This window comes from Caulobacter sp. GW821-FHT11E10 (assembly GCF_058808375.1).
On the sequence record NZ_JBXARP010000005.1, the window covers coordinates 455,831 to 501,797 of the forward strand.

Sequence of the window (45,967 nt, forward strand, 5' to 3'; positions counted from 1 at the left end):
AAGCCGATCTTCTACGGCCTGGGCGCCTTCTTCATCCGGGGCGAGATCAAGGCCTTGCAGGAAACGGCACTGAAGGTCTTCCCCGACGCCACCGGCCACGCGCCGCCGCCCCCGCCGGCCGAGCGCTCGGTGCGTCCGGGCGGCAACCCGGCCAGCTGGTACGACGGCATGGTCGCCACCGTGGACTACGACGCCACAGGCAAGGCGACGCTGGTGAAGATCTATCCGCTGGACCTGGGCAACACCTACGAGCCGATGCGGCGGGGCATGCCCTATCTGGCGGACCCGGCCAACGCCCAGCGCATCCTGGCCAACCTCCAGAAGTTCTCCGCGCCCTTCGGCGCCAAGATCGAGATCCAGGGCTCGGTCGGCTTCATCCGCATTCCCTGATCCGAGAGCCTGTCATGAAGCGTCTTCTTGTCGCCTCGCTCGCCGCGAGTCTTGCCTTCGCCGCGCCAGTTCTGGCCGAGCCGCTGTTCAAGCTGCAGGTCAAGCCGTCGCAGCTCGACACCGACAAGGGCACGGCCACGCTGGACGTTGTCATGACCGTGGAGGGCACGAAGGTCCCCGCCGGCCAGACCCTGCTCAGCCACCTGAACGGCGCGCCGGGCATTCGCGCCCAGTTCGCGGTGGAGGATCTCTCGGCGACCGACGACAAGGGCGCCGTGCCACTGGTCGCCGGCAATCCGATGGGGCCGCGCACCTGGACGTCAAGCCGGGACGTCGAGGGCAAGCTGGTGGTCCGCTATCGCCGTCCGATCGACAACGCCGTCGGCGGCGGGCTGTCGACCATCCCGCACGTCGACGGACCGGGAATGTTCGGCATCGCCAATATGCTGCTCGTCCTGCCGCCGCAGACCTCGGCCCGGTACCACTTCACCCTGGACTGGGACCTTTCCCAGATGCCGGCCGGCTCGAGCGCGGTCACGGCGCTGGGGGAAGGCAATGTCGACATCGCCTCGATGCCGCTGACCCGCCTGACCTATGTCATGATGATGGTCGGCCAGATCAAGCGCGAGCCGGAGCCCCAGAAGGGCGCGTTCAGCGCGGTCTGGACGGGGAATCCGAGCTTTGACGTGCGCGGAACCATGCAGTGGGCCAGCAAGCTGCACGGCTATATGAGCAAGTTCTTCGCCGACCCGAAGGAGCTGCCCTACCACGTCTTCATGCGCGACAATCCCAGCGGCAACGGCGTCGCCGCGCCGATGGCCTTCGTGGTCGGCTACAACGCGCGCACCACGCCGCAGAGTGTGCAGTACCTGCTGGGCCACGAGATGACCCACACCTGGACCGCCGCCGACATCGGCAAGTGGTACAGCGAGGGCAACGCCGTCTACTACCAGACCCAGCTGCCCTGGCGCGCCGGTCTGTTCCCGATCGAAAAGCGCCTGGCCGACATCAATCTGACGGCGGCGCGCTACTACACCAACGACGTGATGCACGCGCCCGACAGCGAGGTCCTGCCGAAGTTCTGGTCGGACATGCGCTACAACGTGCTGTCCTACGATCGCGGCGCGATCTATTTCGCGGTGCTGAACGGCAAGATCCGTCGCGCCTCGGGTGGCAAGCGTTCGGTCGACGACCTGATCCGCGCCATGGTCCAGCTGGACCGCGAGGAGAAGACGATCACCGAGCAGACCTGGGTCGACATGCTCCGCAAGGAGCTGGGCGAGGAGGGGCCGGCGATCCACAAGGCGATGATGTCGGGCCAGGCGCGCCTGGTCCCGGAATCCGACGACTACGGCCCGTGCTTCCGCCGCGTCGCGGTGAAGATCCCGCGCTACGACCTCGGCTTTGGCGGGCCGGAAATCACCCGCCGCTCGGTCGTGGAGAACCTGCGTCCCGACTCCAACGCCGCCAAGGCGGGGCTGAAGGAGGGCGACAAGGTCAGCTACCAGAGCAGCACCGACGGGGCCCAGCGCGACCCCAGCATGATGGTGACCATGCACGTGACGCGCGGCGATCAGACCTTCGACATCAGCTACCTGCCGCGCGGCGAGCTGCGTGACGCCTACCAGTGGGAGCGCACCGACGTTCCCGAGAGCGCCTGCAAGTGACGGGGAACGAGACGATGACCAAGCTTTCCCGTCGCCTGGCTTTGGGCTTGCTCGCCTCCGCCGCCATGTCCCCGGCGCTGGCCCAGGCGCCGCGCCTGTCCAACGAGCCCGAGGACTATCTGAAGACGCCGGCCAAGCGCGCCTCGATCAAGGGGCCGTTCAGCTTGGTGGCGATCGGCGACCTGCTCAATTCGCGGCCGACCGCCGACAATCCGGACATCCCGTTCCAGAAGGCGCTGGAGATCGTGCGGGGCGGCGACGTGGCGATCGGCAACCGCGAGGGCGTCATCCTCGACCTGCCGACCTTCAGGGGCCAGCCCTACGGCCATGGCCAGATGTATGGCGAGGCCTCGCTGGCCGGCGACATGAAGGCCATGGGCGTCGACATGGCGTCGATGGCCAACAACCACTCCACCGATTGGGGCTGGGAGGGCGTGATCGAGGCCGGCCGTCTGCTGGACGGCGTCGGCATCGTTCACTCCGGCAGTGGCATGAGCCTGGCCGAGGCGCGCAAGGCGGGAGTTCTGGCCACGCCCAAGGGCAAGGTGGCGCTGGTCTCGACCGCTTCGACGTTCAAGGTCAACGCCGGCGCCAACGACGCTTCGGAGGGCGGTGTGCCGGCCCGGCCGGGCATCAGCACGCTGCGCCTGCGCAAGGTGAACCTGGTCAACGCCGAGCAGATGGCCGCCGTCCGGGCCTTGGCTACAGAGCGCGCCTCGCCCTTGGCGCGGGCGCCCAGGCCCGACGCCCGCGACGTCACGTTCGGCGACGAGATCTATCGCCTCGAGCCCGGCTCTGGCCCGCGCATCGCCTATGAGATGGAGCTCCACGACCAGGCCGCGTTGCTGAGAGCGGTGCGCGAGGCCAAGGACGCCGCCGATCTCGTGGTGTTCACGATCCACGCGCACGAGAGCGCCACGGGCCTGGACGACGACACCCCCGCGCCGCCGGACTTCCTGATCAAGCTGTTCCACCAGTGCGTGGACGCCGGCGCCGACGTGATCCTGGGCGGCGGCCCTCATGCCCTGCGCGGCATCGAGATCTACAAGGGCAAGCCGGTGCTCTACGGCATGGGTCTGTTCATGCTGAAGGCCCAGATCAAGGCCATGCAGGAGACGGTCTTCCGCATGTGGCCGGATCTGGACGGCCACGCGCCCAAGCCGAGCTCGGGCGGCGGAAAGAGCGGCGGGGGAACGCCGTCGCGCTGGCTGGAGGGCGCGATCGCGGTGGTCGACTACGACGCCAAGGGGCGCGAGAAGCAGGTGCGGCTCTATCCTATTGACCTCGGCGGTGGTGGCGATCGCGCCTTGCGGGGCCTGCCGCGCCTGGCGGAGGGCGAGGCGGCGACGCGTATCCTGACTCAGCTGCAGGCGGACTCGGCGCGGTTCGGCACTAAGATCGAGATCAAAGGCGCAACCGGGCTGATCCGAATCCGCTGATCGGGTAGGCGCGAGGGCGGTCTGCGACGACAGGGCATGTGGAAGTTGGGGGACCGCGCGTAATAACAGCGAGTGCCTTGTATTCCGCCGGAGCCAAAGTCGTTGCAGCCCCACACCGAGGCCGTCGCCAACGCCATGAGCAAGCGCTTCCGGCCGGCGTTGATGGCCTTCTTTCTGCGGCGTATCCGCAACCATCCGGAGGCCGAGGACCTGACCCAGGAAGTGTTGATGCGTGTGGCCGAGCGTGGATCGGCCATCGACGCCTCGCGTCCCGATGGTTACGTCTTCCAGATCGCCGCCAATCTGCTGCGCGATCGGGGCCGTCGGATGAAGGTGCGGGCTATCTATCAACAGGGGCTCGGCGCCAACGAAGCCGCGCGGGTGGAGGAACTTGACCCCGATCGTGTGCTGCAGGCGCGCCAGTCGCTGGCGACCGTCGTCAACGCCCTGCGCGAATTGCCCGAGCGTACGAGGACAATCTTCATCCTGTTTCGCCTGGAAAACATGAAGCAGCGTGAGATCGCCGACATGCTCGGGATCTCGGTGCGCACGGTGGAGCAGCACGTCATTCGCGCTAGCGCTTGGTTGCGCGAACGACTAGGAGGCGACCGGTGAGCGCCTTCTCGACCCATTCCACCGACGCCGCGGTCGAAGCCGCCGCCGCCTGGGCCGTGCGCCTGGCGGAGAGCGAGCTGACATCCGAGCAACAAGCCGAGTTCGACGCCTGGATCGACGCTGATCCGCGCCATGGCGAACTGCTCGAAGAAGTCATGGGCGCCTGGCGCTCGGTCGACCGCTACGCCAGCGCCGAGCCGATGGCGGCGCTCCGTCAGCAGGCCCTGGCCTCGGCCCGTCGCAGCATGCGCCGGAGCAAGCGTCCGTTCTTCTCGCGCGAACTGATCGGCGGGCTGATCGCCGCGACCCTTCTGCTGGCCGTCGGCGGCGGGCTGCTGTGGATGCGTTGGACGCCACAGGCCTACGAGACAGGCGTGGGCGAGCGCCGCGTCGTGGCGCTGAAGGACGGCTCCAAGCTCTCGCTGGACGCCGACACGGTCGTGAAGGTCCGCTACACCGGCGACAAGCGGCGGCTGTGGCTGGATCGGGGCCGGGCCAAGTTCGACGTCGCCAAGGACGCGCTGCGACCCTTCTCTGTGACCGCCGCCGACAAGATGGTCGTCGCCACCGGCACCGCCTTCAGCGTCGAGCTGATCAACGCCGAGGTGCGGGTCGTGCTCTACGAGGGGCATGTGGCCGTGCTGAAGCGTGAAGCCCAGGCCGGCAAGCCGGACGCCATGGCGCCGATCGAGATCGGTCGGGCCCCAGCGGAACGCTTGCTTACGCCGGGTCGCGAACTGATCATGCCCGAACGCTCGCCGGCCCAGTTGGCGACGCAGGTCGCGGCGCTCGAACCGGTCGATCCGGAACGGTCGCTGTCCTGGGAGGGGGGGCTGCTGGTGTTCAATGACGAACCCTTGGACCTCGTTGTCCAGCGCATGAACCGCTATGCGGCGAAACCATTGTCGGTTGGGGATCCGGCGACGGGGCGGCTGCGGATTTCCGGGGTCTTCCGGGCGGGCGATACCGAAGCCCTGGTGCAGGGACTGGCCGCGGGGTTTGGCGTGCAAGCGCGCACTTCGGGTGACGGGGTTGCGCTGTTCGCGGGCGCCGGCCGAGCCAGGCCGGGCTAGGCCCCCGCTTTGACAACGCTCGCGCGCGTCGTCGCCGAGAATGGGACGATGAGTTCGTCCCCTGAAAAGACCGCCTTCATCCCCGGTTCCAGGCGGCTCCGCTTCACGACGGCCGCCGCCGTGGCCGCCTTGCTGGCCGCGTCGGCTCCGCAGGACGCCAAGGCCCAGGAGGCCGTGGTCCGGTTCGATCTGCCGGCCCAGACCCTGGGCAGCGCGTTGCGCGCCTTCGGTCAGAGGGCCAATCAGCCCATCATCTTTTCCGAGCCGGCCGTGCGCGGAAAGTTGAGCCGTCCGTTGCGAGGGGCGTTGGGCGTCGAGGATGCGCTGCGCCGATTGATCGCCGGAAACGGTCTCACCGTCAGCCGTACAGGCGCTGGCGTGCTGGTGGTGTCGCTCGCGCCACCGCCGGTCGAGACCGCCGCCGCGGCCGTCGCGCCGCCCAAGGTCGAGGATGATGGGGCGGCGGTGTCGCAACTGGTCGTCACCGGGTCGCGGATCCGGCGCACCGATCCCGAGACGGTCGCGCCGGTGATCATGGCCGGCCCGGAGGATCTGAGCGACAGAGGCTTCACGCAGTTCGGCGACCTGCTGAACCAGGCGACGTCCAACGCGCCGTCCCTGCCGATCGCCACCACCCAGGGGTTGCCGGTCCTGACGGGAGGGCGGCAACCGCCCAATCTGTTCAACCTGGGACCGGGGCGGACGCTGACCCTGGTCAACGGCCGGCGGATGGTGACCTCCAGCTCCGGCCTTGGCGACCGGGCGGTCGACGCCAATTTGATCCCAGCGGGCCTGGTGCAGCGCGTCGAGATCGTCCAGGCCGGCGGCGCGGCGGTCTATGGATCCGAGGCCATCGCCGGTGTGGTCAACTACGTGCTGAAGACCGATTTCGAGGGCGCGGAGTTCAGCGCCCAGTACGGCCAGAGCACGCGCGGCGACTATCCGCAAACCGCCTTGCGCTTCACCGGCGGCCGCAACCTGGCCAGCGACCGGGGCAATATCGCCATCGACCTGGAATGGTCGCGGACCGGCATGCTGCGAGAGTTCGATCGCCCCTTCACCGCTCAGGCGCGCCGCTTCGTCACCAACCCCCTGAACGCCGGACCCACCGACGGGCAGCCGCCGACTGTCGCCGTCCCGAATACCCGGCTCTGGTACTACAACCGCAACGGCGTGCTGTTCACGGCGGGGACAGCGAGCACGACGAACCTGCTTAGCCTCAACGGCGGGCCAGCGCAGCTCAGCGCGGATGGCCAGAGCCTGATCCCGTACGACACCGGCGCGATCCAGGGCGCGGGCAGCACCGCGGTCGGCGGGCAGGGGCTGGATAGCCGCCTGCTCTCGTCCCTGGCCGCTCAGGTCGAGCGACGCACGGCCGCGATGGTTGGCCACTACGACCTGTCGCCTGATGTGCGGCTGTCGGCGGAGCTGATCCTGGGCGATGGCCGTACGGTCGAGCCGTACGGCACTCAGAGCATCGTGCGGGTCGTCTCTGGCTCCATCGCCTCCGGCCAAGGGCCGATCGCCTTCACGCATGATAACCCGTTCCTGACTCCGAGCCAGGTCGCCACCCTATCGGCGGCCAGTCCTGGTTTCGCGGGCGGCGGACCGCTGTACCTGTCGAAGTTCCTCGACGTCCTGCCCAGCCGCGAGCGGCGCAACCAGGCGCTTAGCGGTCGGGCCTTGGTCTCGTTGGACGGCGACTTCACGGTCGCGGACCGGCGCTTCTACTGGAGCGCCGCGCTGAGCCGCAGCCGCACCGAAGGCACGCAGTCGGTGTGGGCGCCCTATACCCGGCATCTCAACGATGCGCTGAACGCCGTACGCGACGGCTCGGGCCGCATCGTCTGCGCCATCAACGCCGACGCGGTCGCCTCGAACGACGATCCGGCCTGCGCGCCGCTCAATCCGTTCGGTGAGGCCCAGGCTTCCGAGGCGGCGCGAGCCTATGTGTCGGCGCGTTCGGGCGCGGACTACGTCAATGTCCACGATGACTTGCTGGTCTCGCTGGGCGGAGACCTGACCAAGCTGCCTGGAGGCATCGCGCAGTTCAGCGTCGCGTATGAACATCGGCGAGAGTCGGCGCGCTTCACGCCGTTCGCCGCCGACCAGGCGGGCCTGCTGTTCTCGGGCGTGAAGGCCTTGCCGGAGACGGGCCAGTATCACACCAACGAGTATTCCGGAGAGCTGCTGGTCCCCATCCTGGGCGGCCAGTTCGCGCCGCGCGGCGTCGAGCGGCTCGAACTCACCGGCTCGTATCGAATCGTCAAGGACAGCCGCGCGGGGCGTGAGGCGGTGTGGGGCGCGGGCGCGCGGCTGCGGACGACCTTCGGCCTGGGCCTGCGCGCCTCGCGCAGTCGCAATTTCCGCGCCCCGACCCTGGACCAGCAGTTCGCGCCGACCACCGTGGGCATCACCTTTGTCGGCGCGGACCCTTGCGACGCCGACCGGATCAATTCCGGTCCCAACCCGGCCATACGGCTAGCCAACTGCCAGCGCGAGTTCGCCGCCCATCCCAGTTATGGGCCGCTGACCACCTTCCAGGATCCCGCCGAAAACACCTCGATCACGGCGGTCACCACCAGCGGCAATCCCGATCTGCGAAACGAGACCTCGCACACCGTGACCTGGGGCGCGGTGTTCCAGCCCAGCTATGTCGCCGGCCTGACCGCGTCGGTGGACCGGATCGAGATCAACCTGCGCAATGGTCTTTCCAGCTTCACGCCGGCCAGCTTCCTGGCGACCTGCTATGACAACAGCCCGCAGCCGCAGGCCGCGTGCCAGACCTTCACGCGCGACGCGTCCGGCACGGTGGTCACCGCGCGGCAGACCACCTTCAACGCCGGGATCGTGCAGTATCGGGGCGAGGTCTACAGCATCAGCTATCGCTTCCCGCTCGGCGCGCTGCTGGACCGCGATCTGGGCTCGCTGGAGCTGGCGGCCGAGGCGACCCACACCAGCCGCTATCTGACCTCGGTGACCGGACAGGATCGTTCGCATGCCGAGGGCACGATCTCGGCGCCGTCCTGGCGGACGCGCCTGGACGCCCGCTACTCGCGGGGGCCGCTAAGGCTGACCTGGTCGACCTATTGGCTGCCGCGCAGCAAGAGCGCCTACAACGACACCATCGAGACCACGCAGTATCCGGTCATCGCCGCCAATATCCAGCACTCGGTCTCGGCGGCCTACGACTTTGGGCGGCTGAGCGTGCGGGGCGGGGTGAGCAACCTGACCGACGAGGAGCCCAGCTTCCCGAACCGCAGCTATGGCGACATCATCGGCCGGCGCTGGTTCCTCGGCCTGCGGGCGCGCTTCTAAGGATCTCCAAAAGAAAACGCCGGGCTGGTTAGGCCCGGCGTCGTAGGTGGCGCGCGCCTAGTACTTGGCGCGCAGGCCGACGTAGAACTGCCGGCCCATGATGTCGCCATAGGTCCGCGTCGGGAACGACGGGCCTTGGTCGGTGAAGTTGTTCACGCCGGCGCGCAGCGTGTAGTTCCGCCAGTTGTATTGGCCCGAGATGTTGTGGACCGTGTTCGACGCGATGAGCGGGACCGGCGTGGTCTCGATGGTGTCGGTGTAGCTGCTCTTCACTTCCGGCATGTAGTAGGCCGAGTAGAACAGGCGCATCGGGCCCTTGCTCCAGCGGACGTCGAAGCGGGCGCGGATGTCCGGAACCGAGGTGGTGCCGTCCGAGCGCGAGTGCGTCGTGCCGTTGGTCGAGACGTCGTACTTGGTGGTGTGGGTGACCTCGACGCCCAGCTCCATCTGACCCAGGTTCTTGTCCCACGGGCCGCCAAGCGGGAACCGGTAGTTCACGTTCCAGATGTCGCCGTTCCAGGTGATCAGGCCGGCGTTGAAGGCCATCGACTTGGCCGTGGTCAGATAGCCCTGCGCGTTTCGGCTGAAGGTGGCGCAGGCGGCGGCGTCGCTGAGGTCATAGCAGTTGGCCGCGAAGGTCGCCGGGCTGAACGAGACCAGGCCGTCGGTCAGCGCCACTTCCACGCGATCGACGGTGATCGTCAGACCCTTGATGTAGTCCGGCTGGAAGACGAAGCCCCAGGTCTTGGTGTTGGAGATCTCGTTCTTCAGGTTGGGGTTGCCGCCGCTGGTGACCGAGACGATGCCGGTGTTTTCCGCCGGATCCTGGAAGCCGGCCAGCGGACCCCATTGCGGATTGGCGGCGAACTCCTTCTGGCAGTTGGCCAGGCGGGTGGCGGGGTAGGGGCCGGCATTGATCCGGTCGGCGTCGCAGGGGTCCGAACCCAGCGGCTGACCCGATGCGGTGGAGGTTGGGGCGAACAGCTGGTCCAGCGACGGGGCGCGGAAGTTACGGCTCTTGGAAGCGCGCAGCGAGAAGCCGAGACCGGTGTCCCAACGGCCGCCATAGCCCCAGACCTTCTGCGTGCCGGCGATCGAGTGCTTTACATAGCGATACGAGCCATTGGCCTCGAGCGTCTTGACCAGCGGCAGGGTGAAGTCGCCGCCGACGATCGGCAGCAGCAGTTCGCCCGAATATTCGTTGGTCTTGTAGCCAGCGTCGCGGGCGATCGCCGGCGAGCCGGTGGTGGTGATGCCACGCAGGTCCGCGTCGAACGGCCGGAACTCGGTCTTCTCCTCGCGGTGCTCGTAGGCGGCGCTGAACTTGGCGGGGCCGGCGGGCAGCTTGATCAGATCGCCGCCCACGACCGCCAGGAAGTCGTCCTGGATGTTGTGGTAGTGCTGACCGGTCAACGCCGTGACGTAGGCCCGCGCGGCGGCGGACTCGTTGCCCTGGCCGAACGGATTGAGCGGCGCGCAGGCGGCGTCGTCGTTGGTGGTGATCGCGTCGGCGTTGATCGCGCAGACGATCTGGCCGGCGCCGTTCTTCACCGCGGACTGCGCGTTCAGCATGTGGCTCAGATAGGGTGCCCAGGTCCGGACCTCATAGTCGCTGACGGCGCGGCTGCCCGAAAGGCTCCAGGTGAAGTCCCGGTTCAAGGCGCTGAAATCGCCGTCCAGCGCGCCGGACACGCGATAGACGTCCGTTTCCGTGCCGCGGTTGCGGCTCGGCAGGATGTCCATGAACCGGGTCATGCTCAGGTTGCCGCCGGCCGCGAAGGTCGGGCTGGCCGCGCTGAGCGTGGCGATCATCGCGGGGGTCAGGAACGGGTTGGTGTTGTTGAAGCTGATCGGACCGGAGGCGCCGCTGTTGCCGATCGTGCGGAAGACCTGCTGGGTGCCGTAGGGGTCGTTGGATTCGTGGTGGGAATAGAGGAATTCGCCTGACGCCTTGACGTGCGGGGTGATGTCAAAGCGACCGATGGCGCTGAGGTTATAGCGCTCGAGGCCCGCGGCCAGGGTCGAGAGGTCGCGGGTGTCCAGGCCTTGGCCACCGACAGCGGTGCTGCCGCCGGCCTGGATGGCGCCGGTGTCGTAGGCGACCACGCTCTGGCCATCCGGAGAGAACTGCAGCGCCGAACCGTTCGCGCGCAGGAGGCCGGCCGACTGGCCGTTCGGCGTCGCCCAGATGACGCCGTAGCGGTTGTATTGCCAGAGACGTCCGTTGAAGACGTAGACCGTCGGCGGAAGCCCGTCGCTGGTCGAGGTGTTGGCCGTGTTGGTCACGCTGCGAATGCCCGAGGCCGTGCGCGGGCGGGCGCTTTCCAGCAGGGAGTCGGTCTTGGTCCACGACAGGTCGACCGCGAGGTTGGCGCGACCGTCGAGGAAGTTCTTGCCCCAGGTCGCCCGCAGCGAGCGCTTGGGATAGTCGCCGCGCGTGCTCTCGCCGTACTGGGCGTCGAGGACCAGGCCCTCGAAATCGGTCTTGAGGATGTAGTTCACGACCCCGGCGATGGCGTCCGAGCCGTACACGGCCGCGCCGCCGCCTTGGACGATGTCGACACGCTGGATCAGGCCGCTGGGGATGATGCCGGCGTCGACCACGCGGTCGCCCAGGCCCGACGAGGTGGCCACCATGCGGCGACCATTGACCAGCGTCAGGGTCCGGCCCGCGCCGAGGTTGAACAGGTTAGGGGACTGCTTGCCGTCGCCGCCCGGGAAGCCCTGGGTGGCCGAGATCGGCAGGACCGGGACGTTGGACGTCACCTGGTTCAGCAGTTCGCCCAGGTTGACGACGCCGCGCTCGTCGATGTTCTCGGCCGTCAGCACCGTCACCGGCGTGGCCGTCGAGGTGTCGCTGCGCGGAATGCGCGAGCCCGTGACGACGACTTCGGAGACCGTGCTCTTGTCCGCCGTGGTGCTGGTTTGCGCCTGAGCGCTGCCGCCGATGGCGAGGACCGCCGCGACCGCGGTCGACCCCCAAAGGCCGGCCATTGTCCTACCGTGCATGTTCTGAACCCCCTGCTATGACGACGAGGCTCATCCCGCCGTACCTAGGGTGCTACGCACGACAACGAGAAATACCGGCGCTATCGATGACGATAAGATTGCGATCGTCACGAATGGCGCCCGCGGGGTGCGGCTGGACGCAGTGCTCAGGCGGCCAAGCTCGGGTTCGCCGTCGTCGCGCGTAGAACCCTCGAAGGGCGGGCGTCTCGCCGCCGCCATGCTGGGAGACCGCGATGCTGACCCGTCGGAATCTGACGACCCTCGCCGCCGCGGCCGTGGCCGCGCCCGGCCTGCTCGGCGCCCCCGGTCGCGCCGCCGCCCAGGCGCCGAGGTTCAAGGGCAGGGACCCTCTCCGCGACTTGATCGTCATCAACAGCCTGGGCGGTCTGGAAGACCCCAACACCAGCGACCTCGACGCCGACGCGCCGCTTAGCCGCCGGGTGCTGGACGATGCCGCAGCCTCGGGACTAACGGCGACGAACTGGACGCTGGGCTATGTCAGCGGCAAGTCGGATCCATTCGAGACCACCGTCCGCGACGTGGTTCGTTTCGACGGCGTGATCCGCGACCATTCGGATCGGCTGCTGAAGGTCCTGACCACGGCCGACATCCGCCGCGCCAAGGCCGAGAAGAAGGTCGGGGTCATCTACGGTTTCCAGAACGCGGCGATGATGGGCGACCGGGCCGACCGCGTGGACCTGTTCGCCGACATGGGCGTGCGCGTGATCCAGCTGACCTATAATCCGCAGAACCAACTGGGCGGTGGCGCGGTGGTCTCGGGCGAAATCCCGCTGACCGCCTTCGGGCGCGAGGTGATCGATCGCTTGAACGCCAAGCGCGTGATCGTCGACCTGTCGCACAGCGGCGAGCGCACTTGTCTGGACGCCGCGCGCCACGCCAAGAGGCCGATCTGCGTCACCCATACGGGCTGTCGCGCGCTCAACGACGTGCCGCGCAACAAGACCGACGAGGAGCTGCGGCTGGTCGCGGAGAGGGGCGGCTATGTCGGCATCTACTTCATGCCATTCCTCGCCGATCGCCAGGTCACCAGCGAGGACGTCTGCCGCCACATCGAGCACGCCATCAAGATCTGCGGCGAGGACGCGGTCGGCATCGGCACCGACGGCGGCGTCACCGGCATCGACGATCTCGAGCGCTGGAAGGCGGCCTTCGCCGCGCAGATCAACCGCCGCCGCGCCCAGGGCGTTTCGGCGCCGGGCGAGCGACCCGACTCCTACATTTTCGCCATAGACATGTTCGGCCCCGACCAGTTCCGCATCCTGGCGCGCAAGCTCGCCGAACGCGGCCATCCGCCCCGCCGGATCGAGAAGATCCTGGGGTTGAACTTCCTGAGATACGCCGGAGAAATCTGGGGCGCATAAACTGGGTCGGGTGTCGGCTTTCTGGCTACGCCCCAATATCCGCAGGCTTGGCGCGCTAAGTCGAAGCCGTCCCCGCCGAGGGAGGAACGTCCAGGGCCTCGCGAAGGGCGGGCTGGCGGGATCGGCTGACGGGTAGGGGCGGGCCCTCGCTCAGGTGCAGCCGCCAGCGGTCGCCCTCGCGCTCCAGCCGCTGCACGTGGTCCAGGTTGGCGATCACCGACCTGTGGATTCGGAGAAAGTTCGTCGGCAACTGGGCCGTCAGACCGTCCAGACGAGCGGCGTGGAGGAGACTACGGCCACCTACCATCCGAAGTTCGACATAGTCATCGGCCCCGACCACGGCCAGGATTTCGGCGATGGGCGCCAGCTCGACGCCCCGCGCCGAGGCCACGGTCAGGCGGTCGGGGCGGCTGGCGGCGCGGGTCAGGGCGGCCTCGCGGCCACGGTCGTCGCGGCCCAGTCGCACAACCTCGACGACAAGCAGCGGCAGCACCAGGGCGGCGGCCAGCAGGAAGTAGGACAGGTCGGCCAGCCATTCGGGGAACCCGAGGGCCAGGGCGAGGAACAGCGCCAGATAGGCCAGGGTCAGGCGCGCGCCAGGCGCGCCTCGGCGCACGCCCGCCGCGGCCGGCAGGGCGGCGAGCGCCACCCCCAGGATCAGCGCCCAGACTGTCTTGACGTCGAAGCCCGGCAGCAGGGCCGTGGCGCCGACCACACCCAGGGCCAGTCCGATCATCAGGCCGCGCGCCTTGGGCAGGAACCGCGTTGCGACATAGGCCGCCAGGAGCACCGCGAAGGTGGCCGCCAGCACCCAAATGGCGCTCATCCGCCAGGCATGCAGCGGATAGCTGTAGTCGAACAGCGTCCGCAGGCTCTCGACAATGGCCTGCACGGCCGCGACCGCGGCCATGGCGGCCAGCACCAGACTGGACCCCGTGCGGCGCATGGCGTGGATGACGCCGAAACCGAACGCGGCCGCCAGCAGGGCGCCGGCCGCCAGCAGGGTGAGGGCGAGCAGGGCGGGGCGCTGTGGATAGGGATAGGACAGGACGGCAATCGCGCCCATCGGCCGATCGAAACGCAGGCCGCCGTGGAAGGACGACAGGTGCAGCACCAAGGTGTTCTCGCCGCGCCGCCAGGTGGTCTCACGGATCGGAAAGATCGCCTGGTAGCGCCCGGGAACCTCTTCTCGCGCCGTGGCGCCGGGACGGCCGTTGTCGCCCAGGCGCTGGCCGTTGAGCCAAGCCTCGGACGAGGCGACGCCCGCCACATAGAGAGCGCGCGGCCGCGTGTCGCCTAAAGCGCTATTTGGAGCGTCGATCGTGGAGCGGATCCAGAGCTCCCGGCCTTGGGGATCGACGAAATCCTGGATCGGGCGGCAGTCGCTCAGCACCGGTCCGGCCGCGCCGACGGCGCCACGACAGGCTTGCCATGACATGTCCTGGCCCCGGGCCAGGGTCGAAAAGCCCGTCAGGAGGACGGTGAGGAGCAGGATTCGCCACATGGCCCGTCTATAGGGCGCCACTGGCCGAGATGCGCCGCCATTCGCCGATGGCTGGACGCCGTTGGCCGAAGCGGCGTGGCGGCCCGCGCCGTGGATGGCTCAGCTGTCGGCATGACCCATGCATCGCTCCACCGCCGCGCCCTGCTCGCCGCCGCCGGCCTCGCTCTTCCAGCCCTGGCGTTCGCCCGGACCCCCGCTTCGACCCAGGCCCCGGCGCCCACGACATCTTCGTCGCAGGCCGGCCCCTTCCGCTTCAAGGGCATGCAAGGCCAGGAGACCGACGCCGAGCGCGGCTTTTTTGAAGTCCCCGAGAACCGTCGCGATCCCAGTTCGCGGAAGATCCGGTTGAGCTATGTCCGGTTCGCCTCGACGGCGGCCAGGCCAGGGCCACCGATTGTCTATCTGGCCGGCGGACCCGGCGGCATGGCGACGCGGGCCGCGGGCGGACCCCGCTTTCCGATCTTCATGGCCTTGCGCGAAGTGGCCGACGTCATCGCCTTCGACCAGCGAGGCACCGGGCTGTCCAACGGCATCCCGGAGCGGCCGGCCTTCACCCGCCCGCCGCCGGAGTTCACGGAGGCTGGGCTGACGTCCCATTTCCGGGCGGAATTCCAAAGCGCCTGGATCGACTGGACCCAGGCCGGCGTCGCCATGGCGGGTTACAACACCGAGCAGAACGCCGACGACATCGACGACCTGCGACGCCACTTGGGCGCCGAAAAGGTCGACCTCTGGGGCATCAGCTATGGGACGCACTTGGCGCTCAGCATGCTCAAACGGCACGGCGCCAACGTGAATCGCGTGGCTCTGGCCAGCTTGGAGGGCCAGGATCAGACCGTAAAGCGGCCGGCGGCGATCGACGCCCTCTTGCGCCACGTGGACACCTTGCTGGCCGTGGACCCGGCCGCCCGCGCGGCCGTGCCGGACCTGCCGGCTCTGATGCGCCGCGTGCATGCCAGGCTGGAGGCGCGGCCGGCCGTGACCAAGGTCACGCTGAGGGGCGAGCCGGGTGAGATCAGGATGGGCGGCTTCGGTGTCCAGATGCTGGCAGGCGGATTGATCGCCAATCCCAACACCCTTGCCATGCTGCCGGGCCTGTACCTCGGCCTTGAGGCCGGACGGACCGACATGTTGGCGCCGTTCCTGGGCGACGTCGCCGACTGGCTCGGCATAACCGGCATGCCCGAAGCCACGGATCTGGCGTCCGGGATTTCGCCGCGCCGGCTGGCCATGGTCCGGCGCGAGGCGCGGACCGCCGTCCTGGGCGAGGCGCTGAACTTCCCGATGCCGCAGCTGCTGAACGCGGTTCCGGGCGCCGATCTGGGCGAAGACTTCCGGGCGCCGATCCGCATCGACCATCCCGCCCTGCTGGTCGCCGGTTCGCTGGACGGCCGCACGCCGCTGACCGAGCAGGACGAGGTGGCGACCCAGTTCCGGCGTAAATCCCGGGTGATCGTCGAGAACGCCGGTCACAACGTCTTCGAAGCCCACCCCGACGTGCAGGCCCTATTGGTCCGGTTCTTCCGCGGTGAGCCCGTGGCCGACACGCGGCTGAGCCTGCCGCCGCCGAAGTTCCAAGTGAGCTGATCGGGGCGGCGGCGAGGGGCGCTACCGCGGCTTGGCCTTCTCCAGCACCAATAGGGATACGCCCTGTCGTGGCAGTTGGAAGGTCAGGGTCTGGCCGGTCTTGGAGCGCTCCGGCGGCGCCGCGTCGATGACGGCCAGAGCGCTCGCCTGCTCCAGGGCGTCGTACTGGGCCTTGCTGGGCGCCATCGGCGAGCCCATGCGCCGCCACGCGCCGTAGACGTTGCCGTGCTCGTCGTCGACCCGGTAGTGGGTCAACTTGGCGTCGTTGAACGCGCGAGGCAGGTTCTTGAGGTCCAGGCGGATCTCGGCGGTCGGGCCGGGCGCGTCGTCGTCATGATAGTTCCAGACCATGATCGCCACGCGGTCGGCGCCCACGCTGGCCAGGGCGCCGACGTCGGGCCGCCCGCGCACCCCTTTGGCCAGGATTTCGTCGAGCGGGATCTGGCCTGAGCTGACCGCCTCTACGCGTTCGGGACCCATCAGGCTGAACATGCGGAACACATTGACCACCGCCAGGTCGAGGCCATTGCTGGACAACTGGCGGAAGCCCGCGAAATAGGGCTGATCCTCGAACTCGAAGGCCCAGGTCAGGGCGCCGTCCAGGGTGATCCCGTGCCGGGCCGCGAGGTCGTGCTTTCGCGCGAAGCTCGCGGCCGTATAGCTGGAATAGACGGTCCCGTTGCGATAACCGAAGCTGGGGCCCTGGCAGGCGGCGCAGCCCTCGGGGTCGGACTCGCCGATCACGATCGGCTTGTTCTTCAAGGCCGGCCGCGCGGCGATCATCGCGAAGCCTTTGTTGATGCCGGCCAGTTGCGTGGCGATCCCCATCTGGACATGGCCGTCGACGAAGCGCGGCGAGCCCTTGGCGTGGAACGCCAGGAAATCGGTCGGCGTGCCCCGCTGCCCGGTGGCGTAGTTGGTCCCTTCGCTCACGTGGGTGAGGAAGTCCTCCATGAACTGGCCGCCGCTGCCGGCGACGTCCGGACCGCCGACCCGGGCCGTGGGCAGGGCCCGCCGAACCCCGGCGACGGCGTAGTCATGCAGCTTGTGAAACTCCTGGGGCGTGCCCTTCCAGTAAGCGGGGCCGTTGGGTTCGTTCCAGACCTCGAAGTACCAGGTCTCGACTTCGGCCCGGCCGTAGCGTTCGACGCAGTGGCGCGTCCACTGGTAGGCCAGCTCCGCCCACTTGTCGTAGTCCTTGGGCGGATAGCCCCAGCCGCCGCTGATCAGATTGTAGTCGAAGCCCGGCCGCCAGGCGTGCTGGTAAGGCTCGGGATGGGTCGAGAGCGCCTGGGGCATGAAGCCGATCTGGACGTACGGCCTGACCCCGTTGGCCAGGTAGGTGTCGAACAGTCGATCCAGGATCGTCCAGTCGTAGATCGGGCGACCGTTGACGTCCTCGGTATAGACGTTGGTGCTGCCCCACTTCAGGGCGGGAGTCCCGTCGCCGGTGTTCAGCAGGTTGTGGGTGCGGAAATAGACGGCCTTGGGCTTGAGCGCTCCCAGATGGCCCAGCAGCTTGCGGCCGTCCTTCATGGTCGCGTAGTTCGGCTCGTCGGCCCCGAAGAACCGCCAGATCGGCCGCAGCTCGCCGAGAGGCTTGGCGGCGTCGACCGTGATCGAGACAGGCAGGGGGGCGGGCGCCTGGGCGAAGACCGGCGATCCCACCGACAAGGCGGCAAGTAAGCCGAGACCGACACCGTTCCGCATAGGCTCATCTCCCCACCGCCTGACGCCTTTTCAGCGTCTTTGGGTATGCCTAGCACGGATTTGCAGAGCGCGATGCAATTGTATGATAATAAGGAGGTCGCTGCGCGCTTCGGCGACCGCCCGTTCCGAATGGTCGTGCTGGACACTGTCAATCGAAACGCCAGAGTGCGAAGTTCGAGTCTCTGGAATGACTTGTTCCGATTTCCGGACTTGCGTTTCAGAAATCTATTTGTCAGATAAATGCGACAAGATTGGCGACGCGGAGGGGGCCATGATCGATGTTATCACCGCCGCCGGCCCGCCACGCTGGCGGGCGCTAGAACGAGGCCAAGGTCCCAGGCTTTGACATACGACAAGGTTTTCTACGCCACCCATCCGACGATGATGGACGGAGCCAGCAATCAGGATCTTCGCGATCGGTACCTGATCGAGGGCCTGTTCGTCGCCGGGGCCGTCAAGCTCAACTATCTGCATCAGGAGCGCCTGGTGATCGGCGGGGCCGCGCCGCTTGATGTGGCGATCGCCCTGCCAGTCCACGCTGAACCCCCGTCGCAAGCCGGCCAGCCGTTCCTGGCGAACCGGGAGATGGGCGTGGTCAATGTCGGCCAGGGCCCGGGCCGTGTCGTGGTGGACGGTCAGGTCTTCGTCCTGGAGGCGCTCGACGCCCTGTACATCACGCGCGGCGCCGTCGATGTCCGGTTCGAGAGCCTCGACGTGGCGCGCCCGGCCCGGTTCTACCTGGCCTCGACACCCGCCCACGCCGCCTTCGAAACCAAGGCGCTGTCGACGGCGGCGGCCATTCCCCTGGAACGCGGAGCACGCGAGACCGCCAACCATCGGATCATCTATCAGCTGGTGGTGCCTGGCGTTTGCGCTTCGGCCCAGCTGTTGCTCGGCCTGACCATCCTGCAGCCGGGCAGTGTCTGGAACACCATGCCGCCGCATCTGCACGATCGTCGGTCGGAGGCCTATTTCTATTTCCGGTTCGAGGACGACGCGCGGGCGCTGCACTTCATGGGTGAGCCCGACGCGACGCGCCATCTCGTGGTCGGCAATGAGCAGGCGGTGATCTGCCCGCCCTGGTCGGTCCATAGTGGCGTCGGCACCGGCAGCTACGCTTTCATCTGGGCGATGGGCGGCGAGAACCTCGACTATGACGACATGAATGTGCTCGACATCTGCCAGCTGCAGTGAGGGGCGAAGCCCCCGAGAAGGGGCGAACCAAGAATAGAAGGCGCGGGCGAACCCGGCCTTGAGGGAGGAAGTGATGAGGTTGGTTTTCCGCGCGGCGGTCGGGATCGCGGCGTCGCTGGCGACGTTCGCGCCGCTGGCCGTGACTGTCGCCCACGCGCAGCCCGCGCCCGCCCAGGCGGCGGTTGTTCCGTATGGCCGCGCCGAGGTGTTGCGGTTGGCCGAGAAGGTCGCCGACTACCAGTTGGCCACCATGGCGGCGGGCTATATTCCGCCGAACACCTCGCGAGACACGGCCGACGCGAAGGGCTGGGTGCAGGGCGCCCTGTTCGTCGGGCTGCGTGACCTCGCCGACCGATCCGACAATTCGGCCTATCGCCAGGCGATCCTGGCGCGAGGCCTGGCCAACCAGTGGGAACTGGGCAAGCGTTTCTACCACGCCGACGACCACGTGATCGGCCAAGCCTATCTCTGGGCCTCGCGGCACGGCGCTGGCGACGCGGCGATCGGGCCGCTGCGCCAGCGGTTTGACGCCATCCTGGCCCATCCGCCGAAGGTCGGGCTGGAGCACGCCGAATATACCGATCCGCGCGGCGTCGATTGCGACCAGCGCTGGTGCTGGAGCGACGCCCTGTTCATGGCGCCGGCCACCTGGTTCGAGCTGAGCGCCGTCACGGGCGATCCACGCTACGCGGCCTATGCGAGGAAGGAGTTCGCGGCCGTAACCGACTTCCTCTACGACAAGGACGAACACCTCTACTACCGCGACTCCCGGTTCTTCCCCCGTCGCGGCCCGAACGGCGAGAAGGTGTTCTGGAGCCGCGGCGACGGTTGGGTGTTCGCCGGCCTGGCGCGCATGATCCCGCTGTTGCCGCCCGGCGATCCTGACCGTGCGCGGATGGAGGCCGTCTTCAAGGAGATGGCCGGCAAGCTGAAGGCCATCCAGAAGCCCGACGGTTACTGGTCGCCGTCGTTGTTGTCCGATCCGACCAAGTCCGTCCCGGAATCCAGCGGAACGGCCTTCTTCACCTACGGCATGGCCTGGGGGCTGAAGACCGGATTGCTTGAGCGGAGCGCCTACGAGCCTGTCGCGCGCAAGGGCTGGGTGGCCCTGACCCGCGCGGTGCATCCGGACGGCAAGTTCGGCTACGTGCAGCCGGTCTCCGATCGTCCGGAGAGCGTCAGCTACGACGATACGCAGTTCTACGGCGTCGGCGCCTTCCTGCTGGCGGCGACCGCGATGGCGGATCTCGATCTCAAGCCGGCTCGATAGGGGCGACCATGCACAAGCGCGATTTCATGAAGGTGGCCCTCGTCGGCGCCGCGTCCCTGGGCGCCGGAGCGGCCAACGCCGCCAAGCCGGCCGCGGCTCCGCTCGACGACCGCGCCTACATGGCCGGCCTGCTGGAGAAGATCGCCAGCCCGGTTCTGTCGGCGATGTCGAAAGGTCAGCTGAAGAAAACCTTCGCCCTGGAGCTCAGCCCCAGCTGGGACGGGCGCGAAGCGGGCGTGGCCTATCTGGAGTGCTTCGGCCGCATGATCTCGGGGTTGTCGCCCTGGCTGGGTCTGCCCGACGACGACACCGCCGAGGGCAAGGTTCGCAAGCGCCTGACCGAACAGGCGCTGCAGGCTTACGTTCACTCAGTGGATCCGAAGAGCCCCGACTACTTGCTGTGGCGCGGCCACGGCCAGGCCTTGGTCGACTCCGCCTATTTCACCCAGGCCCTGCTGCGCGCGCCCAAGGCCCTGTGGGACCCACTGGACGCGACGACCAAGAAGCGCATCGTCGAGGAGATCAAGGGCCTGCGCCGGGTCAATCCGCCGATCACCAACTGGCTGCTGTTCGCGGCCATGAACGAGGCGTTCCTACTGCAGATCGGCGAGGAGGCCGATCCGATGCGCCTCAACAACGCCGTGCGCGCGATGAACGATTGGTACATCGGCGACGGCTGGGTCAAGGACGGCGCGACGTTCCACTTCGACTACTACAATTCGTTCGTGATCCACCCGATGCTGATCCAGGTCCTGGAGATCATGGAGGCCAAGAAGGCGCCGTTCTGGAAGGACGATCTGACCAAGTGGCGCGAATTGGCGGTCAAGCGGGCCCAGCGCTACAGCGAGCACCTTGAGCGGTTCGTCTCGCCGGAGGGGACCTTCCCACCGTTCGGTCGGTCGCTGACCTATCGCACCGCGGCGTTCCAGCCCCTGGCCCATCTGGCCCTGCGCAAGCAGCTGCCCACCAAGCTTTCGGAAGGCCAGGTTCGCTCGGCGCTGGTCGCCGCCCACAAGGCGATCTTCCGCCACGAGAGCAACTTCACGGCGGACGGTTTCCTGACCATCGGCTTCGCGGGACACAACCCGGCGCTGGGCGACTGGTATTCGAACAGCGGCAGCATGTACATCACGACTGAGGGCTTCCTGGCCCTGGGCCTGCCGGCGACCGACAGCTTCTGGACGGCGGCGTCGCAACCGTGGACTCAGAAGCTCGCCTTCGCCGGGCAACCGTTCCAAAAAGACTATGCCGTGGACTACTGAAGCGGAACGGTGGGCTTTGGGCGGCCATTGCATTTTGCCGGCGGGATCGTATCACTATGCGGTACGGCTCGCGGCAATGTCGCCGGGCGCCCGCGTGAATGGTTGATATGAAGGACATCGCCTCGACGGACGGGGATGAGGCCTCCTCGTCGCGGACGAGCGCAGGCGCACAGACCCTCTTCAAGGGTTTGGAAGTGCTGAGCCGGGTGGCCAAGGGCGACACGACCCTCAGCAAGATGGCCAAGTCGCTGGATCTGAACAAGACGACGGTCCACCGCCTGGCCTCGACCCTGGTCGAAGCCGGCTTCCTGTCCTTCTCGCCGAGAGACGGCTACGCGCTTGGGACCAAACTCCTGGAGTTGGGCTACGCCGCCTCCCAGCAGATCACCCTGACCCGCGTCAGCCACGACCACCTGCGCCAGCTGTCGATCGACACCGGCGACACGGTCAATCTGGGCGTTTTCGATCGCGACCAGGTCCACTATATCGACAAGATCCCCGGGACCCGGCGCATTGAGGTGCGTTGCGTGATCGGCGAGCGGCAGCCCCTAAGGCATACGGGCCTGGGCAAGGCGCTGCTGATGGACGAAGGCGAGGATGTCCTGCGCGAGGTTTTCCTGCGCGAGGCCGCCGTCTTCCCGCGCTATCGCTACGACCTTCGGCAGTGGCTGGAAATCATGGCCCGGTACCGCGCCCTGGGCTACGCCTTGGATATGGACGAGAACGAGGATCACATCCGCTGCGTCGCCGCGCCGATCCGCGACATGGGCGGCAAGATCATCGCCGCTGTCTCGGTGTCCTCGATCGCCCAGTACATGGATGACGCCCGGATCGAGACGGTCGCGGCCTACGTCATGGAAACCACCCAGAAGATCAGCGCCGAGTTCGGCTACCGCTGAGGCGAGTCGACTCCGCTTTTGGACCGCCGTGGCCACGCCGCGGCGGCGTCTTCGCACGCCAGAATTCCGATTTTCATGTTGCTGTCGCGCAACATTGGTCGCTGAAACACAGGTTGACCTGAAAAATCATACAAATGATGTTCCCATATATGTTGCGGCGCTTCGCTATGTGTTACGCCCTTGATCAGAAGCGAAAAGCTCGACCGTGAGGAAACATGCCTAGACCCATGATGCAGGCCTCAACCGCCTAGCCGTCCAAAACCACGTGTTCTCGATTTTTGAAACGCGCTGCCCAGCGGTGGCGCAGCCCCCTCGAACCACCGAGCGGGGATGGGATTTGCGCGGCCAAAAAGGCGCCGCGAAGGGGAGGGAACTATGAAGAAGCAACTTCTGCTGACGACGATTCTGGCCATGGGAATGGGCGGCGTCGCGAACACGGCCTGGGCCCAGGCCGCGGCCACCGGACAGGACACCGTGGAAGAGGTGATCGTCACCGGCTTCCGCTCGTCGCTGCAAAAATCCCTTGGTCTGAAGAGGGAAGCGATCGCGGTCCGGGATTCGATCGTGGCCGAGGATATCGGCAAGTTTCCCGAGGCCAACGTGGCCGAGGCCCTGCAGCGCATCCCAGGCGTCTATCTGAGCCGCGACGGCGCCTCGAACGAAGGCCAGCGGATCTCGATCCGAGGTCTGGGATCCGACTACAGCGTGACCACCATCAACGGCGCGCCGGTGCGCACGACCTCGTCGAGCAACGTCGGCGGCTCGTCGCGCGACTTCAACTATGACGTCTTCGCCTCGGAGCTTTTCGGGCGGGTCGATTTCTACAAGACCCCGCTGGCCGAACTCGAGGAAGGCGGCATCGGCGGCGTCGTCGACCTGCAGACGCCTCGTCCCTTCGACCATCCCGGACGCGCCATCCGCTACCAGGTGGTGGGGAGCTACAACGACAAGTCCAAGCATCTGGACCCTGCCGGCTTCGCGCTAATCTCCAATACGTGGGGCAATTTCGGCGCGCTGCTGGCCGTGGCCCACTCCAAGAGCGTCAACAACCGCTCCGGCTTCGAGGCCACGGGCGGCTACAACAACCACGCCCTGGGCAGCCAGTCGCCGAACAAGGGGCCGTTCGCGGTCACGCTGGACTTCGCCGACCCGCGCTATAATCGCGGGGCGCTGACCCAGTCCCAGATCGAAAACGGCTACCTGCCGCGCTTCTATCGCTACTACGGCGGTGAGAACACGCGTGAGCGCAACGGCGCCGTCGGTTCGCTGCAGTACCAGAACGACAAGTTCAACATCAGCCTCGACGGGCTCTATTCGAAGCTGACGGACTCGCTCGACGAATACACGTTCGGCCTGCCGATCCGGAACTCCAAGACCACCAGCCTGACCGCCCAGCCCGGCGCGCCGGGACATAACGGTCTGGTGCCGATCAACGTCACCCTGGACCCGAAATCGAACCTGCTGGAAGGCACGTTCGGCAACACGTCCTATCTGGGCGAGAGCTACTTCTACAACGCCGAGACCGAGTTCAAGATGGCGTCGTTCAACGCCAACTATCAGCTGACCGATCGCCTGAAGGTGACGGCTCAGGGCAGCCTCAGCCAGAGCGACGCCTTCTTCACCGGCAACCGGTTGATCGCCAATGTCTACGGCGTGACGACGACGATCGACTACACCGACGACCACGTCTATCCGGCCCTGTCGGCGGCGGGCGTCGACTTCACCAATCCGGCCAACTACCAGGACTTCGGCGTCGGCTTCGACTGGCGCCGCGAGGTCGACAAGGAAAAGACGGCCAAGTTCTTCGCCGAGTACGACTACGGCCTGCTCGGTTGGGAAGGCCACCTCAAGGGCGGCCTGTCCTACGTCTCGACGCGGAAGAACACCACCAAGCGCAACGCGACCGCGGCGGGCACCACCAAGCTCAACACGATCGGCGTCGCCGGTCTGCGCGGGGCCATGCTGCATGACGTGCCGCTGGATCATCTGGTCATCGGTGAAGGCTATCCGCAGGCCTGGGCGACCTTCGACCGCGCCTACATGATGAGCGCCTTCGACCCGATCAACCTGGCCAAGGCCACGCCGATCGACTTCAACGCCAGCTTCGGGGCCGAGGAGGAGATCAAGACCGCCTTCGCCCAGACCGACCTTCGCGGCCAGATCTTCGACCGCGCCCTCCGGATCAATGCCGGCGTGCGCTACTCCGAGACGACCACGCACATCGACAACTACCTGCGCAAGACCGACGGGACGGTGACGACCTACGTGCCCAATGTGGCGGGCGGGTCGTACAAGAACACCCTGCCGTCGGCGAGCTTCGCCTACGACCTGACCGACAAGCTCACCTGGCGTGGGTCGTGGGGCAAGACGATCACGCGCGCCTCGCTGTCGATCATCGCGGCCAACACCGTCATCCCCAATATCTATGACACCCGCGCGACGTCGGGGAATCCGGACCTGTTGCCGCAGGTGTCCACCAACTACGACACCGGCGTGGAGTGGTACTTCGGGCGCGGTGGCATCCTGAGCGCCGGGTTCTTCTGGAAGGAGCTCAAGGACACCACGGTGTCGACGACGACGACCGTGCCGTTCTCGTCCCTGGGCCTGCCGGATACGGCGCTGGGCCCGATCTTCCAGAACCCGGCGACGGGCAAGGTCGACCCGAACCTGCCGATCACCCTGGCGACCTTCTACAATCAGGGCTCGATCAAGCTGGACGGCTATGAACTGGCCTATCAGCAGTCGTTCGATTTCCTGCCGGGCTTCTGGAGCGGCCTGGGCGCGTTGGCCAGCTTCACCCACGTCAACACGTCCGGCTTCAACTACGCCACCACCGGCGGCAAGATCATCAACGTCAACACCGTGCCGAAGTACTCGTACAGCCTGACGGGCTACTACGAGAAGGGACCGTTCGGGCTCCGGCTGTCCTACAACTACAAGGCCAAGAACATCATCGAGACCACCAACAACGGCTCGGATCTCCAGCGCTGGCACGCCGGCGCCGGGTTCCTCGACGGCAACGTCACCTACAGGGTCAATGACAGCATCGAAGTTAGACTGGATGCCCTGAACCTGACCAACGCCTTGACCTACGATTACTTCGACGACGTCAGCGGTCGCTACGGCGATGGCCGCAAGACGCGGATGGACTACGCCAAGTTCAACGGTCGGACGATCAAGTTCGGGGTGCGCGGCAAGTTCTAGGTTTCGAAGACGAAACCAGCACCAGACTTCCTCCCTTGGTTTGTGAGCTCCCCCGCACACAAGCCGCTCTCGCCGGTGAAGCTACCGCTTCACCGGCGCTCTTTTCGGGCCTCGGCGTTCGTCCGAGAAGGGGAGGCGGGAAATCGTGTCAGACATATCGAAATGCGGAGAAGTCGAGTGAGGGCAACGAAGTTCTGGGGCGCCAGCATGGCCGCCCTCATCGGCGCCATGGCCGCGACCGGCGTCATCGCCGCGGACGCTCCACGAGTGCAGCCAGTCCAGATCGACCCCAGCCGGCCCGACTGGGAGAACCCGGCGGTCTATGCGCGCGGCAAGCTGGCCGCCAGCGCCACCCACTTTCCGTTCGAAACGCGCAAGGCCGCCCTGGCCGGCGACCAGACCCGCTCGACCCGCTATCGGACGCTGGACGGCCAGTGGTCGTTCCAGTTCTCGTCGTCATCGGACGCGGTCCCCGACGGCTTCGAGAAGCCCGACTATGACGTCTCCAGCTGGAAGACGATCAAGGTTCCGGCCCTGTGGCAGACCGAGGGCTACGACCAGCCTCGCTACAACAACATCACCTATCCGTTTCCGGCCAATCGCCCGCTGATCCCGCACGCCACCAATCCGGTCGGTTACTATCGCCGGACCTTCGAGGTCCCGGCGACCTGGTCGGGCCAGGACGTCATTCTTCACATCGGCGCGGCCGGCTCGGCCTATCGGGTGTGGGTGAACGGCCAGGAGGCCGGCTATTCGGAAGACTCCAAGCTGCCCAGCGAGTTCGACGTCACGCGGCTTCTGAAAACGGGCCAGAAGAATGTCGTCGCGATCCAGATCCACCGCTGGTCGGACGGCAGCTATCTGGAAGACCAGGACTTCTGGCGCGTCTCGGGCATCGAGCGCTCGGTCTATCTGAAGGCCGCGCCGAAGGCCCGGCTGAGCGATCTCTTCGTCCATGCGGGCCTCGACAAGGCCTATCGCGACGGCGTGCTGTCGACCGACGTGGCGCTGACGCAGCGCGACCAGCCGGTCACCGTGCGCATGACCCTGCTGGACGGCGCCAAGGCCGTCGTGACCCAGGAAGCCCAGGTCGCGGCCGGGGCGGCCAAGACCGAGACCCTGTCGGCCACCGTGCCCGGCGTACGCCAATGGACCGCCGAGACGCCCAACCTCTACACCCTGCTGGTCGAGGTGCTGGACGCCAAGGGCCAGGTCATCCAGGCCACGCCCCAGCGCATCGGCTTCCGCACCGTCGAGATCAAGGACGGCCGGGTCATGGTCAACGGCCGTCCGATCGTCATCCGCGGCGTCAATCGCCACGAACACGACCCCGAGACCTTCCACGTCATCTCGGAAGCCTCGATGCGCCGCGACATCGAGCTGATGAAGCGCAACAACATCAACGCCGTGCGCACCTCGCACTATCCGAACGCCGAGCTCTGGTACGCGCTCGCCGACGAGTACGGCCTCTATGTCATGGACGAGGCCGACATCGAGAGCCACGCGTACATGGACTACGCCAACAAGTACCCGGAGCTGCGTCCCAAGCTGCAGCTGGGTTTCGATCCGGCCTGGGAAGGCGCCCATGTCAGCCGCGTGCTGAACATGGTCGAGCGCGACAAGAACCATCCCTCGGTGATCTTCTGGTCGCTGGGCAACGAGGCCGGCATCGGACCCACCTTCGCGAAGGCGGCCGCCGATGCTCGCAAGCGCGACCCGTCGCGGCTGATTTCGTACCTTGGCTGGGGCACGCTCGACTGGGAGCACGAGCCCAATGCCTATGTCGACATCTACGCGCCGATGTACGACGACATCGAGAAGATGGTCGACTGGGCGCTGGATCCGACCCGCACCCAGCCGATGATCCAGTGCGAATACGCCCACATGCAGGGCAATTCGGGCGGGAACTTCAAGGACTACTGGGACACCATCTACAAGTACGACAAGCTGCAGGGCGGCTTCATCTGGGACTGGGTGGACCAGTCCATGTACCGCTACACCAAGGACGGCCGGCGCTACTGGGGCGACGGCGGGGAATACGGTCCCAATCCGGGCGGCGACATCGAGTTCGGCGACGGCCTGATCCAGCCCGACCGCACGCCCAATCCGCACATCTACGAGGTGCAGAAGGTCCTTTCGCCGATCCAGTTCGAGGGTTTCGATCCCGCGACCGGCGCGGTGACCGTGCGCAACCGCCACGACTTCCGCGACCTCTCGGGCTTCGCGTTCGAGTGGGCCTTGCAGGAGAACGGCGTGACGATCGCCAAGGGCGACCTGCCGGCGCTATCGACCGCCGCGCGGGCGACCCAGACCGTCTCGCTGCCTTTGCCGAAGGTCGAGCGCAAGGCTGGCGCGGAGTACTTCGTCACCGTCCGCGCCAAGGCCAAGGCGGGTTCCGTGCCGCTGACGCCCGAGGGCTATGTGGTCGGCTGGGAGCAGTTCGCGCTGAGCCAGCCGACGATCTCGAGTACCGCTGTGGCCAGCGGCGTCGTCGAGCTGAAGGACGTCGGCGACAGCATCGCGCTGTCGGCCGGGGGAACCAGCCTGATCCTGGACCGCAAGACCGGTTTGGTCGCCGGCTACGGCAAGCCGGGCTCGACGCTGCTGACTGGCGGCGCACCCAACTTCTTCCGCGCTGAAACCGACAACGACACCCTGACCAGCATCGTCTCGCAACAGACGCCGTGGAGGGTGATGACCCGGGAGCGACAGGTCCGTTCGATCACGAGCCGTCACCTGCCGGGCGGCGGGGCCGAGGTCGTCGTCGATCACGAGTTGGGGGCCGGCGCGGCGCGCTTCGTCACCACCTACACGATGAGCGGCGACGGGACGGTCGACGTGGCCGGACAGCTGACGCCGCTGAAGAGCGACCTGCCGCCGCCGGTTCGCGTGGGATTGGCGTTCGCGATGCCGACGAGCGTCAAGACGGTCGAGTGGTACGGCCGGGGTCCGCACGAGACCTATGTCGACCGCAAGACCAGCGCGCCGATCGGCCTGTGGCGCGGCGCGATCGCCGAACAGAACCACGACTACATGCGGCCCCAGGACACCGGCAACAAGGTCGATGTCCGCTGGATGGAAGTGTTGGGCGAGGGCAAGGGTCTGCGGGTCCGAGGCGAGACGCCGCTGATGATGAACGTCCTGGCCTTCCCCTATGCCGACCTCTATCGGCGCCCGGCGGGAACCTGGAAGAGCTCCGACATCACGCCACACGGCGAGGTCTCGCTGCTGATCGACAGCGTCCAATGGGGCGTCGGCGGCGACACGGCCTGGAACCATGTCGGACTGCCGCACATGCAGTACCGCACCAAGCTGGAGCCCACGCGCGTGGCGTTCAGGCTCGAGCCTTTCGACGGCGAGGGCACGACGCCCGACAAGGCCTCTCCGGCCAAGGCGACGACGGTGCAATAGGCGAAAATGGCCGGTCGCTCCGAAAGCGACCGGCCTTGATCGGGCAGCGTAAGGTGTTCAGGTCACTGCTTGGAGAACGGCAGGTCGCGGACCCCGTTCGCCCAGGCGCGAAGGCCGATAACCCGTCCCTCGGCGCTCCTTTCGAAGACGAAGGTCGTGGTTCCGCGCAGCCGTGTGGTGAAGCCATCGGCGAAGCTGGGGCTCAACGGCCATTCGACCGCGAACGGTTGGCGCATGACCAGAGCCTCGCCCTGTTGAACCACGGTGATCCGGGTGTCGAGTTCGGCGCTGTAGTAGGTCCCGACATAGGCCGCGAGGGTTGGGCCGTCGGTCTTGGCCGGCTGTACGGCGACGTACCGCCTGATGACATCGTCACGGTTGACGCTCAGCGCGCTCGCCCTGCCGCCTGTCAGCGTGAACCGGACCATGTCGCCGTTGGTGCGCTGAAAGCGGTCGCCGCCAAGCGGGATCAGCGCCTGTGCTCCGCCTTGTCTCAGAGTCAGTTGGCCGTTGACGGCTTCCAACTGGACCAACTCACCCGTCACCGGATTGCGGAACAGGCCTTGGTAGGGCGCGAGGTCCATCGTCGGGGCTTGGGCCGCCGCGATCGCCTTGGGCGCCGAGGTCACGGCAGTCGCCCTGGAGCGCCCCATCGCCAACAGGGCCTGTTCGGCGACCTGTTCGCCCATCTCGACCGGATCTACCCCGCCGTTGTTGCACATCAGGGCGATCGACACGCCCTGGTCGGGATAGCGGGCCAGCCAGGTCTTGTAGCCGCCAGTGGAACCGCTGTGTGACACCAGACGCCGACCGTGGTCGCGGGTCACCTCCAGGCCCAGGCCGTACTCCAGCGCCGCGCCGTTGCTCAGGCGCCCCGGGGTCTGCAGGGCGGTCACGAGCGCCTGGCCGCCTGGCAGAACGGACGGATTGTCCAGGAAAGCGTTCCAGCGCAGCAGGTCGCCGACCGTGGTCAACATGCCGCCGTTTCCATAGACGTTGGTGAACGGCATGTTGGCGACGAAGCCAGTGGGCGCCGGCGCATAGGCCGTCGCGCGACCTGGAACCACGGTGCGGAAATCCTCGCGCCAACGCGTGTGGCTCATGCCCAAGGGCTGGAACAGGCGCTGATCGGTGAACCGCTGCAAGCTGGCGCCGCTGATCCGCTCGACGATCATCGCGGCCAGGGCGTAGTTGGTGTTGGTGTAGAGGAACTCGGCGCCTGGGGTGAAGTTCAGGCCCTTCTGGCGAGACGCCAGCTCCAGGATCATGGCCATGTTGTGCGTCTGGGTTCCGGGGCCGTTACCGGTCAGGGCCATGAGGCTCCATTGCTCGCGCAGACCGCTGGTGTGGTTCAGCAGGTGGCGGATCGTGATCGGCGTTCCGTAGCCCGGCATCTCGGGCAGGTAGCGCCGGATGTCGTCGTCCAAAGTCGCCTTGCCGTCCTGGACCAGCAGCATGATCGCGGCGGCGGTGAATTGCTTGGCCAGGGAACCGCTCTCGAAGATGCTGGCTGGTGTGAGCGGATCAGCGTGCTCCAGATCCGACTGTCCGTGGGCGACGATCGTCGTAGGCCGGCCGGGCGTCTCTACGCCGGCCACGCAGCCGGGACCCGTCGGCGCGATCGGGGCGAAAACGGGGGCGAGATCCAGGTTCGACCGGCCCTGGCCGACGCCCTGAACCTGAGCGGGGGCGGTGGAGCCAAGACTGGAGAGGACGCAGGACAGAGCGACGACGGTGGCGCGAGTGACTGGACGCATGGAAATCCCCGATGAGGATGCTGGCCTTAGAGCTCGGCTCTGCACGCGCCAACGGCTGATCGGTGAACGTCATTTCCCAAGCGGTGAACGACCACGACAGCCGCGTTCGGAGCCGGTGGCTTTTCGGTCCGCTTGACGGATGGCGGCGTTCAACCGGCCCTTTCAGGGGCCGACAATCGCAAATCATTGGAGTTTAATAGGCGGCGTCGGTATCCGTCGTTTCCCCGTTCAAGCAGGGCCTCCAGGAATCAAGATGCAGGACTGTCCAGCGCTGCAACGCGTCACCACCGAATACGCGCCGGTGCAGGACCGCATTCGCCTGGCGGGTGCGACGGCCGAGGACGAGACGGTGGTGCTGTGGTTGACCCAGCGGTTGCTCAACCGGCTGGCCCCCCGCCTGACGCGATGGCTGGAGGAGAACGGCGGCGCGAACACGACAGTGGGCGTCGTGGACAAAGAGATGCTGCAAGGCTTCGCCCAACAGTCCGCCCAGGCGTCGCTCGAGCCACAGGTTCCGGTCCAGGCCCATGCGCCCGCGGCGTCCTGGCGGGTGGACTCGGTGGACATCGTCACCGGGACGGGGGCGGTGAGCCTCAAGTTCCGCTCCAGTGATGTTGAATCCGCCAGTCTGACTCTGACGACACAGGCCCTGCGGCAATGGCTGGGCATCGTGCACGATCAGTACGTCAAGGGTGAATGGGTGACGACCGTCTGGCCGGCGTGGATGACCGAGGCTCGCCAGCCGAATCCCAAGCCGAACACCGTGGCGCTGCACTGATACGTCACACGGCCTCGACGGCCAGCCTCATCGCGCGGGGCGGCTTCCTTGAGCGTTGGGCGCGATCAGGAGCGACCCGTCCGCGCGGGATCGGATTTCGACTGGGAGCAGGGCGGGCAGGCTGGTCACGAAGATCTGCGCCTGGTCGGACCGGAAGCTGGCGGTTAGTCGAATGTCGGCCAGGGCGGGATCGGCTGTCACGCGCACGGTCGAGAACCGATTGATGTCAGCGACCACGTCTTCAATCCGAGATGAGGCATAGCTCAACCTGCCCCGTCGCCAGTCCCCGACGGTGGCCGGGTCGGCCAAACGGATGCGGTGGGCGCCGCCGGCGTCCAGGGTCACGGAGTCTCCACGGCCGAGCACGGCGTCGAAGGCCGGTCCGCCCGTCTCGCGACGAACCGCCACGCGACCGCGTTCGACTGCCACGCCGATCTCGCCGCTGGCGGCCTTGCGAACATCGAAGCGTGTGCCCAGGACGGTGACGCGAGCCTCGCCCGCTCGAACCTGGAACGGGCGACCTTCGGCATGGCGGACGTCGAACAAAGCCTCGCCGCGTTCCAGGTCGTAGCGGCGATCGCCCAGCCACCCCGATTGGCGCAGGCGTGTTTCCGGAGCCAGTATCGCCGTGCTGCCGTCGCGCAAGGCCACGGTCCGGACGTTCCGGTCGCTCTCGATCACGGTGGGCCGTGTGGCGACGCCGACACCGATCGCCAGGCAAGCCGCAAGGGGCAGGGCGGCGGCCCAGATCCAACCGTGCGGCGTGGGACGGTGCGCCTTGGCCGGGCGCTTGAGAGCCTCAACGTCGCTCAGGACGAGCATCAGCCGTTCGGCTTCGTCATAGGCGGGGACATGGCGTGGGTCGGCGTCCAGCCAGCCACGCAACGCCTCGGCGCGCTGCGGCGAAAGGCGCTCGCCAAAGACGGCCAAGGCCCAGTCACGGGCCTGGCTTTCGATATCGCGCTCAGGCGCGGCGGTTGCGTTCACGGGACAGTCCTCGAAAGTCGATAACGCCACCCGCGAGGGCGCGCTGGCATGCGGCGACAGCCTCACCCACCGTCTTGCGGACCAGGGCCTCGGAGACCCCGTTCTGGCGGGCGATCTCGGCGAAGCTCTGGCCCGCCACGCGGTTGGCGGCCAAGAAATCACGGTGGCGCGGGGGAAGTCCTTCAACCACGCGATTGAGTACGACCAGTTCCTGTTTGGCGATCAGGGTGCGCTCGGCGTCGGGCGGGGCGTCGGGTTCCAACGTCGAGGCCGAGGTCGAAACCACCTGCAATGTCCGCTTTTGATGTCGTAGGGCGTCACGCGCTAGGTTGATCGCTACACGGAACACAAAGCCGCGCGGGCTTTCATGTTCGTGGTCGGCGGGGCGCTCCCCCAGCTTGACGAAAGCCTGCTGCGCAAGATCCTCCGGTTCTGGTGGTCCGGAGCCGAAGCGCGTGCGCAGGAAGGCGCACAGGTCCATCCAATCGTCGGCGTAGCTGGCGAGAAACGCGTCCCGCCGGCTCCATGTGCCTAGGCTGTGTTCGGCGCTGGGCCGCTGCGGTTTCGCCACGGTCCCTCCCGTCTCCTTAAGCACCGATCGTCGCCGACGATGGAGCTCTACGCGCGCGGGTCAATGCGCTTCGAAAAAAATAGGCTGGCGCGGATCTTTATTGTGCGGGTTGGGGCAGCTGGATCGTTGATCATAGATGTGCGGTCCGCGTCGCAAGAAATTTGCGTAAAATTTCCAATGTGACCGGTAACTTTCTCCTTCCGAATCTAATTTCGGCATGTTTATGTCAACATCAGTGACACCGGTGTCCAGCCGGGAAAAGTGGCCCATGAGGCCGCGACAGGAGGGAACCGGTTTTGCGAACCACGGGACGGCAAAAGAGTCTGGCAAAGCGCGACGAGAGCGGTCGAGGCGTCGATGCGCGTTGACGGCGCTTTCGTGCAGCCCTTCATGGATTTCTCGCGCTCCCTAGACCGCGAGCTCAGCGATCTGCTGGTCCAGTCGTTGTTTCGGCGGATGCGGCACGCACTGCTTGAGGGCCAGGGTCTTGAGGTGCCGCGCATCGGTGAACTGACCGTGCGCCAGAAGAATCCCTACGCCCTCATCAATCCGATCAGCGGTCAGGCTCAAGAGCTCGGCGGCGAACGCACCATCCTGTTTCGACCCGATCGGCAGTTGCTGCGGGACCTGAACGCCGTCCGGAGAGACGACGATGTCGCTTGATTTCCGCGTCCTGCTGCAAGCCTCGGCCGCTGTCGCGGTGATCGCCATGGCTGGCGCCGCCGCCGCTCAGGAGGCGCCGGCTTATCGCGACGCCAAGTTGCCCGCCGCGCGGCGCGCCGCCGATGTCGTCGCGCGCATGACGCTGGAGGAGAAGGCCGGACAACTGCGCCACGCCGCTCCCGCCATCCCGCGCCTGGCGGTTCCTGCCTACAACTGGTGGAGCGAGGGCCTGCACGGCGTGGCCCGGGCAGGCGAGGCCACGGTGTTTCCGCAGGCCGTCGGCCTGGCCGCGACCTTCGACGTCGTGCTGATGCACGATGTCGCCGACGTCATCAGCACAGAATTCCGCGCCAAGTACGTCGAGAAGGTCGCGCCCGACGGCTCGACGGCTCAGTATCGGGGCCTGACGGTCTGGTCGCCCAACATCAACATCTTCCGCGACCCTCGCTGGGGCCGGGGGCAGGAGACCTATGGCGAGGACCCCGTCCTCACCACCGAGATGGGCGTGGCTTTCGTCCAGGGCCTGCAAGGGCCCGATCTCGATCATCTCAAGACCATGGCGACAGCCAAGCACTATGCCGTGCACAGCGGCCCCGAAGCCGACCGGCATCGGGACGACATCCATCCGTCGGCGCATGATCTGGAAGACACCTATCTGCCGGCCTTCAAGGCGTTGATCACCCGCGCCAAGGCCGACGCCGTCATGTGCGCCTATAACGCCATCAACGGCGTTCCGGCTTGCGCCAATTCGGCGCTGCTGACGGACCGTCTCCGCCGCGACTGGGGCTTCAAGGGCCATGTCGTGTCGGATTGCGGCGCGGTGGCGGATGTCTATCAGTCGACCGCGCACGCCTATCGCAAGACCGCGGCCGAGGCCTTCGCCGCCACCCTTAAGGCCGGCACGGACCTGGCCTGCGACTTCGGCGGCGCCAAGGGCGTCGAGGCGCCGGCCATTGTCGAGGCCGTGCGGTCCGGCCTGGTCAGCGAGGCCGAGGTCGACGTCGCCATGCGTCGGCTGTTCGAGGTTCGCTTCCGCCTCGGTCTCATGGATCCGCCGACCAGTGGGCCGTGGGGCAAGATCACCGCCGCCGACAACGATACGCCCGCCCATCGCGCCGTCGCCCTGCGCGCGGCCCAGTCGTCGCTCGTGCTGCTGAAGAACGACGGCTTGCTGCCGCTGAAGGCCGCGCCCAAGACCATCGCGGTGATCGGTCCCAATGCGGACAGCACCGACGCCTTGGTCGGCAACTATAACGGCACGCCCTCCAAGCCGGTGACGGTTCTGGCCGGACTCCGCGCGCGCTTCCCAGGCGCGAAGATCGTGCATGTCCCGGGGACGGGTCTGGTCGGACCGGTCAGCAATCCGGCGCCGGACGCGGTCTTCTGCCAGGATGCGGCCTGTACGGCCAAGGGACTGAAGGCCGAGGCGTTCGACAATCTGGATCTGGCCGGCGCGCCGGCCGAGACGCGCGTCGATCCGAACGCCAAATTCAGCTGGGGACGGCCGACCCGCCAGGAGCGCCACACCTCGATCCGTTGGAGCGGCTTCGTGACGCCGAAGCAGACCGGCGCGCACGGTTTCTCGCTGACCGGCGACGGCGGCTGGCGCGTCAGGGTCGACGGCCAACTGATCGCCGACTTCTGGAACGCCGCCATTGATCCCTCCATGGCCAAGACGATCGACCTCGTCGCGGGCAAGGCCTATGCGATCACCATCGAGGCTCGCCAGGACGGGGACCGTGGAACCCAGGGTCTGACCTGGAGCCAACCCGCTGACGACGGCGACGCGGCTCTGGCCGCCGCCAAGGACGCCGACCTCGTGATCTTCGCCGGCGGTTTGACGGCTCGGGTCGAAGGCGAAGAGATGTCGGTCCACGCCGCCGGCTTCGCCGGGGGCGACCGCACCAGCCTGGACCTGCCGGCGCCGCAGCAGAGGTTGCTCGAGCGTCTGCACGGGCTGGGCAAGCCGGTCGTCCTGGTGCTGATGAACGGTGGCGCGATCAGTTCGAACTGGGCCGACAAGACTCTGCCGGCCGTGGTCGAGGCCTGGTATCCGGGCGGCGACGGCGGGACGGCGATCGCTGGCCTGCTGGCCGGGGACTACAGCCCCTCGGGTCGTCTGCCGTTCACCGTCTATCGCTCGGCCGACCAGCTGCCGCCGTTCAAGGACTACGGCATGGCCGGCCGCACCTACCGCTATTTCGGCGGCGAGGCTCTCTATCCGTTCGGCTACGGTCTTTCGTACACCCGCTTCTCCTATGGCAAGCCCGTCCTGAAGGGCGCGGCCGTCGCCGGAGAACGCGTGAAGGTCTCGGTTCCGGTGGCCAACGCCGGCGGCCGTGACGGTGACGAGGTCGTCCAGCTCTATGTCTCGCGACCTGGAGCGGCCGGGGCGCCGATCCGGGCGCTGAAGGGCTTCCAGCGCGTGTCGCTGCGCAAAGGCGAGACCAGGACCGTCAGCTTCGACCTGGAGGCGGACGCCTTCGCTACGGTCGACGCGAACGGCCGACGGTCAGTCGAACCAGGTTTGGCGGACGTGTGGATTGGTGGGGGACAGCCGGTTTCGCGACCGGGCCTGGCCCAGCCGTCAGGCGTGGCCGCCAAGCTCCAGATCACCGGCCGGAAGGCGCTCGCCAACTAGGACCACAACCACCCGCGCGCGGACAGACAAGAAGCCGCACGCGAAACCAGCAGATCAAATTGGGGAGGAACCAATGACTACCGCTAGAAACAAGCACCGGACCACCTTGCTGGCCGGCATTTCACTGACCGCCATCGTCGTCGCCGCGCCAGGCCTTGCCGCCGCCCAGACCGCGTCGGCCACGCCCTCCAGCTCGACCGAAGTGGTCAGCGAGGTGGTCGTCACCGGCTATCGCGCCTCGCTCCAGAGCGCGCTGAATCTGAAGAAGAACTCGGACGTGATGATGGACGCCATCAACGCCGAGGACATCGCCGACTTCCCGGACTCGAACCTCGCGGAGTCGTTGCAGCGACTGCCGGGCATCTCGATCGACCGTGACAACGGCGAAGGCCGCACCATCAGCGTGCGCGGTCTGTCGGGCGACTTCAGCCGCGTGCGGATCAACAACATGGAAGCGCTGTCGACCGGCGCGGCCAACGACGCCGGCAGCAGCCCGAACCGCTCGCGCGCCTTCGACTTCAACGCCTTCGCCTCGGAGCTGTTCAGCTCGGTCCGCGTGCGCAAGTCGTCCTCGGCCGAAGCCGACGAAGGTTCGCTGGGCGCGACGGTCGACCTGATCACCGGCCGTCCGTTCGACTACAAGAAGAGCCAGATGGCCTTCTCGGCCGAGGATTCCTATTATCGGAACGGCAAGAAGCACAGCCCGCGGATCACCGGCCTGTTCTCCGACCGCTGGTTCGACGGCAAGATGGGCGTCCTGGTCTCGGCCGCCTGGGCCAAGCGCAACTCGGAAGACGACAACTACGCTCGCGGCACGGGCTCGTCCGACTATGTCTATCGCGGCAGCACCTGGACCGGCGACGAACTGCCCGGTCGCGCTGGTTTCGCGGCCCCGACCGGCACGGTTTTCAGCGCCCTGATCCCGACCACCCTGACGGGAACGGCTCTGGACGCCTACAAGGCCAATCCAGCCAACTACTATAACCCGCTGGCCAACCCGGCCGCCTATGCCGCGATGACCGGCTCCGACCCCGTCGCCTACGCCAAGCTCTATCCGGGCTGCGCGGCGGTGGCCTCGTCCCCGATCGCGGGTCTGACCACGACCACGCCGGGCTGTAACAACTCGCAGGTTCGCTTCCCGGCCCTGCCGTCGATCGCCCAGCGCAACGTCTCGACCGAGCGCCTGGGTCTGACCGGTTCGTTCCAGCTGCAACTCGCCGAGCGCACCCGGCTGACGATCGATGGCCTGTACTCCAAGTTCGAGAGCACCAGCACCAACTACCAGCTGGGCCCCGTCGGCCTGAACCGCAACAACACCAACGCCAGCTACCAGTTCGGCGCGAACACGCCGACGGCGACGGCTCGCGCGGGTACGGCGATGACCGACGCCCAGCGCCGCGCGCTCTATCCCGGCACCTGCACCTTCGCCGCCGAAACCGAGCTGAGCCCGGGCACCGACTGTGGTCAGTCGCTGAACGGCGCGAACCCGTTGGCCGGTTACACCTTCAGCTTCAACCCGAACAACCTCGACGCTTACGAGTACTACACCAACCCACTGTCGGTCGGTTACGCCGGCCCGGCCGCCTCCCTGCCGTTCCGTGGCCAGCTGATCGGCCGCCCGGCGGTGAAGGTGCTGGACGCCGACGTGGTCGGCCAGAACGCCGAGTACCTGAAGCTGGCCAATGTCGACTGGCGCTCGGGCGCCGACCGCGGGGCCTATACGACCGACTTCCGCCAGGTGTCGGCCAATATCGATCATGAGTTCAGCGATCAACTGAAGGCCCAGGTCTCGGTCGGCGCCTCGCGATCGGAGAACGTCAACGTCGGCACCCTGGTCGAGTTCAACGCCATGGACGTCCAAGGGCCGTTCATCTTCGACGAACGCGGCACATCCAGCATGCCGAAGTTCGACGTCGGCTTCGACGCGACCAATCCCGCCAACTGGGGGATCATCAAGGGCTTCTCGGGCATGCGCCACTACCGGCGCACGACGGTCAACGACTACAAGGGCGGCAAGATCGACCTGACCTACGAGCTCGACGACCACTGGACGATCAAGGGCGGCGTCACCAAGCGTGAATTCCAGTTCTCGACCGACCAGTACGAGCGCAACAACGATCTGCTGAACCCGACCGAGAAGGAAGCCAAGGTCTCGGTCGCCTCGCTCGGCCAAGTGATCAATTTCGGCGACGGCCTCGACCTGCCGGCGGGTACGACGACCAGCTTCCTGGTGCCCAACATGGAGGCGTTCAGCAGCGTCTTCGGCTACGACTGTAACTGCATCAACAAGTTTGGCGACTTCACCATCACGCGGAAGCGCAACCGCACCGCCACCTTCGGCGTGACGGAAAAGAACCTCTCGTACTACGCGCAGTTCAACTTCAACTATGAAGTCTGGGGCGGTCGCCGCCTGTTCGGTAACGTCGGGGTCCGCCAAGCCGAGACCGACGTGCTGGCCTACGGTGAAACGACCGCTGGCCGCCGCATCACGGGTGAGAACCACTACACCGACACCCTGCCGTCGGGGAATCTGACCTGGGAGGCCTACGACAACCTCTACATCCGCTTCGCCGCGGCAAAGGTCATGGCCCGTCCGCTGCTGGGCAATCTGTCGCCGGCCATCACCGGCATCAGCATCCCCGGCGACGCCTCGACGACGGGTGGCACCATCACCGTCGGCAACACCAAGCTCTCGCCGTTCCGCGGCAAGGCCTTCGACGTTGCCGCCGAGTGGTATTTCAACAAGGGCGGCCTGATCAGCCTCGGCTACTTCCGCAAGGATATCGACAGCTTCCCGCAGACGGTCTTCTACGAAGCGCCGCTGTCGCAGTTCCTGGACGCCGACGCCATCGAGGCGCTCAAGCTGCAATTCCCGGCCGCGACCGGCGGCGACGTCTTCCGCCGCGCCTATATCGACGCCGACAACACGGTTCTGGCTCGCCAGGTCCGCGACGCGCCGGGCGGCTATCTGCAAGGCTGGGAGTTCAACTTCCAGCAGGATCTGACCTTCCTGCCTTGGTACTTCAAGAACCTGGGCGTCCAGTTCAACATGACCAAGCTGGACACCAAGCTGACCTACATCCTCGACCCGGGCACGGTCGTCGCGGGCGCGGGTACGGTGACCAAGGCTCCGACCTACGGCACCGGTCCGTGGCTGGGCGCGTCGCCCAAGGGCATGAACCTGACGGTCTATTACGAGACCAAGAAGTTCAACGCCCGCGTCTCGATGGCCAAGCGTGACGCCTACAACACGACGTACCCGCTGACGGCCGGCAATTGCGACCCCGGTCTGCAGGCCAACGGCACGGCGTGCGACAGCCCGCTGATCAACGAGTTCGGCTCTTCGGGCGCGACCACCAACGTCGACATGTCGGTGCGCTACACGCCGTTCAAGCAGGTGAGCATCACCTTCGAGGCGCTGAACATCACCGACGAGAAGGCCACCCGCTACAGCTACACCGACCCGGTCATCCAGTCGTACGGCGCCAGCGGCCCGAACTACCGCCTGGGCGTTCGGTACAAGTTCTAGTCTTCACCCCCGAACCCAAGCCTGCATCGGCGGGCTTGGGTCCTCGGCGGCGCCGGTGCAGTCCACCGGCGCCGCTTTTTTGTCTGATCGCCGAGCGCGTCTTGATCGCCCGGTCACATCGCGCGGAAGCGGTGACGGAACGCCTCGCTGACGCGGATCGGCTCGGCGACGCCTTTCAGCCAGAGCTGCAGACGACCATCCTCGTCGGGTTTCACCTGGCGGATCGCCGACACGCGGACGATGGCGTTGCGATGGACGCGCCAGAACACCGCTGGATCCAGCTGCGCCACCAATTCCTTCAACGGCATGCGGATATGGGCCGACTCCGTGGCGGTGGCGACGCGGGTGTACTTGTCCTCGGACTGGAAGAAGAGGACCTCGTCGATCGAGATCATCCTCACCACCTCGCCGACGCTGGCGGTAATCCAGGTGACCGCCCGCCTCGGTGCGAACTGACTGGAAAGCGCATCCATCAGGGCCGCCATGTCAGTGGAGGGCGCGGTTTCATGGGCCCGCAAGCGCGCCACGGTCTCGGCCAGGCGATCCGCCCTGATGGGCTTGAGCAAGTAGTCCACGGCGCGCGCTTCGAAGGCCTGCACGGCGAATTCGTCATAGGCCGTGATGAAGACGATCCGCGCCGGCTTCTCGGCCTGCCGCGCGACGTCCAGCCCGCTGAGGCCCGGCATGCGGATGTCGAGAAAGGCGATGTCTGGAGGATCGGCCGCCCAGGCCTCAAGCGCCTCGAAGCCGTCGTCGCATTCGGCGGTGATGGTAAGCTCGGGCCACAGGCCGGCCAGCATGGCGCGCAGCTCTTGCCGCTGGGGGGCTTCGTCCTCGGCGATCAGGGCGGTGACTGTCCGGGTCATGACGCCACCAGCGGAATGCGGATGCGCGCGCTGACCCCGCCTTGGGGGCGCGAGGTGATCTCCAGCGCGGCGCGGTCGCCGAACAGGCTCTGCAACTGGGCGCGGACATTGGCCAGGCCCACGCCCGGCGTCACGCCAGGTTCCAGCCCGGCGCCGTCGTCCTCGACGCTGACCGTCAGGGCCCCGCCGTCCGACCGCGCCAGGATGGCGATCTCGCCAGGGCCGGGCTTGGGCTCGATGCCGTGGGTGACGGCGTTCTCGACCAGGGTCAACAGGATCAGCGGCGGGAAGGGCAGGGCGCGGAGGCCCTCGTCGGCCTCGACGCGCACCGTCAGTCGTCCCGCCATGCGCACGCGCATCAGATCCAGGTAGCGCTCGCAGAGATCGATCTGGCGATCCAGCGTCGCCTCCTCGATCCGGGCCTCGCGCAGGCGGGGCAGGGTGGCGCGCAGATAGTCGGCCAGGGCGTCGATGGTCTGGGCCGCGCGTGCCGGCTCGCTGGCGATCAGTGAGCGGACCGAGGCCAGGGTGTTGAACAGGAAGTGCGGCTCGACCTGGGCCTGGAGCACGGTCAGGCGCAGATCGGCGGCGTCGCGTTCCGCGCGCAGGGCCTCGACCTGGCGACGCGCTTCGTACTGAGCGATGCGCCGCCGCTCGCCCAGGTAGTAGACCGTCGCCAGCCCGCCGCCGGCGAAGATCCAGACGAAGGTTGAGGCGTCGACGCTGGCGCGGAAGAAGCGCGACATGGTCTTGCCGAACAGGCTGACCTCCATCGGGCGGGTCGAATAGCCGGCCATCAGGTGATCGTGGAAGTCGCCAGCCCAGCGCAGGGCGATCAGACCGATCCACAGGCCGATCAGGATCGAGACGATCACCAGCACGCGCTCGACGACGAGCGGCGGACGAAGGTGGCGGACCACCGTTGCCAGGGCGGGGCCGGCCGACACCGTCAGCAGGGCGGCGGCGCAGGCCCGCAGGGCCAAGGGCGGCCAGTCGCTCCAGGCGCCCATGCCCGAGGCGTGCCAGGCGGCGAAGGCCGAGCCGGCCAGCAGGGCCAGAGGCCAGAAGACGACTCCGCGCCGCAGCAACCAGGGCCAGGTGAACGCGCGAAAGCTTTGATACAGGGTCCAGCCGCCAAGGTCCGACAGGACGCCTCGCGGTAGCCGGGTGCGCAGGTCGTTGTCGGGCGTCGCCATGCGGACAAGCTAGCAAAGCCCGGCCGCCGGCGCACGAAGGCCCGTCCCATGCCTGGCCGTTTCGTCGGCGCTCAGCCGATTTCGTCGCACCGGCGCTCCGGTCGTCCGGCTCACGCCTATCCCTGGTTCAACCACGAGAAGGGCGCGAACCATGCGAACGACGATGTTGACGGCGGTCTTGGCCGCCACGCTGATGACGGCGAGCGCCGGCGCCCAGGCCGCGCCGCGCGAGGAGGTTCTGGTCACGACCGGATGGCTGGCCGGACACCTCAAGGATCCCGACCTCGTTTTGCTGCATGTCGGCGAAGAGGCCGACTACAAGGCCGCGCACATCCCTGGCGCGCGTTTCGTCCGCCAGTCCGATCTGTCGGTCAACGCCGACGGACGAACGCTGCAGATGCCCTCTGCGGCGATCTTGCGCGAAAGGTTGCGGGCGCTGGGCGTGACCGATCGCTCGCGGGTCGTGGTCTATTTCGGCTCCGATTGGGTCTCGCCGGCGACGCGGGTGGTGTTCGCCTTGCAGAGCGCTGGCCTTGGGGCGAGGACCGATCTTCTGGACGGCGGCATGCCGAAGTGGCGGCGCGACGGCGGGGCCGTGACGACCGAGATCTCCGCGGCGCGGCCAGGCGAGCTCGCGCCCTTCGCCTTGCGGCCAACGGTCGTCGACGCCGACTATGTTCGAGCCAATGGCGGAAAGCCGGGCTTTGTGCTGATCGACGCCCGGGCCCCGGTCTTCTACGACGGGCTTCAGCCCGGCGGGGCGCACGACCACATGCGGCGCGGACACATTCCCGGCGCGCGCAGCCTGCCGTTTACCAGCGTCACCCATGACGACCTGACCCTGAAGGCTCCTGGCGACCTGGCGGCGCTCTTTCAGAAGGCGGGAGTCCGGCCCGGCGACCGGGTGATCGTCTACTGCCATATCGGCCAACAGGGCACGGCCGTGGTCTTCGCCGCCCGCGCGGCGGGGATCGACGCCGTGCTCTACGATGGCTCGTTCGAGGACTGGTCGCTGCGCGATCTGCCGGTCGAACAATGACCTCGCGCTCCTATGCCGATCCCTACATCGCGGGCGTGGGCCTGGGCCTTGTGCTGCTGGCCTGTTTCGCGCTGACGGGGCAGGGGCTGGGCGCCTCCGGCGCCTTCGCCAGCGTCGCCAGCGGGATCCTCGGCGTCCTAGAGCCGCGCGCTGTGGCGGACAATGCCTGGGTGCAAGGCTATGTGCGGGACGGCGCGCCGTGGACAGCCTGGATGGTGATCGAGGTGGTCGGGGTGGTCGCCGGCGCGGCGGCGTCCGCGCTCCTGGCCGGACGGTTCAAGCGCACGGGCGCTCGTGTCGGACCGGGACGATTGGCGGCGGCGACGACCGGCGGAATATTTATGGGCATGGGCGCGGCCCTGGCGCGGGGCTGCACCAGCGGTCTCGCCCTCAGCGGCGGCGCGCTGCTCAGCGTCGGGGCCTGGGTGTTCATGCTGGCCCTGTTCGCCGGCGGCTTTCTGGCCGCGCCGCTGCTGCGGAGGCTGTGGGCATGAGCGAACTCCTCCTCGCGGGCACGGTTGGCGCGGCCTTCGGCTGGACCCTGGAGCGCGCCGGTCTCGGCGATCCGCCCAAGCTGGCCGGTCAATTCTATCTCCGTGATTTTACCGTGCTGAAGGTGATGATGAGCGCGGTCCTGACCGCCATGCTCGGCGCCTTCTGGCTGGGACGGCTGGGGCTGGTCGATCTCGCCGCGTTCCACGTGCCGGCGACCTATCTGGCGCCCCAACTGGTCGGCGGCCTGGTCTTCGGCGTCGGCTTCATCCTGAGCGGCCTCTGCCCTGGAACCGCTTGCGTGGCCCTGGCCAGCGGACGCGTCGAGGGGGCGCTGACGGTTCTGGGCCTGCTGGCCGGGATGCTGCTGACCGGTCTGCTGTTCCCAGCCCTGGAGGCCCTCTACGGGGCCGCGCCGATGGGCGCGGTGACCCTGCCGCGCCTGACCGGCCTGTCCTACGGCGTGGTCGTGGCGGTCGTGACCGTGGCGGGTGTCGGCCTGCTGGCCGCTGTCGCGCGATGGGAGGCCGCCCGATGACCACCACCCGCCGGCTGGGCCTCGGCGCCCTGGCCCTGGGCCTCGTCGCGCCCTTCGCCGGCAGTCCGTACCGCTCCGCGCGCGGTCCGTTCGATGTCGATGCCATCACGCGGGCGATCGACGACGGCTCCGATCATGTCAGTGCGCGGGAGCTGGCCGGCTGGATCCGCGAGCGCCGGCCAGGCCTTCGGGTCATCGATGTCCGCGCGCCAGAGGCTTTCGACGACGACGCCATTCCCACCGCCGAGAACCTTCCGATCGACCGACTGGTCCGGACCGCATTCGCGCCTGGCCAGACAATCGTCCTCTATTCGCGGGAGGGCGCGCACGCCGGACAGGCCTGGGTGCTGCTCCGGGCGCTGGGGGTGACCGGCGCGGTCTTCATCCCGGGCGGTCTCGCCGACTGGTGGGAGGAGGTCATGACCCCGGTGCTGCCCGCCGACATGCCCGTCGCCGAGCGCGAGGCGATCGCCGAACTCAGCCGCTATTTCGGCGGCTTTCCACAGATCGGCGCGTCGAGCGGCGGCGGCGTTTCCGAACCCGCCAAGCGCTTCCGGAGGCGTGGATGCTAGCCTTGAGCGGGCTCGAAGCCGAGGTCTTCGATTTCGACGCTCTGCGCGATGATGAGTTCGCGCGCCTGGACGAGGTCGGGATCGCCTATCTGGACTATACGGCGGCGGCGCTCTACGGCGCCTCGCAGGCGCGCGGGCAGGCCGACCGCCTGGTGCAGGGGCTGTTCGGCAATCCGCATTCGGAGCACTTGGCGTCGCGCAACAGCGCCGCCGCCCAGGCCGAGGCCCGCGCCGCGACCCTGGCCTTCTTCGACGCCGACCCGGAAGTCTATGAGGTCTGTTTCACCGCCAATACGACCGCGGCGATCAAGCTGGTGGCCGAGAGCTATCCGTTTTCCGGGACGCGAGGCTTCATCCAGTCGGCGGACAACCACAATTCGGTCAACGGCGTCCGAGAGTTCGCCCGTCATGCGGGCGCGTCGATCTCGGTGCTGCCGCTGGACGACGAGCTACGCCTGGATCGGGGCGGCGAGCGCCTGCGGGCGGCCGTGCAGACGCGCGGGGCGGGTTTGTTCGCGTTTCCGCAGCAGTCCAACTTCTCCGGCGTGCGTCATGACCTGGTGCTGGTCGACATCGCTCAGGCGCTGGGCTGCGACGTGCTGATCGACGCCGCTTCGGCCGGCGCGTGCGGAGGCCTGAGCCTGCGGCGCCATCCGGCGGAGTTCGTGGCCTGCTCGTTCTACAAGCTGTTCGGACTCCCGACCGGGGTCGGGGCGCTGATCGCCAAGAAGTCGGCCCTGGCGCGGCTGCGGCGGCCCTGGTTCTCGGGCGGGACGGTCGAGTTCGTCTCGGTGGCGCACGATCGTCATGCCTTGCGCGTGGGTCACGAAGGGTTCGAGGACGGCACGCCAAACTTTCTCGACCTCGCGGCCGTGGAGAGCGGCTTTACGTTCCTGGGGCGCATCCCCCAGTCCGCCCTTCGCGCCCGGATGCGGGGCCTGACCCACTATCTCCTGAAGGCCGCGAGCGCGCTCCGGGGCGACGACGGAAGGCCGCTGGTGCGGATCCATGGTCCAGCGGGACTGGAGGACCGGGGCGGAACGATCGCCTTCAACCTGCTGCGCGACGATGGCCAGGTGGTTCCCTATGGCGAGGTCGAACGGCGCGCGCGCGATCATGGCGTCGCGATCCGCGGCGGCTGCTTCTGCAATCCTGGCGCGGCCGAGCGGGCGTTTGGCCTGGATGCGCCGAGCGTGGGCCGATGTCTCGATGCGCTGGAAGGTCGATTCAGCATCTCGGCCTTCGGCGAATGCGTGGGCGAGGCGGTTGGCGCTCTGCGACTGTCGGTGGGACCGCCCACGACCTATGGCGATCTTGACCGGGCGCTGGCGCTGATCGCGACCTACGCCAGGGACTGACAGAACCGAACGGCGCGCAAAGGAAAGGGGGAGCGGTTGCCCGCTC

General features: G+C 67.4%; 31 protein-coding genes (1 of these 31 only partly in view). 23 read left to right on the forward strand and 8 right to left on the reverse strand.

Translation table 11 applies throughout. The annotated features are described in order from the left end of the window. The 6 genes from AC1RRV_RS12985 to AC1RRV_RS13010 all read left to right on the forward strand — a co-directional run. Positions 1-390, forward strand: the end of a protein-coding gene (locus tag AC1RRV_RS12985) for a CapA family protein (RefSeq protein WP_492860063.1). Its footprint begins 1,044 nt before the window's first position; only the last 390 of its 1,434 coding nucleotides appear in the window; its start codon lies beyond the left edge, outside the window; its stop codon occupies positions 388-390. Positions 391-404: 14 nt separating this feature from the next. After that, positions 405-2,057, forward strand: coding sequence for a M61 metallopeptidase family protein (locus AC1RRV_RS12990; protein WP_492860064.1), 1,653 nt, complete (start codon positions 405-407; stop codon positions 2,055-2,057). A gap of 14 nt (positions 2,058-2,071) precedes the next feature. Continuing rightward, positions 2,072-3,496, forward strand: coding sequence for a CapA family protein (locus tag AC1RRV_RS12995; protein ID WP_492860065.1), 1,425 nt, complete (start codon positions 2,072-2,074; stop codon positions 3,494-3,496). Between the two features lie 102 nt (positions 3,497-3,598). Then, positions 3,599-4,111, forward strand: a complete 513-nt coding sequence (locus tag AC1RRV_RS13000; RefSeq protein ID WP_492860066.1) for an RNA polymerase sigma factor — start codon at positions 3,599-3,601, stop codon at positions 4,109-4,111. Further along, a complete protein-coding gene (locus AC1RRV_RS13005; protein WP_492860067.1) occupies positions 4,108-5,184 on the forward strand; it encodes a FecR family protein in 1,077 nt (358 codons plus the stop codon). Before AC1RRV_RS13000 ends, AC1RRV_RS13005 begins: the two co-directional genes overlap by 4 nt. Positions 5,185-5,232: 48 nt before the next feature. Further along, a complete protein-coding gene (locus AC1RRV_RS13010) occupies positions 5,233-8,502 on the forward strand; it encodes a TonB-dependent receptor plug domain-containing protein (protein ID WP_492860068.1) in 3,270 nt (1,089 codons plus the stop codon). A 57-nt stretch (positions 8,503-8,559) separates the two neighbouring features. Here AC1RRV_RS13010 and AC1RRV_RS13015 read toward each other — a convergent pair whose 3' ends face one another. Next, on the reverse strand, positions 8,560-11,511 hold the full coding sequence (locus AC1RRV_RS13015) for a TonB-dependent receptor domain-containing protein (protein ID WP_492860069.1): 2,952 nt from the start codon (positions 11,509-11,511) through the stop codon (positions 8,560-8,562). Between the two features lie 233 nt (positions 11,512-11,744). Here AC1RRV_RS13015 and AC1RRV_RS13020 point away from each other — a divergent pair, with 233 nt between their 5' ends. Continuing rightward, positions 11,745-12,893 (forward strand): dipeptidase, encoded by a 1,149-nt coding sequence (locus AC1RRV_RS13020; protein ID WP_492860070.1) that lies wholly within the window; start codon positions 11,745-11,747, stop codon positions 12,891-12,893. 55 nt (positions 12,894-12,948) lie between these two features. On the opposite strand, the gene AC1RRV_RS13025 is transcribed toward AC1RRV_RS13020, so the two are convergent. After that, positions 12,949-14,397, reverse strand: a complete 1,449-nt coding sequence (locus AC1RRV_RS13025; RefSeq protein WP_492860071.1) for a LytTR family DNA-binding domain-containing protein — start codon at positions 14,395-14,397, stop codon at positions 12,949-12,951. 111 nt (positions 14,398-14,508) lie between these two features. On the opposite strand from AC1RRV_RS13025, the gene AC1RRV_RS13030 reads away from it, so the two are divergent. Continuing rightward, on the forward strand, positions 14,509-15,984 hold the full coding sequence (locus AC1RRV_RS13030; protein ID WP_492860072.1) for an alpha/beta hydrolase: 1,476 nt from the start codon (positions 14,509-14,511) through the stop codon (positions 15,982-15,984). Positions 15,985-16,005: 21 nt separating this feature from the next. Here the strand turns inward: AC1RRV_RS13030 and AC1RRV_RS13035 are convergent, their stop codons facing one another. After that, a complete protein-coding gene (locus tag AC1RRV_RS13035; protein WP_492860073.1) occupies positions 16,006-17,694 on the reverse strand; it encodes a GH39 family glycosyl hydrolase in 1,689 nt (562 codons plus the stop codon). A 342-nt stretch (positions 17,695-18,036) separates the two neighbouring features. On the opposite strand from AC1RRV_RS13035, the gene kduI reads away from it, so the two are divergent. From kduI to AC1RRV_RS13065, 6 genes are all read left to right on the forward strand, one after another. Beyond that, entirely contained in the window at positions 18,037-18,888 is an 852-nt protein-coding gene (gene kduI / locus AC1RRV_RS13040) for a 5-dehydro-4-deoxy-D-glucuronate isomerase (RefSeq protein WP_492860074.1), read from the forward strand. Between the two features lie 73 nt (positions 18,889-18,961). Beyond that, positions 18,962-20,158, forward strand: a complete 1,197-nt coding sequence (locus tag AC1RRV_RS13045) for a glycoside hydrolase family 88/105 protein (RefSeq protein WP_492860075.1) — start codon at positions 18,962-18,964, stop codon at positions 20,156-20,158. Positions 20,159-20,166: 8 nt separating this feature from the next. Continuing rightward, a complete protein-coding gene (locus AC1RRV_RS13050; protein ID WP_492860076.1) occupies positions 20,167-21,420 on the forward strand; it encodes a DUF2264 domain-containing protein in 1,254 nt (417 codons plus the stop codon). A 98-nt stretch (positions 21,421-21,518) separates the two neighbouring features. Continuing rightward, positions 21,519-22,319 carry an IclR family transcriptional regulator gene (locus AC1RRV_RS13055; RefSeq protein WP_492860077.1) on the forward strand — a complete coding sequence of 267 codons (801 nt, stop codon included), beginning with the start codon at positions 21,519-21,521 and terminating at the stop codon, positions 22,317-22,319. 375 nt (positions 22,320-22,694) lie between these two features. After that, positions 22,695-25,523 (forward strand): TonB-dependent receptor, encoded by a 2,829-nt coding sequence (locus AC1RRV_RS13060; protein WP_492860078.1) that lies wholly within the window; start codon positions 22,695-22,697, stop codon positions 25,521-25,523. A 207-nt stretch (positions 25,524-25,730) separates the two neighbouring features. Continuing rightward, a complete protein-coding gene (locus AC1RRV_RS13065; protein ID WP_492860079.1) occupies positions 25,731-28,934 on the forward strand; it encodes a glycoside hydrolase family 2 TIM barrel-domain containing protein in 3,204 nt (1,067 codons plus the stop codon). Positions 28,935-28,996: 62 nt separating this feature from the next. On the opposite strand, the gene AC1RRV_RS13070 is transcribed toward AC1RRV_RS13065, so the two are convergent. Beyond that, positions 28,997-30,691, reverse strand: a complete 1,695-nt coding sequence (locus AC1RRV_RS13070) for a serine hydrolase domain-containing protein (RefSeq protein ID WP_492860080.1) — start codon at positions 30,689-30,691, stop codon at positions 28,997-28,999. Between the two features lie 253 nt (positions 30,692-30,944). Between AC1RRV_RS13070 and AC1RRV_RS13075 the strand changes: the two genes are divergently transcribed. Then, positions 30,945-31,469, forward strand: coding sequence for a hypothetical protein (locus tag AC1RRV_RS13075; protein ID WP_492860082.1), 525 nt, complete (start codon positions 30,945-30,947; stop codon positions 31,467-31,469). Between the two features lie 27 nt (positions 31,470-31,496). Here the strand turns inward: AC1RRV_RS13075 and AC1RRV_RS13080 are convergent, their stop codons facing one another. Beyond that, positions 31,497-32,456 (reverse strand): FecR family protein, encoded by a 960-nt coding sequence (locus tag AC1RRV_RS13080; RefSeq protein ID WP_492860083.1) that lies wholly within the window; start codon positions 32,454-32,456, stop codon positions 31,497-31,499. After that, positions 32,434-33,027, reverse strand: a complete 594-nt coding sequence (locus AC1RRV_RS13085) for an RNA polymerase sigma factor (RefSeq protein ID WP_492860084.1) — start codon at positions 33,025-33,027, stop codon at positions 32,434-32,436. The genes AC1RRV_RS13080 and AC1RRV_RS13085 overlap by 23 nt, the downstream gene beginning before the upstream one ends. A 357-nt stretch (positions 33,028-33,384) precedes the next feature. On the opposite strand from AC1RRV_RS13085, the gene AC1RRV_RS13090 reads away from it, so the two are divergent. From AC1RRV_RS13090 to AC1RRV_RS13100, 3 genes are all read left to right on the forward strand, one after another. After that, positions 33,385-33,690 (forward strand): HU family DNA-binding protein, encoded by a 306-nt coding sequence (locus tag AC1RRV_RS13090; RefSeq protein ID WP_492860085.1) that lies wholly within the window; start codon positions 33,385-33,387, stop codon positions 33,688-33,690. After that, complete coding sequence (locus tag AC1RRV_RS13095; RefSeq protein ID WP_492860086.1) at positions 33,680-36,331, forward strand: glycoside hydrolase family 3 C-terminal domain-containing protein; 2,652 nt, start codon at positions 33,680-33,682, stop codon at positions 36,329-36,331. Before AC1RRV_RS13090 ends, AC1RRV_RS13095 begins: the two co-directional genes overlap by 11 nt. Positions 36,332-36,404: 73 nt before the next feature. After that, the gene (locus AC1RRV_RS13100) at positions 36,405-39,860 is read left to right on the forward strand and encodes a TonB-dependent receptor domain-containing protein (RefSeq protein WP_492860087.1); all 3,456 of its coding nucleotides are present in this window, start codon (positions 36,405-36,407) and stop codon (positions 39,858-39,860) included. Positions 39,861-39,973: 113 nt separating this feature from the next. On the opposite strand, the gene AC1RRV_RS13105 is transcribed toward AC1RRV_RS13100, so the two are convergent. Both AC1RRV_RS13105 and AC1RRV_RS13110 read right to left on the reverse strand, forming a co-directional pair. Continuing rightward, positions 39,974-40,726, reverse strand: a complete 753-nt coding sequence (locus AC1RRV_RS13105) for a LytR/AlgR family response regulator transcription factor (RefSeq protein ID WP_492860088.1) — start codon at positions 40,724-40,726, stop codon at positions 39,974-39,976. Continuing rightward, entirely contained in the window at positions 40,723-41,922 is a 1,200-nt protein-coding gene (locus tag AC1RRV_RS13110; RefSeq protein ID WP_492860089.1) for a sensor histidine kinase, read from the reverse strand. Before AC1RRV_RS13110 ends, AC1RRV_RS13105 begins: the two co-directional genes overlap by 4 nt. A 151-nt stretch (positions 41,923-42,073) precedes the next feature. Between AC1RRV_RS13110 and AC1RRV_RS13115 the strand changes: the two genes are divergently transcribed. The 5 genes from AC1RRV_RS13115 to AC1RRV_RS13135 are packed head-to-tail and all read left to right on the forward strand — an operon-like array spanning position 42,074 to position 45,921. Beyond that, positions 42,074-42,961, forward strand: a complete 888-nt coding sequence (locus AC1RRV_RS13115) for a sulfurtransferase (protein ID WP_492860090.1) — start codon at positions 42,074-42,076, stop codon at positions 42,959-42,961. After that, positions 42,958-43,455: a YeeE/YedE thiosulfate transporter family protein gene (locus tag AC1RRV_RS13120; protein ID WP_492860091.1), complete on the forward strand. Its 498-nt coding sequence runs from the start codon at positions 42,958-42,960 to the stop codon at positions 43,453-43,455. Before AC1RRV_RS13115 ends, AC1RRV_RS13120 begins: the two co-directional genes overlap by 4 nt. After that, on the forward strand, positions 43,452-43,991 hold the full coding sequence (locus AC1RRV_RS13125; protein ID WP_492860092.1) for a DUF6691 family protein: 540 nt from the start codon (positions 43,452-43,454) through the stop codon (positions 43,989-43,991). The genes AC1RRV_RS13120 and AC1RRV_RS13125 overlap by 4 nt, the downstream gene beginning before the upstream one ends. Beyond that, on the forward strand, positions 43,988-44,563 hold the full coding sequence (locus AC1RRV_RS13130) for a rhodanese-like domain-containing protein (protein ID WP_492860093.1): 576 nt from the start codon (positions 43,988-43,990) through the stop codon (positions 44,561-44,563). The genes AC1RRV_RS13125 and AC1RRV_RS13130 overlap by 4 nt, the downstream gene beginning before the upstream one ends. Before the next feature lie 2 nt (positions 44,564-44,565). Then, positions 44,566-45,921 carry an aminotransferase class V-fold PLP-dependent enzyme gene (locus AC1RRV_RS13135; RefSeq protein ID WP_492860094.1) on the forward strand — a complete coding sequence of 452 codons (1,356 nt, stop codon included), beginning with the start codon at positions 44,566-44,568 and terminating at the stop codon, positions 45,919-45,921. Positions 45,922-45,967 lie beyond the last annotated feature (46 nt).

What these genes read in the sequence shown, in the direction of transcription:
- AC1RRV_RS12990 (WP_492860064.1), top strand. Translation starts at nt 405, where the DNA reads ATGAAGCGTCTTCTTGTCGCCTCGCTCGCCGCGAGTCTTGCCTTCGCC.
- AC1RRV_RS12995 (WP_492860065.1), top strand. Translation starts at nt 2,072, where the DNA reads ATGACCAAGCTTTCCCGTCGCCTGGCTTTGGGCTTGCTCGCCTCCGCC.
- AC1RRV_RS13010 (WP_492860068.1), top strand. Translation starts at nt 5,233, where the DNA reads ATGAGTTCGTCCCCTGAAAAGACCGCCTTCATCCCCGGTTCCAGGCGG.
- AC1RRV_RS13015 (WP_492860069.1), bottom strand. Translation starts at nt 11,511, where the DNA reads ATGCACGGTAGGACAATGGCCGGCCTTTGGGGGTCGACCGCGGTCGCG.
- AC1RRV_RS13020 (WP_492860070.1), top strand. Translation starts at nt 11,745, where the DNA reads ATGCTGACCCGTCGGAATCTGACGACCCTCGCCGCCGCGGCCGTGGCC.
- AC1RRV_RS13025 (WP_492860071.1), bottom strand. Translation starts at nt 14,397, where the DNA reads ATGTGGCGAATCCTGCTCCTCACCGTCCTCCTGACGGGCTTTTCGACC.
- AC1RRV_RS13030 (WP_492860072.1), top strand. Translation starts at nt 14,509, where the DNA reads ATGACCCATGCATCGCTCCACCGCCGCGCCCTGCTCGCCGCCGCCGGC.
- AC1RRV_RS13035 (WP_492860073.1), bottom strand. Translation starts at nt 17,694, where the DNA reads ATGCGGAACGGTGTCGGTCTCGGCTTACTTGCCGCCTTGTCGGTGGGA.
- AC1RRV_RS13045 (WP_492860075.1), top strand. Translation starts at nt 18,962, where the DNA reads ATGAGGTTGGTTTTCCGCGCGGCGGTCGGGATCGCGGCGTCGCTGGCG.
- AC1RRV_RS13050 (WP_492860076.1), top strand. Translation starts at nt 20,167, where the DNA reads ATGCACAAGCGCGATTTCATGAAGGTGGCCCTCGTCGGCGCCGCGTCC.
- AC1RRV_RS13055 (WP_492860077.1), top strand. Translation starts at nt 21,519, where the DNA reads ATGGTTGATATGAAGGACATCGCCTCGACGGACGGGGATGAGGCCTCC.
- AC1RRV_RS13060 (WP_492860078.1), top strand. Translation starts at nt 22,695, where the DNA reads ATGAAGAAGCAACTTCTGCTGACGACGATTCTGGCCATGGGAATGGGC.
- AC1RRV_RS13065 (WP_492860079.1), top strand. Translation starts at nt 25,731, where the DNA reads ATGGCCGCCCTCATCGGCGCCATGGCCGCGACCGGCGTCATCGCCGCG.
- AC1RRV_RS13070 (WP_492860080.1), bottom strand. Translation starts at nt 30,691, where the DNA reads ATGCGTCCAGTCACTCGCGCCACCGTCGTCGCTCTGTCCTGCGTCCTC.
- AC1RRV_RS13075 (WP_492860082.1), top strand. Translation starts at nt 30,945, where the DNA reads ATGCAGGACTGTCCAGCGCTGCAACGCGTCACCACCGAATACGCGCCG.
- AC1RRV_RS13090 (WP_492860085.1), top strand. Translation starts at nt 33,385, where the DNA reads ATGCGCGTTGACGGCGCTTTCGTGCAGCCCTTCATGGATTTCTCGCGC.
- AC1RRV_RS13095 (WP_492860086.1), top strand. Translation starts at nt 33,680, where the DNA reads ATGTCGCTTGATTTCCGCGTCCTGCTGCAAGCCTCGGCCGCTGTCGCG.
- AC1RRV_RS13100 (WP_492860087.1), top strand. Translation starts at nt 36,405, where the DNA reads ATGACTACCGCTAGAAACAAGCACCGGACCACCTTGCTGGCCGGCATT.
- AC1RRV_RS13105 (WP_492860088.1), bottom strand. Translation starts at nt 40,726, where the DNA reads ATGACCCGGACAGTCACCGCCCTGATCGCCGAGGACGAAGCCCCCCAG.
- AC1RRV_RS13110 (WP_492860089.1), bottom strand. Translation starts at nt 41,922, where the DNA reads ATGGCGACGCCCGACAACGACCTGCGCACCCGGCTACCGCGAGGCGTC.
- AC1RRV_RS13115 (WP_492860090.1), top strand. Translation starts at nt 42,074, where the DNA reads ATGCGAACGACGATGTTGACGGCGGTCTTGGCCGCCACGCTGATGACG.
- AC1RRV_RS13120 (WP_492860091.1), top strand. Translation starts at nt 42,958, where the DNA reads ATGACCTCGCGCTCCTATGCCGATCCCTACATCGCGGGCGTGGGCCTG.
- AC1RRV_RS13125 (WP_492860092.1), top strand. Translation starts at nt 43,452, where the DNA reads ATGAGCGAACTCCTCCTCGCGGGCACGGTTGGCGCGGCCTTCGGCTGG.
- AC1RRV_RS13130 (WP_492860093.1), top strand. Translation starts at nt 43,988, where the DNA reads ATGACCACCACCCGCCGGCTGGGCCTCGGCGCCCTGGCCCTGGGCCTC.